Genomic DNA, 54,755 nt, shown 5'->3' with positions numbered 1-54,755 from the left:
CACCGGAGCGCAGCGCGTTGTCCAGGGCCGCGCCGAGCAGCGGGCCGAGCATCCGGTCGGGTGCCTCGACGCCGGCCGTGCGCAGCAGCTCCATGGACTGGGCGACCAGGGTCACCAGGTGGTTGGCGCCGAGGGCGAGGGCGGCGTGGTAGAGCGGGCGGTTCTCCTCGCTGATCCACTCCGGTTCGCCGCCCATCTCGATCACCAGGGCCTCGGCGGCCAGCCGCAGCTCCTCGGGCGCGGTGACGCCGAAGGAACAGCCGGCCAGCCGCTGGACGTCCACCGGGGTGCCGGTGAACGTCATCGCCGGGTGCAGTGCGAGCGGCAGCGCGCCCGCGCGCGTGGCGGGGGCGAGGACCTGGGCGCCGTACCGTCCGGAGGTGTGCACGAGCAGCTGGCCCGGCCGTACGGCACCGGTCTCGGCGAGGCCGGTGACGAGGCCGGGCAGGGCGTCGTCGGGGACGGTGAGCAGGACCAGGTCGGCGCGCTGGAGCACCTCGGCGGGCGGTACCAGCGGCACGCCCGGGAGCATGGTCTCGGCGCGCCTGCGGGAGGCTTCGGAGACACCGGAGACGGCCACCGGACGGTGTCCGGCGAGCTGGAGGGACGCGGCCAGCGCGGGGCCCACGCGGCCGGCGCCGACGACGCCGACGGTGAGCCGCGCGGGGCGGTCCTTGAGATCTGGCTGGTGGACTGTACTCACGCGACGGCGGCCTTCCCGTTCCAGTCCGCTCTGGGTACCGGACGATGTACCGGACGATTTCTCGTCATGTTAACGCTATAGGGTCCGGGGGCGGCCGGTTGTCCACAGGCTGTGGGTTTCGCCACGCCCGCAGGACCGTGCCGCCGCGCGAAAACCCCGGTGCCACACGCGCGTGCGGCACGGCATGATCCCCGGCATGACGGACACGGCTGAGCAGGGCAGCGAGCAGGGCAGCAAGCACGACAACGGGCCCGGCACCGGGCAGGACGACGAACGCTCGCCTCGGGAGCGGCTGCGGGACCGGCGCACGGCGGCCCAGCGACAGGCGCGGCGCACACTGTCCCGCGCGGGCTGGGGCGGCACCCTGCACGAACGCCTCACGGACCTCATGGAGGCGGCACCCGGGGTGTACGACCTGGACGAGCCGGCCGACGTCTACGGCAACCGGATCGTGGCCGCCCTGGAGGAGCGGGTCGCGGGGCTGCTCGGCACGGAGGCCGCCGCGTTCTTCCCGACGGGCACGATGGCCCAGCAGGTGGCTCTGCGCTGCTGGGCGGCCCGCACCGGCGACCCGGCGGTGGCCCTGCACGGCCTGGCCCACCCGGAGGTGCACGAGCGGCACGCCTTCAGCCAGGTCAGCGGTCTGCGCCCGGTCCGGGTGACCGACGAGCCGCGGCAGCCGACGGCCGCCGAGATACGCGACCTCGCCGAGCCCTTCGGTGCGCTGATGCTGGAGCTGCCCCTGAGGGACGCCGGTTTCGTGCTGCCCACCTGGGAGGAGCTGACCGAGGTCGTGGAGGCGGCGCGGGAGTGCGACGCGGTGGTGCACTTCGACGGCGCGCGCCTGTGGGAGTGCACGGACCACTTCGGGCGCCCGCTGGAGGAGATCGCGGGCCTGGCCGACAGCGTCTACGTGTCGTTCTACAAGTCCCTCGACGGCTTCGGCGGCGCGGCGCTCGCCGGCCCCAGGAGCCTGATCGAGGACGCGAAGACCTGGCGGCACCGGTACGGCGGAACGGTCTTCCAGCAGTTCCCGACCGCGCTGTCCGCGCTCGTCGGCCTGGAGCGGGAGCTGCCCCGGCTGCCCGACTACGTGCGGCACGCGCGCGTGGTGGCCGCCGCGCTGCGCGAGGGGTTCGCCGAGGCCGGGGTGCCGTGGACGCGCGTCCACCCCGGGGTGCCGCACACCCACGAGTTCCAGGTCTGGCTGCCGTACGAGCCCGAGGTGGTCGCCGAAGCGGCCGTACGCCAGGGCGAGGAGACCTCGGTGATGCTCTTCGCGAACGCCTGGGACGGCAGAGGACCCGGTCTGGCGGTCACGGAGGTCACCATCCGTGCCGCCGGCCTAGAGTGGACGGCCGACGACGTCCGCACGGCCGTACGTGACTTCGTGGACCGTCTGCCGGACAAGGCCTGACTACAGGGCGCGGGGCCGCAGCCAGCGGCGCAGGGCGTACCGCACGCGCCCGCGTGCCGGGCGCTCGGCGACGACCGCGCTGAAGCGCCGGTACTCGCGCAGTTCGCGCGCCACCTGGAGGTCGTGGCGGCCCGGCGCGGGCGGCTCGGGCTCGCCGAGCACCCGTGCGCGGTGGCTGTCGAGGAGGTACTGCTGGGTGATGCTCATGGCGGATCGCCTTCTCGGGACGTGGTTGATCTGTGGCTGATCGGGCTCCGCGGCTGCCCCGGTGCCCTCAGCCTGGTCGAGCCCGGCGCGGAAGTCCCGTGGATTGACGGCTGCCGTCAATCCACGGGGCGTTGTCAGTGGGCCGGTGCACGATGGACGCATGAGCGTGACCATCGACATCACCGGACTGCCGGCCGAGCGGGTCTCGGTCGTGCCCTCCCCGCTGGCGGAGCTGGGGATGGCCCTGCACGCGCTCAGCGAGCCCGGCCACCACCCCGACCTGCGGGGCTGGGTCACCGCCGTCTCGTCCCGGCTGGACCCCCGGCTGGCCGACCGCCTGTGCGAGGCCGACTTCCTGTGGCGTACGACGTTCTCGGACGTCTTCGCCCCCTTCGCCGGCATCCCCGGCCGGCGCACCCTGCCCGGCGCGACCCTCGCCGAAGAGCTGGACCTGCTGGACAAGTTGACGGACGACCAGTTCGTCAACGCCGCGCTGGAGTTCACCTGCCAGCTGCGCTACGACGTCCAGGAGCCCTCCCTGCTGGACGACCCGGAGCTGCGCCGGCGCTCCCTGGAACTGGCCGCCGCGCGCGGGGCCGTACAGGAGCAGTTCGCGCGCCGACTGCTGGAGGACCCGCCGGTCGTCCGCGCCTGGTTCCGGCAGCTGATGCTCGACTGCGACGAGGCCTTCTTCGCCGACACCTGGGCCCGTGTCCAGCCCCAGCTCGCCGCCGACGCCCGGCACAAGACCGAACTGCTGCGCCGCAGGGGCCTCGGCGAAGGCCTCGCGTCCCTGTCCGAGGCCATATCGCTGGACGAGGAGGCCGCGATCGTCACGGTCGACAAGCTCTCGGTGGGCCGCACCGCCACCGGCGACGGTGGTCTGGTGCTGGTGCCGACCAGCCTCGGCTGGCCGCACGTCCTGGTCCTGCACCGGTTCGGCTGGCAGCCCTCGATCACCTACCCCGCGAGCGGCACCCGGCCGCAGGCCCCGTCCGTCGAGCAGCTCACGCGCCGCCTGGAGGCGCTGGCCCACCCGGTGCGGATGCGGCTGTGCCGGCATCTCGCGCGCGCCCCGCACACCACGGGCGAACTGGCCGACGCGCACGGCATGTCGGCCCCCGAGATATCCCGGCACCTCGCGGTGCTGAAGAAGGCGGGCCTGATCACCGACTGCCGCCGCGGCCGGTACGTCCAGCACCAACTGGACCTGTCCGCGGTGGCCCGCCTGGGCAGCGACTTCATCGAGGGCGTCCTGCGCTGACGCCGTCCGGCGGGACCGACGGAGCAAGCCGGTGGGGCGCCCGGCGTGCCGCCTCGGTGGAGCCCGGCGGTCGTCAGGCGTGCCGCCCCGGCGGGACCAACGGAGCAAGCCGATGGGGCGCCCGGCGTGCCGACCCGGTGGGGACCGGCCGGCGTCAGGCGTGCTACTCCGGTGGGACAGACGAAGTAAGCCGATGGGGCGCCCGGCATGCCGACCCGCTGAGGCCCAGTCTGCGTCGAGCGTGCCGCCCCGGCGGGACCAACGGAGCAAGCCGATGGGGCGCCCGGCGTGCCGACCCGGTGGGGCCCAGTCGGCGTCAGGCGTGCCACTCCGGCGGGACCGACGGGGGCCGGTGGCACCGGACGTGCCGCCTCGCGGGGGCCGATGAGCCTCGGGCGTGGCAGTCCGCTGGGCCCTGGGCATCGCGCCCCGCCCCGGCCGGTGCCGGCCAGGCCTGCGTGGCGCGCGTCAGCCGACCGTGGGTGGCCGTCAGCCGGCCGTGCGCCGCCCCTCACCTGACCGTGGGGCGCCCGTCGGCCAGCCGCATGGCGCATCAGCCGACCGTGAGACCCGTCAATCCACCGTGCGCCACGCATCAGCCGGCCGCCGACCGGCACTAAGGACGCCCGTCAGCCGACCGCCAACCGGCACCCGGCACCCGGCACGTCTGTCAGCCGGCCATAACGCGTCCGTCAGTCGGGCGCGCCGCCCCGCCTCAGCCGTTCCCGCCCGCGCGGACCAGCCCCGTCTCGTACGCCAGCACCACCACCTGTACCCGGTCGCGCAGGCCGAGCTTGGTCAGGATGCGGCCCACGTGGGTCTTCACCGTCGCCTCGCTCAGCACCAGCCGGGCCGCGATCTCCCCGTTGGACAGGCCCTGCGCGACCAGCACCATCACCTCCCGCTCCCGGTCGGTGAGCCGCTCCAGCTCCTTGCGCTGCGGCTCCTTGCCGGTGGACGGCAGCATCGGCGCGAAGCGGTCCAGCAGCCGCCGGGTGGTGGAGGGCGCCACGACGGCGTCACCGCTGTGCACGGACCGGATGGCGGCCAGCAGCTCGCCGGGCGGCACGTCCTTGAGCATGAACCCGGAGGCGCCCGCCTTCAGCCCGGAGAAGGCGTACTCGTCCAGGTCGAACGTGGTCAGGATCAGCACCTTCGGCGCGTCCGGCTCCACGCAGATCCGCCGGGTGGTCTCCACCCCGTCCAGTTTCGGCATGCGCACGTCCATCAGGACGACGTCGACCGGGGTCGTCCGCAGCACCTGCAGGGCCTCGACACCGTCGCCCGCCTCCGCGACGACCTCCATGTCCGGCTGGGCGGCGAGCACCATCCGGAACCCGGTGCGCAGCAGCACCTGGTCGTCGACGAGCATCACGCGGATCGTCATCGGGTCTCTTTTCAGGAGTCGGCTTACAGGTGTCAATCGGGGGCGCGTGAAGGCGTCAGTGCGCCGGTTTGAGCGGGAGCAGGGCGCTGATGCGGAATCCTCCGCCCGGGCGCGGGCCCGCGTCCAGGGTGCCGCCGACCATGCCGACCCGCTCGCGCATGCCGATCAGCCCGTGCCCCTGGCCGTCGGCGCCGCCCTCCTCGTACAGCTCGTGCGGGGCGCCCTTGCCGTCGTCCTCGACCAGCAGGCCGAGCCCGTCGTCGAAGTAGACCAGCCGCACGCTCGCGCCCGTGTTGGGCCCGCCGTGCTTGCGGGTGTTGGTGAGCGCCTCCTGCACGATCCGGTACGCGGTCAGCTCCACGCCGCTGGGCAACGGGCGCGGGGTGCCCTCGACCTTGAAGTCGACCGGGAGCCCGGAGCTGCGGCACTGCTCGATGAGGTCGTCGATCTGCTCGACATCGGGCTGCGGGACGTACTCCCCGCCCTCCTGGTGCTCCCCGGTGCGCAGCACGCCGAGCAGACGGCGCATCTCGGCGAGGGCCTGCCGGCCGGTGGAGGAGATCGTCTCCAGGGCCTTCTTGGCCTGGTCGGGGGCGGCGTCGAGGACGTAGGCGGCGCCGTCGGCCTGCACCACCATCACCGACACGTTGTGCGCGACGACGTCGTGCAGCTCGCGCGCGATCCGGGCGCGCTCGGCGGCGACCGCGACCTTCGCCTGCGCCTCGCGCTCCTTCTCCAGGCGGGCCGCGCGCTCCTCCAGCTGGGCGAAGTAGGCACGCCGGGTGCGCATGGAGTCACCGAGCACCCAGGCCAGCGCGAAGGGCACCGTCTGGAAGACCGCGATGGCGATCTCGCCGATGAAACTGGAGCGCTCGGCCGGCCAGCGGATCTGCGCGAGGGTCGCCGCGACGAGGCTGACGCAGAGCGCGAGCCGGGAGGCCCAGCGGGCGCCGATCGCCGCGACCGTGTACGCGATCACCAGCATCGCGAAGTCCGCGACGGTCGTCTCGACGTCCAGAACCAGCTGGGCCAGTCCGGTCGCGCAGGCGACCAGCAGCATCGGCTCCGGGTAACGGCGGCGCAGCGCGACGACGACGCACAGGACGACGGACACGGCCACCCCTGCGGCGAGCGTCCCGTGATGCCGCGGCGCCCCGTTCAGGTTGACCACGCTCACGGCGGACAGCCCGAACAGGACGACGGCCCAGGAGGTGTCGACCCAGGTCGGGTGGCGGCGGAGGAAGTCGTAGAGGCGCTGCACGTAACCCAGAGTAGGGAAACGGGATGCGTGCAGGGGTCAACCGGAGGGCCGATCCACGCCCGGGGCACGTACTCCGCAAGGTGGAGGAAGTGATCATCTGTGCGCCTAGTCTGTTCCGGTGACGGATGACACGGCGCGGGAAGCAGAACCGGCCCCCGGCGACCGGCGCGGCTGGCGGGCGGCGGCCGAGGCGGCGCTGTACGGGCCCGGCGGCTTCTACCGGCGCCCGGAGGGCCCGGCCGGCCACTTCCGTACGTCCGTACACGCCTCCCCGCTGTTCGCGCGGGCCGTGGCCCGGCTGCTGTGCCGGGTGGACGAGGCCCTGGGGCGGCCCGCGGTGCTGGACTTCGTCGACATGGGAGCGGGCCGGGGCGAACTGGTCACCGGGGTGCTCGCCGCCCTGCCGACCGACGTGGCCGCACGCGCGCGTGTGTACGCCGTCGAACTCGCCGACCGCCCGCCCGGCCTGGACGCCCGCATCACCTGGTCGGCCGACCCCCCGGCCGCCGTCACCGGGCTGGTCTTCGCCAACGAGTGGCTGGACAACGTGCCCGTGGACGTCGCCGAGGTCGACTCCGCGGGCGTGCCCCGGCTGGTGCTCGTCGCGGCGGACGGCACCGAGCGGCTCGGGGAGCCCGTGACGGGCGCGGAGGCGGACTGGCTCGCCCGCTGGTGGCCGCTGCCCGCCGAGGAGGGGCTGCGCGCGGAGATCGGACTGCCCCGGGACCTGGCGTGGGCATCGGTGCTGGACCGGGTGGTGCGCGGGCTCGCGGTGGCCGTGGACTACGCGCACACCGCCGGCACGCGCCCCCCGTTCGGGACGCTCACCGGCTTCCGGGAGGGGCGCGAGACGGCGCCCGTGCCGGACGGGTCGTGCGACATCACGGCGCACGTCGCCCTGGACGCGTGCGCGGCGGCGGGCGCCAGGCACCCGGCGCATGGCACAGCACGCGCGCCCCAGCACGCAGAAAGCGCGCCTCAGACGGCACCAGGCACGCCTCGGAACGCGCCGTGCACGCCTCCCGGCACGGCGCGCACTCCCTCCGAGGGAGTGCGCGAGTCTCGGAACACCACGTCAACGCCCGCCGAGGCGCCCTCCGCTCTCCGCACGCCTCCGAACACGGCGCGCACGCCCCACGGCACGGCGCAGCAGCCCCCCGCCACCGCACGCACGCTGCCCCCCGCGCGCCTGCTCACGCAACGCGCTGCTCTGCACGCCCTGGACATCAGCGGCGCGCGCCCCCCGCTCGCGCTGGCCTCCACGGACCCCTCCGCCTACGTGCGCGCCCTCGCGAGCGCCGGAGAGGCCGGTGAACTCACCGCGCCGGGCGGCCTCGGCGACTTCGGCTGGCTGGTCCAGCCGGTCGGCATCCCGGACCCGCTCGCCTGAGACCGGCCTACTTGTCGATGTCGCCGACCACGAAGAACATCGACCCCAGAATCGCCACCATGTCCGCCACCAGCGTCCCCGGCAGCAGCTCGGTCAGCGCCTGGATGTTGTTGTACGACGCCGAGCGCAGCTTCAGCCGGTACGGCGTCTTCTCGCCCTTGCTGACCAGGTAGTAGCCGTTGATGCCGAGCGGGTTCTCGGTCCACGCGTACGTGTGCCCCTCGGGCGCCTTCAGCACCTTGGGCAGCCGCTGGTTGATCGGCCCCGGCGGCAGCTCGGCGAGCCGGTCCAGACAGGCGTCGGCGAGGTCGAGCGCGTTGTGGGTCTGCTCCAGGAGCACCTCGAAGCGGGCGAGGCAGTCGCCCTCGCTGCGGGTGGCGACCTTCAGTGTGTCCTGGAGATCGCCGTACGCCAGGTACGGCTCGTCGCGGCGCAGGTCGAAGTCGACGCCCGAGGCGCGCGCGATGGGCCCGCTCACGCCGTAGGCGTGCACGGTCTGCGGCGTCATCGCGCCCACTCCGCGCGTACGTCCCCGGAAGATCTCGTTGCCCAGCACCAGGTCGTCGAAGACGTCCATGCGCGAGCGCACGTCGGCGACGGCGGCACGCGCGCGCGTGCTCCAGCCGGCCGGCAGGTCCTCCTTGAGGCCGCCGACCCGGTTGAACATGTAGTGCATGCGTCCGCCGGAGACCTCCTCCATCACGTTCTGCAGCACCTCACGCTCGCGGAACGCGTAGAACACCGGGGTGATGCCACCCAGCTCCAGCGGATAGGAGCCGAGGAACATCAGGTGGTTCAGCACCCGGTTCAGCTCGGCGAGCAGCGTGCGCGTCCACACCGCCCGCTCGGGCACCTCCATACCGAGCATCCGCTCCACGGCGAGGACCACGCCCAGCTCGTTCGAGAACGCCGACAGCCAGTCGTGGCGGTTGGCGAGCACGATGATCTGCCGGTAGTCGCGCGCCTCGAAGAGCTTCTCGGCGCCCCGGTGCATATAGCCGATCACCGGCTCCGCGCGCACGATGCGCTCCCCGTCCAGCACGAGCTTGAGCCGCAGCACGCCGTGCGTGGACGGGTGCTGGGGCCCGATGTTGAGCACCATGTCGGTGCTCTCCGCGGCGCCGCCGATCCCGACCGTGGTCTGGGTCGTAGGAGTCATGGCCCCAGTCTCCCCTACGTACGCTGGCCCCATGGAAACGGGGAGCCCGCTGGAGGCGGGGATACCGGGGGACGAACCGGTGTGGCGGGCGCTGCCGCCGGGACTGCTGCGGATGCGCCGGCTGCTGCTCGTGGTGTGGACGGTGCTGCTCGCGCTCGCCGCGGGCCTGCTGCCCGGCCTGCTCGCGGGGCCCGCGTGGGCGGCCTTCGCGCTGCTGCCCGTGGTGTGCGCCGCGTGGTGCTGGCGGCTGCTGGGGCGCAACTGGCGCTCGTGGCGGTACACCGAACGCGCGGACGACCTGCTGATCAGCCGCGGTGTCCTGTGGCGCGAGGAGACGGTGGTGCCGTACGGGCGGATGCAGCTGGTGGAGGTCACCTCCGGTCCGGTGGAGCGGCGCTTCGGGCTGGCCACCGTGCAGCTGCACACGGCGGCCGCCGCGACCGACGCGACCATCCCCGGCCTGGACCCGGCCGAGGCGGAACGGCTGCGGGACCGGCTCACCGAGCTGGGCGAGGCACGATCGGCGGGCCTGTGACGGCCGCGGGCCACGGCGACGGCATAGCCGCCGCGGACGCCACGGACGCCACGGACGCCACGGACGCCAAGGGGACGACAGAAGGCGCACACGGGACCGAGGGGCGTGCGCCGGTGGCCGAGCGCCGGCTGCATCCGGTCACACCCTTCCGGCGGGCATGGGCACCGGTCGCCGTACTCGTCGGCTGGGCGGCACACGACCCGAACAGCGCGCAGGAGCAGCTGGCGAAGCTGACCGACACCATGCTCCTGCTGGGGCTCGCGGTCCTCGTGCCGGTGGCCGGCCTGTACGGGTTTCTGTCCTGGTGGTTCACGCACTTCGCGGTCACCGAGTCCGAACTGCGCATCCGCACCGGCCTGTTGTTCCGGCGCACCGCGCACATCCGGCTGGAGCGCGTCCAGGCCGTGGACGTCTCCCGTCCTCTCCTCGCGCGCGTGGCGGGCGTCGCCAAGCTGCGGATCGACGTCGTCGGCGCCGACAAAAAGGACGAACTGGCCTTTCTCGGCGAGCAGGAGGCGCGCGCCCTGCGTGCGGAACTGCTCGCGCGCGCGGCGGGTTTCGCGCCCGAGACGGCACACGAAGTCGGCGAGGCGCCGGCGCGGGAGCTGCTGCGCGTGCCCCCGCGGGCGCTCGCGCTCTCCCTGGCGCTGACGGCCGCCACCTGGGGCTCGCTGTGCGCCGCACTCGTCGTACCGACCGTACTGTGGCTTACCACCCACAACCTGTTGACGGTCCTCGCGACCGCCCTGCCCCTGCTCGGCGGGGCCGGCGCGAGCGGCGCGCGGCGGTTCGTCGCCGAGTTCGACTGGAAGCTGGGCGAGTCCCCGGACGGGCTGCGCATCGACCACGGGCTGCTCGACCGTACGCACGAGACGGTGCCGCCCGGCCGGGTGCAGACCGTGCGGATCGTGGAGCCGCTGCTGTGGCGCCGGCTCGGCTGGGTGCGGGTGGAGTTGCATGTGGCCGGCTCCGACAACTCGGTACTGATACCGGTCGCCCCGCGCGCGGTCGCCGAGTCGGTCATCGCGCGCGTGCTGCCGGGTGTGACGGTGCCCGGGACGCTGTCGCGGTCACCGGGGCGGGCCCGCTGGTGCGTGCCGGTGTGGTGGCGCGGCTACCGTCTCGCGGTCACCGACGCGGTGTTCGTCACCCGGCAGGGTCTGCTGCGCCGCACGCTTTCGCTGGTCCCGCACGCCAAGGTGCAGAGCGTACGGCTGAGTCAGGGCCCCTGGCAGCGCCTGTGGCGGCTCGCCGACCTCCATGTGGACACCGGGGCGGGAAAGACCGTGACGGCCCGGCAGCGGGACGCGGAGGAAGCCGTACGACTCCTGTACGAGCAGGCGGACAGGTCCCGTACCGGGCGCCGGGACGCCCGCCCGGACCGCTGGATGACGTGAGGCCCGGCTCCCCTCGGGGAAGCCGGGCCCGCCGTCTCGTGGAACCGCGTCCTCAGGAAGCCGCGCTGCGCAGCCTCTGGACGTCGATCTGCTCGGTCTCGTCGTGCGCGGTCAGGTCGATGATCTGGCCGACCCCCCGCGACCGCGCGTCGGCGTCCTTGAACGTGCCCTCCGTCTCGGCCTTGTGCACGGCGAGGGCCTCCGGGCCGACGACGTCGGCGAGGTCCTCGTTCTGCACGGAGTCCAGCGCGGCCCTGGGCGCGGCCTTCTGGGTGCCGAAGAAGTCGAACCCGCCCTCGACCATCGGGCGTCGCGCGGGCGCGGCGGGTACGACGGCCACCGCGGTCGGCACCGTGAAGTGCCCGGCGGGCGGCTGTCCCACCGGCTCGGCGGCCACGCGCGCGTACTCGTCGCCCGCGGCGGACCGCTCCCGCGCCTCGCCGTGACCGGCACCGTCCGTCACGCCTTCCGCGGCGCCCTCCACGGCCCCGTCTCCGGCGTCTTCTCCTTTGGCGACGGCATCACCGTCGACCAACTCGCCCAATTCATCCGACTCGTCCGACTCGTCCGACTCGTCCGACTCGTCCGTACGAACATCGGCATCGGCCTCGGCGACGGCGTCCGCGGCGGAGTCCTCCGCCTCGCCCTCTTCGCCCTCCTCGGCCTCGGACTCGGACTCGGACTCGGCCTCGGACGGAGCCTCCCGGGCGAACCGGGCCAACGCCGTCAGAGCACTCTTGTACAGCTGGGCGCCCTCCGCCGAGAACACCCCGTACGCCTGCGGCTCGTCCCCGTCGGCCGGCTCGGCGGCCTCGTTCGCGTCCTTCACCCCGGCCGCCGACTCCGGCTGCGGCTCCGGCTCGGCGCTGCGCGCGGGCGGGAGCGCGGGTGAGGACGAGGGCACGGTCGCCTCGATCTCCAGCAGCCGGCGGCCCTCCAGGGCGCTGGCGCGCTCGGTCTCCGCCGTGGCGTAGCGGCGCAGCAGGGCGGCGTGCTCGTTGCGCAGGCCCGCCAGTTCGGCGCGCTTGGCGCGCAGCCGCTGCTCCAGCTTGGTGCGCAGCTCGCGGGACTCCTCGAGGTCGGTCTCCAGTTCGGCGATCCGCTCCTCGTTGCGCCATTCGTCGCTGGCACGCGCGCGCGTGATGTCGGCGACCTGCTTGCCCGCCTGCGCGTCCCAGCGGCGCATCACGACCGCGCCGGCGACGGCCGTCGCCGCGGCGGCGGCCGCCAGCGCGCGCAACACCGTGGCCTCGGAGAACACCCAGGGACCCAGCGCGCAGACGACGGAGACACCGGCGATCGCCGACGGAGGCAACAGCCGGTGCAGAGGCGGGGAATGGCGGTGGCGTCCACGTGGCATGGCCAGAAACTTACCGCGCGTAGGCGAATCGCGGACCCCCGCCCCGTAAAAACACGGCCACGCGGCGTGCCTCACAGGACGTCAGGCGCGAGGCCTCAGTGCGAGACCAGTTTCGTGCTCATCCACTGGAGCGCGCTCGGGATCTCCCGCCTCCAGGTGTTGAAGTTGTGCCCGCCGCTCGGAAGGATCATCGAGGAGATCCTCGTCACATTCGAGTCCTGCACGGCCTTGATGAACTTGAGCGTGTCCTTGTAGTTGTGCTCACCGACCTTGCTGCTGGTGACGAGCAGCGAGGTCTCGGGCGCCGGCAGGTGCTGGATCGCCCAGAAGAGGTTGGCGCGGTTCTGCAGGTTCTTGTTGCCGTGGAAGAGATCGCCGGTGGTGGGGTCGATCGGCGCCTTGTAGTACGGCGACAGACCGACGGCGGCCGCGTACGCCTTGGGGTAGTGCATGGCGATCTTCAGCGCGCAGTAACCACCGGTCGAGTCGCCCATGATGCCCCAGCTCGCGGGCGTCTTGTCCACCCGGTACTGGGCCATCACCGAGTCGCGCAGGTCCTTGCCGAAGAACGACTCGGTCTGCGGACCGCCGGGCACGTCCACGCACTCGGTGTCCCGCGGCGGCGCCACGGTCGGCCGCAGCATCACCAGGATCATCGGCTGCATCTTGCCGTCCTTGGACAGCTTCTGCGCCGTGCTCGGGTAGTTCAGTTTGTCCACCAGCGCCTGGGCGGTGCCGGGGTAACCCGTGAGGACGACGGTGACGGGGAACTTACGCGTGCGGTTCTGCGGCTGGAAGTACTCCGGGGGCAGATACACGAAGGCCGGGGTGCCGACGTGGGTCGTACGACCGATGATGTCCACTTTCTGGACCTGCCCGGCCACCGTCGGCAGCGCGCTGCTCACCCCCACGACCCGGGACGTGGAGACCACTTGGATCGGGCTGTTCGCGCCGCCGCCCGCTATGTGGTCGACGACCACGCCCTGGCCGTTCTCCTGGCCGAACAGGTCCGCCCAGCTGGCGTAGAACCCGAAGGCCTGGTTGGCGGCGAGCCCCACCGAGGCGAAGATCGCCAGCTGGGTGGTCAGCAGGAGACCGACTCGTCCGCCGATGGCCTGCCAGCTCTGCCGGGCCAGCCGCGGCCACAGCCACACCGTCCCGGCGAACAGCACGACGGCGAACACGATCGCCAGCATCAGTACTTTGTTGCTCGTGAGACCCATGGGCTGCTTCCTGCCTGCACTCTCCGCCCGGATACCTGCCCACGCGTTATTGCGAGAGCTTGCCCGGGGCTTTCCTTGCCCTTTGACCCGACTTTCCAGTGAGGAGTGAACCTCTCCCCCCGAGACACCGTCCTAGAGGGCGCAATGTCGCCGGATGCCCGATCGGGCCCGGGTTCAAGGTCTCTCGCAGAACTACGGGATGCGATGTCTGTCAGGATAGATGGGGAATTGTCGGGCGAGGTTCCGAGCCGATCCAGCCGGGCGCGGCGCATACTGCGCGGCCCGCGCCCCGAGGCCGTTCCCACCCTGGTCAGCAGGGCGGCCGCGCTCGTGGGCGCCCTGGACATTGCCGCGGGCGTGTTCCCGCGCTTCCGTCACAGCCGTATGCACGCGATCGCCGAGGTGCTGCCGGGCTCGTTCGGGCCCTTCGCCGCGGCGCTCTCGCTGAGCGCCGGCGTGCTGTTGCTGCTGCTCGCGCACGGACTCAGGCGAGGCAAACGCCGGGCCTGGCGGGCCGCGGTCGCACTGCTGCCGGCGGGTGCCGCGGCCCAGTTCGCGTACCGCCACTCGATCGCCGGTGTGCTGATCGCGGTCGTGCTGCTCGTCCCCCTGCTGCGGCACAGGGACCAGTTCGCGGCGCTGCCGGACCCGCGCAGTCGGTGGCGCGCGCTCGCCAACTTCGTTCTCATGAGCGCGGCCTCCCTCGTCCTCGGACTCGTCATCGTCAGCGTCCACCCGCACCGGACGGTCGGCGACCCGGGTCTGGCCGACCGCCTGACGCACGTCGTCTACGGCCTGTTCGGCTTCGAGGGCCCGGTCGACTACACGGGCAACGCCTCCTGGACCGTCGCCTTCTCCCTCGGCGCGCTCGGCTGGATCACCGCGGTCACCACGATCTACCTGGCCTTCCGCCCCGAACACCCGGCCGCCCGCCTCACCGAGGAGGACGAGGCCCAACTGCGCGCGCTGCTGGAGAAGCACGGACGCCGTGACTCCCTCGGCCACTTCGCGCTGCGCCGCGACAAGGCGGTCGTCTTCTCGCCCAGCGGCAAGGCGGCGGTCACCTACCGTGTCGTCTCCGGCGTGATGCTCGCCAGCGGCGACCCGATCGGTGACGTCGAGGCCTGGCCCGGCGCCATCGAGCGCTTCATGGACGAGGCCAAGGCCCACTCGTGGACCCCGGCCGTGATGGGCTGCTCGGAGACGGGCGGCGAGGTGTGGACCCGCGAAACCGGCCTGGACGCCCTGGAACTGGGCGACGAGGCGGTGGTGGACGTCGCGGATTTCTCGCTCGCCGGACGCGCGATGCGCAACGTCCGACAAATGGTCAAGCGCATCGAGCGAGCCGGCTACGAAACCCGGGTACGGCGCATCCGTGACCTCAGCGACGGCGAACTGGACCGCATCCGGCGGGCGGCCGACGACTGGCGCGGCACCGACACCGAGCGCGGCTTCTCCATGGCGCTCGGCCGCGTCGGCGACCCCGCCGACGGCGACTGCCTGATCGCCACCGCCCACAAGCAGGACGACGAACCCGGCGAGTACGGCGACCTGAAGGCGATCCTGCACTTCGTGCCCTGGGGCACGGACGGCGTCTCGCTGGACCTGATGCGCCGTGACCGCAGCGCGGACCCGGGCATGAACGAGCTGCTCATCGTCGCCGCCCTCCAGGCCGCGCCGAAGTTCGACATCACCCGGATCTCGCTGAACTTCGCGATGTTCCGCTCCGCCCTCGCGCGCGGGGAGAAGATCGGCGCCGGTCCGGTGCTGCGCGCCTGGCGCGGGCTGCTGGTGTTCCTCTCGCGCTGGTTCCAGATCGAGTCGCTGTACAAGTTCAACGCCAAGTTCCAGCCGCGCTGGGAGCCCCGCTTCGTGGTCTACCGCAACTCCGCCGACCTGCCCCGCATCGGCTTCGCGGCCATGCAGGCGGAGGGCTTCGTCACCCTCGCGCTCCCGCTCCCGCGCTTCCTGCGCCGGCGCAGGGCGTCCCTCGAACGCCCCTGTGCGCACACGGTGGCGGAACGGGACATGCGCGCGGCCTGAGCGTCAAGGGACGGCACAGGACCGGCCCGGGTGGAAGCCCCATCCCCTCCAGCACGGGGGGCTTCCGCCCGGGCCGCCGCGCGTTCACGGCGCGCTGCTGGGCCTACGCTGAACGTATGAACAACCTCAGCGGGCGCGGCCAGGTGGCAGGGCTTCCGGCATGGGACCGGTGCGCGGTCATGGGCGTCGTCAACGTGACCCCCGATTCCTTCTCCGACGGTGGCCGCTGGTTCGACACGACGGTCGCCGTCAAACACGGCCTCGACCTCGTCGCCGAGGGCGCGGACCTGGTCGACGTCGGCGGCGAGTCCACCCGGCCGGGCGCCACGCGCGTGGACGAGGACGAGGAGCTGCGGCGCGTCATCCCGGTTGTGCGCGGCCTCGCCTCCGAAGGCGTCGTCGTCTCCGTCGACACCATGCGCGCCTCCGTCGCCGAGCAGTCCCTCGCGGCCGGCGCCGCCCTGGTCAACGACGTCAGCGGCGGCCTCGCCGACCCCGCGATGATCCCGGTGGTCGCCGCCGCGGGCGCCCCGTTCGTCGTCATGCACTGGCGCGGCTTCCTGGAGGGCGGCAACGTCAAGGGCGTCTACGACGACGTCGTCGCCGAAGTCATGGACGAGCTGCACGCGCGCGTGGAGGCCGTTCTGGCCGGCGGCGTCGCCCCGGACCGCATCGTCGTCGACCCCGGCCTCGGCTTCTCCAAGGAGGCCGGGCACGACCTCACCCTCCTCGCCCACCTCGACCGTCTGCGCGTCCTCGGCCACCCCCTGCTCGTGGCCGCCTCCCGCAAGCGCTTCCTCGGCCGGGTCCTGGCCGGCCCGGAGGGCGCTCCCCCGCCGGCCCGGGAACGGGACGCCGCCACGGCCGCCGTCTCCGCCCTCGCGGCCCACTCCGGCGCCTGGGCCGTGCGCGTGCACGAGGTACGCGCCACGGCGGACGCGGTCCGCGTCGCCCGCGCCGTGGAGGAGGCCCGCATGGCCGGGTCGGCGCCGGGCGGGAGCAGCCGTGTTCACGGTGAGCGTGGGGTGGAAGGAGAGCGGTGAGCGCCCCCCACACCGATGTCGAGCAGGTGGAGGCCGCCAACACCGCCTTCTACGAGGCGATGGAACGCGGCGACTTCGAGGAGTTGTCCTCGCTCTGGCTCAGCCCCGCCGACCTGGGCGTGGACGAGGAGTACCACGACCCGGCGGACACCGGCGTGATCTCCTGCGTGCACCCCGGCTGGCCGGTGCTGACCGGCCGTGGCGAGGTCCTCAGGTCGTACGCCCTGATCATGGCCAACACCGACTACATCCAGTTCTTCCTCACGGACGTGCACGTCTCCGTCACCGGCGACACCGCGCTCGTGACCTGCACCGAGAACATCCTCAGCGGCGGCCCCGCCCCGGCGGACGGCGCGGAGCTGGGACCGCTGGTCGGCCAGCTCGTCGTCGCCACGAACGTGTTCCGGCGCACGCCCTCCGGCTGGAAGATCTGGTCGCACCACGCCTCCCCCGTGATGACGGAGAGCGAGGACACCGAGGAGGACGAGGGGAACGAGTCCGGTACAAACGGCACGAATCCGGACGGCGGGCCCCTCGGCTGAGCAGGCAGGGGGAACGGGCAGGTGGGCGGACAGACGTCCACAGGGCGAACAGGGGCGCAGAAGTGGTTGGAATCACCTACCTCCGGGTATGAGCGGCTACCAGCCCATGGCGCGGCCGGGTTTCCCAGGGGAAACGCGAGATGAACCCTCGTGGTGCCCGTGCGGGCCCGCCGCCTCGCGACCCGGCTGTGTCAGTGGCCGCAGGTAGATTCGTCTTCAGGCCGGTGTGCCGCCCGCACGCGGTACGGGCCGGTCCTTCCCGACGATTGCAGGAGTGATTCGCGTGGATCGTGTCGCGCTGCGCGGCCTCAAGGCCCGCGGGCACCACGGTGTGTTCCCCAAGGAGCGCGAGGAGGGTCAGACCTTCATCGTGGACCTCGTCCTCGGGCTGGACACCCGGCCGGCCGCGGCGGACGACGACCTGACGAAGACCGTGCACTACGGCATCGTGGCCGAAGAGGTCGTGGCCGTGGTCGAGGGCGAGCCGGTGAACCTCATCGAGACGCTCGCCGAGCGGATCGCGCGAACCTGCCTGAAGCACGAAGGGGTCCAGCAGGTCGAGGTCGCCGTCCACAAGCCGGACGCGCCGATCACCGTCCCCTTCGACGACGTGACCGTCACCATCACCCGGAGCCGAGTATGACCCGACCTTTCCTCCAGGGTCACAGCGACCCGACCGTCCAGCCGGTGCCCGCCTCTGTCGTCGAGCAGGTCGACGCCGCCGACACGACCCTGCAGAACCCGAAGTGGGCCGTCATCTCCATCGGCGCCAACCTCGGCAACCGCCTGGAGACCCTCCAGGGCGCGGTCGACGCGCTGGAGGACACCCCGGGAGTGCGCGTCAAAGCGGTCTCCCCGGTCTACGAGACCGAGCCGTGGGGCGTCGAGCCCGGCAGCCAGCCGTCGTACTTCAACGCGGTCGTGGTCCTGAAGACCACCCTGCCCCCTTCCTCCCTGCTGGAGCGGGCCCACGCCGTCGAGGAGGCCTTCATGCGGGTCCGCGACGAGCGCTGGGGCCCGCGCACGCTGGACGTCGACATCGTCGCCTATGCCGACGTCACCTCCGACGACCCGCAGCTCACCCTGCCCCACCCGCGCGCCCACGAGCGCGCCTTCGTGCTCGCGCCCTGGCACGACGTGGACCCGCAGGCCCAGCTGCCCGGCCGCGGCTCGGTGGCCGATCTGCTGTCGGCCGTCACGCGCGCGGGCGTGGAGCCTCGCAAGGACCTGGAACTCCGACTGCCCGAATAGTCGTTAAGGTCAAGACGACAAGGTCGACACGACCACGGTCCGGGTCGGTCCGGGGGAGCTGAAGGGACACCGTGAGAGAGCTGCGCATCAGGGTGCTGGCCGGCGTGTTCGTCGTGGCCGGAGTCCTGTCCTGGGCGGGCGCCCGCCTCTGGAACTCGATCGGGACCCTCCCGAGCGTCCCCCTGGCCGCTCCCATCGTGCTGGCCCTGATCGCCGGGGTCCTGCTCGCGACGGCGCTCTCGCTGCGCGCCCGGCTGAAGGCCCAGCGCGAGCGCCGCCCCGGCGCCAAGGGGGTCGACCCGCTGATGGCCGCCCGAGCGGTCGTCTTCGGCCAGGCCAGCGCTCTGGTCGCGGCCCTCGTCGCCGGCATGTACGGCGGCACGGGCGTCTTCCTGCTGGAGCTGCTGGACATCCCGGTCCGCCGCGACCAGGCCATCTACGCCGGTTTCTCGGTCCTGGCGGGCATCGCGGTGATAGTGGCGGCCCTGTTCCTGGAGCGCGTGTGCAAGCTCCCGGACGACGAGGACCAGAACCACCCGGGAGCGGAACCGGCGGCCTGACCGCGGCGGCGCTCAGCGAGCTCAGCGAGCTCAGCGCGCCATGATCAGGCTCATGGCCTCGTTCCGTGTGGCGACGTCCCGCAGCTGACCGCGGACGGCCGACGTTATGGTCTTCGCCCCCGGCTTGCGGATACCGCGCATGGACATGCACATGTGCTCGCACTCCACGACCACGATCACGCCCCGGGGCTCCAGGATCTCCATCAGGGAGTCCGCGATCTGCGTCGTGAGCCGCTCCTGCACCTGCGGGCGGCGGGCGTAGACGTCCACGAGCCGGGCCAGCTTGGACAGCCCCGTGATCTTTCCGGACGTCGACGGGATGTATCCGACGTGAGCGACGCCCCGGAACGGCACCAGGTGGTGCTCACAGGTCGAGTACACCTCGATGTCCTTCACGAGCACCATCTCGTCGTGCCCGATGTCGAACGTCGTCGTCAGGACGTCCTCCGGCTGCTGCCACAGCCCCGAGAAGATCTCCTTGTACGCCCGCGCCACCCGGCCCGGGGTCTCACGCAGGCCCTCGCGGTCCGGGTCCTCACCGACCGCGATCAGCAGTTCCCGTACGGCGTTCTCGGCGCGCTTCTCGTCGAACTCGCCGATGCGTCCCTCACCGTCCAGCGTCACGGGGTCGGTCATCTGGTGCCTCGCTCCTGTCGTCCACATGCGTGCATAAGGAAAATGCCGCGCCCCCCAGGCTAGAACCCTGGGGGGCGCGGCATTCATTCCGGGCCGGTTGGCCGAAACCCGATCAGCTCTCGGGGCGGTCCTCCGGGGTCTGCTCCGTCACCGGGGCGGACTCCGACGCCGTGGACTTGACCGTGCTGATCGCGGCCGTCGCGCCGTTCGCACCGTTGGTCAGCGCCAGCTCCTTCGGGGAGAGCACCGGCGGGCGGGTGGACGGGGTGCGGCGCGAGGAGCCGGTCCAGGCGGGCCGCGGCGGGCGCTTGACGATCGGGGCGAAGATCTCGGCGATCTCCTCCTTGCCCAGGGTCTCCTTCTCCAGCAGGTGAAGGACGAGCTGGTCGAGCACGTCGCGGTTCTCGACCAGGATCTCCCAGGCCTCGTTGTGCGCGTTCTCGATGAGCTTCTTGACCTCTTCGTCGACCAGCGCGGCGACCTCTTCCGAGTAGTCGCGCTGGTGAGCCATCTCACGACCGAGGAACGGCTCGCTGTTGTCGCCGCCGAACTTGATCGCGCCGAGCCGCTCGGTCATGCCGTACTGCGTGACCATCGCGCGGGCCAGGTTGGTGGCCTTCTCGATGTCGTTCGCGGCGCCGGTGGTCGGGTCGTGGAAGACCAGTTCCTCGGCCGCGCGGCCGCCCAGCATGTAGCCGAGCTGGTCGAGCATCTCGTTGCGCGTGGTCGAGTACTTGTCCTCGTCGGGCAGGACCATCGTGTAGCCGAGGGCTCGGCCGCGGGACAGGATCGTGATCTTGTGGACCGGGTCGGAGTTCGGCGAGGCCGCCGCGACCAGGGCGTGACCGCCCTCGTGGTACGCGGTGATCTTCTTCTCCTTGTCCGACATGATCCGGGTCCGCTTCTGCGGGCCCGCGACCACGCGGTCGATCGCCTCGTCCAGCGCCTTGTTGTCGATCAGCTTCTGGTCGCCACGGGCGGTGAGCAGCGCGGCCTCGTTCAGCACGTTCGCGAGGTCGGCACCGGTCATGCCCGGGGTGCGGCGGGCGACGGCGGACAGGTCGACGTCGGGCGCGACCGGCTTGCCCTTCTGGTGAACCTTGAGGATCTCCAGACGGCCCTGCAGGTCCGGCGGGTCGACCGCGATCTGGCGGTCGAAGCGGCCGGGCCGCAGCAGCGCCGGGTCGAGGATGTCGGGCCGGTTGGTGGCGGCGATCAGGATGACGCCACCCTTGACGTCGAAGCCGTCCATCTCGACGAGCAGCTGGTTCAGGGTCTGCTCGCGCTCGTCGTGACCACCGCCGAGGCCGGCGCCGCGATGGCGGCCGACCGCGTCGATCTCGTCGACGAAGACGATCGCCGGGGCGTTCGCCTTGGCCTGCTCGAACAGGTCACGGACCCGGGAGGCACCGACACCGACGAACATCTCGACGAAGTCGGAACCGGAGATCGAGTAGAACGGCACGCCCGCCTCGCCGGCGACGGCGCGCGCGAGCAGCGTCTTGCCGGTACCCGGGCGGCCGTAGAGCAGCACACCCTTGGGGATCTTGGCGCCGACGGCCTGGAACTTGGCCGGCTCCTGCAGGAACTCCTTGATCTCGTGGAGCTCCTCGACGGCCTCGTCACAGCCCGCGACATCGGCGAACGTCGTCTTCGGGGTGTCCTTGGTGATGAGCTTGGCCTTCGACTTGCCGAAGTTCATCACCCTCGAGCCGCCGCCCTGCATCTGGTTCATCAGAAACAGGAAGACGACCACGATGAGGACGAAGGGCAGCAGGGAGAGCAGCACGCCGACGAACGGGTTCTGCTTGGATGGCGACACCGTGTAGCCGTCCGGGATCTGCTTGCTCTCGTACCTGGTCTGAAGGTTGGTGGCCAGCTGGCTGCCCTGCTGGTCGCCGACGTAGCTCGCCTGGATCTTCGAGCTGCCGTCGACCTTGTAGCCGTCCTTGAGCGTGACCTTGATGGTCTGCTCGTCGCCTGTGGTCAGCTTGGCCGACTGGGCCTTGTTCTCATTGATCGCCGCCACGACCTGGCCGGTGTCCACCGTCTTGTAGCCGCCGGACGAGCCGACGACCTGCATCAACACGACCACGGCAAGGACGGCCAGCACGATCCACATGACCGGCCCACGGAAGTATCGCTTCACGTCCATCCATACGGAGCGGTGTCGCCCCGTCCCTCCTGCCATAGTGAGTTTGATAAGACAGTTCTTCTGACGGTACCCCAGCGTCGCTGTGTCCGAAGCCGCACGAAGCGTTTCGAACGGCCGGGATGCCCGTCCTCGCATGCTTCAACGGCGCGGAACCCGCCGGGGTTCCCGATCGTCCTACAAGGCTTGAGCCGACTGGCTCACATTTCGGTTCAGCCGCCGTAGACGTGGGGCGCGAGCGTACCGACGAACGGCAGGTTGCGGTACTTCTCGGCGTAGTCGAGGCCGTAGCCGACGACGAACTCGTTGGGGATGTCGAAGCCGACCCACTCGACGTCGATCGCGACCTTCGCGGCGTCGGGCTTGCGCAGCAGCGTGCACACCTTCAGCGAGGCGGGCTCGCGCGAGCCGAGGTTGTTGATCAGCCAGGACAGGGTCAGGCCGGAGTCGATGATGTCCTCGACGATCAGGACGTGCTTCCCCTTGATGTCGGTGTCGAGGTCCTTGAGGATCCGTACGACACCGGAGGACTGGGTGCCCGCGCCGTACGAGGACACGGCCATCCAGTCCATGGTGACGGGGGTGGACAGCGCCCGGGCGAGGTCCGCCATGACCATCACCGCGCCCTTGAGGACGCCGACGATGAGCAGGTCCTTGCCCGCGTACTCCGCGTCGATCTTCGCGGCCAGCTCGGCCAGCTTCGCGTCGATCTCTTCCTTGGTGATGAGCACCTTCTCGAGGTCGGCACCCATGTCTTTCGCGTCCACCCGCATCACTTTCGGTCGTCCCGCACTTACGGCCCGGCGGCCGCCCCGGCCCGCCGGAGGATCGCTCCGCGAGGGGTCGGGATTCAGCCTTGCCGAATCACCAGTCTGCCACCCTGGCGCTGGGCGACGACTTTGCCCGGGAGATTGATGGCTCCCTGGCCGCGCCAGCCGGTGATCAGCCGGTCGACTTCCTCGATGTGACGGGCGAACAGCGCGCCGGCCGGGGCACCGGCCTCGATGGCGGCGCGGCGCAGGATGCGTCGGCGTACGGCGGGCGGGAGGGCGTACAGCTTGGCGCATTCCAGCAGGCCGGCGGCGTCCCGTACGGAGGTCTCGGCCTGGCTGGCCCAGGTGTCGAGGGCGTCGGCGTCGTCGCGGGAGAGCTGGGCGGTGCGGGCGAGCGCCTCCACGACGCCCTTGCCGAGGGCCTTCTCCAGGGCGGGCAGACCCTCGTGCCGCAGCCGGGAGCGGGTGTAGGCGGGGTCGGCATTGTGAGGATCGTCCCAAACGGGGAGGGACTGGACCATGCAGGCCTTGCGGGCGGTCTGCCGGTCGACCTGGAGGAAGGGGCGCCGGTAACGGCCGCCGGCCCCCGAGACCGCGGCCATGCCGGACAGGGAGCGGATGCCGGAGCCGCGGGCGAGGCCGAGCAGGACGGTCTCCGCCTGGTCGTCGCGGGTGTGGCCGAGCAGGATCGCGGCGGCGCCGTGCCGTTCGGAGACGGCGTCCAGGGCGGCGTAGCGGGCGTCACGGGCGGCGGCTTCCGGGCCGCCCTCGCGGCCGACGGTCACGGCGATCGACTCGACCGGGTCGAGGCCGAGGCCGCGCAGGCGCAGCACGACCTCGTCGGCGCGCAGGCCGGAGCCGGGCTGGAGGCCGTGGTCGACGGTGACGCCTCCGGCGCGCACGCCCAGTCTGGGCGCTTCGAAGGCGAGGGCGGAGGCGAGGGCCATGGAGTCGGCGCCGCCGGAGCACGCGACGAGGACGAGCGGGGAGGGGGGCCGCTCGGCCGTGCGGCTCGGCTTGCCCGAGATCGAGGTGTGGTCGTTGAGGATGTCGTGGAGGACGCGGCGGACCGCCAGGCGTATCGCCGCGACCGCAGGATGGGGACCCATGGTCGGTTCCCTTCATGAAGTTGTCGGGGGTGAGCCCGAGATCGGTCACTCAGAGTGTGTAGATGGTGACAGAATCGGGAGGTTCCCCGAGCATTGCACGCCTACGCAAGGCCGACGGTCCCTCGGACGGGTGATTGAAGGGGCGTTCGCCTGCCGCAGGCCGGATTCGTTTCACGACGTACCCGTCATGTTCACGACTCGGCCTTGCGGTGCACCCGCGCGACCCAGTCCGCCGGTTTGGCGATCTCGGCCTTGGTGGGAAGGGTGTTGGGCGAGGTCCACACGCGGTTGAAACCGTCGACGCCGACCTGCTCGACGACGGCTCGCACGAACCTCTCGCCGTCCCGGTACTGCCTCAGTTTGGCATCCAGACCCAGCAGCTTGCGCAAGGCGAGGTCGAGCCGGGAGGCGCCCTTGGCGCGGCGCTGCTGGAACTTCTCGCGGATCTCGGCGACGGACGGTACGACGCTGGGTCCGACGCCGTCCATGACGTAGTCGGCGTGGCCCTCCAGCAGGGACATCACGGCGGTGAGACGACCGAGGATCTCGCGCTGGGCGGGGGTCTGCACGAGCTCCACGAAGGAGCGGCCGCCGTCGTCCTCCTCACCCTCGGGGCGGCCCCCGGCGAGGGACTGGGCGGCCTCCCGGACGCGCTCCAGGAAGGTCATGGGGTCGACGTCGGTCTCCGCCAAGAACGACTGGATTTCGCCCTCGAGGTGGTCGCGCAGCCAGGGCACGGCGGTGAACTGCGTGCGGTGCGTCTCCTCGTGCAGGCACACCCACAGGCGAAAGTCGTGCGGTTCGACGTCGAGTTCGCGTTCGACGTGGACGATGTTGGGCGCGACGAGCAGGAGGCGGCCGCCCCCGTTCTCACCGGCGGGCAGCTCGCGGGTGGCCGGGGCGAAGGTCTCGTACTGGCCGAGGACCCGCGAGGACAGGAACGACAGCAGCATGCCCAGCTCGACGCCGGTGACCTTGCCGCCGACGGCGCCGAGGACCGCGCTGCCGGGGCTGCCGGTCCGCCGTTCCTGCATCTTCTCCAGCAGGGGCCTGAGGATCTCGCGGAAGCCGGCTACGTTGGCGCGGACCCAGCCGGGGCGGTCGACGACGAGGACGGGCGTGTCGTGGCTCTCCTCGGTGCCCATACGAGTGAAGCCCCGGACGTGTTCCTCCGAGGCTTTCGCGTGCCGGCGCAGCTCCGCGACGACCGCGCGTGCCTCGTCACGGCTGACGTCGGGGCCCGGCCGTACGAGCCGTGTCGCGGTCGCGACCGCGAGGTTCCAGTCGACCATCCCGGGAGATGTGGTGCCACCGAAGCCAGTCATGCGTCAACCGTACGTGAGCCTCCCCACTTGGGGCAGTGTCCGACGTCGGGTCAGGCACGCGCGCGTACTAGCCGCAACCGCACCCCGCCAGCGCCGTCGCCGTCCGGTCCAGGGCCGACTGGGCCTCCTGGGGGTCGGTCGTGCCGGAGGCCATGAAGGCGAAGGCCAGGAGGCGGCCGTCGCCGTCGACGACCGTGCCGGCCAGGGCGTTGACGCCGGTCAGGGTGCCCGTCTTGGCGCGGACGACGCCGGCCGCGCCGTCGGCGTAACGGCTGGTCAGGGTGCCGGTGAAGCCGGCGATGGGCAGGCCGGTGAGGACGGGGCGCAGGCCGGGGCGGGACGGGTCACCGGCCGTGACGAGGAGGCCGGTCAGAAGGTCGGCGGTCAGCCGGTCGTCACGGTCGAGGCCGCTGCCGTCGTGGAAGGACGCACCGGCCATCGGCAGGCCCAGCTTGGTCAGCCGCGCGGAGATCGCCCTGGCGCCGCCGTCGAAGCTGCCTGGCTGTCCGCTCGTGAGCGCGGTCTGCCGGGCCAGGGTCTCGGCGATGTCGTTGTCGCTGTTGGTCAGCATCCGCTCGACCACGTCGGACAGCGGCGGCGAGGAGACCGTGGCGAGGGTCTGCGCGCGCGTGGAGGCCTTCGAGGGGCCGGGGGGTGTCGTCGTGATGCCGGCGGACTTCAGGAACGTCGCGAACCTGGTCGCCGCGTCCACCGCGGGGTCGGCCACGCGCGGGGCCGGGCCGCTGGTGGAGTCGTTGGTACGGCCCTCGTCGGCGGTCAGGGCGCTGACCGGGGCGAGGTTGTCGTTGACGCCGATGCGGTGCAGGGCGGGGCCGGTGAAGAGGGTGGTGTCGTAGGAGAGCGTGATCGTGTGGATGCCGCGCTTCTTCAGTGCCTGCGCGGTGTCCGCCGCGAGCTGCCGCAGGCTGGCCCAGTTGTCGGCCTCCTTGTGGGCGGTCAGGGTCGGGTCGCCGCCGCCGACGAGGACGAGTTCGCGGGTGTCGGGTTCGAGGGCGGCGCGGGTGGTGAAGCGGTGGTCGGGGCCGAGGGCGGACAGGGCGGCGACCGCGGTGGCGATCTTGGTGGTGGAGGCGGGCGTGAGGGCCTGGCCGTCGCCGCTGCCGTACAGGCGCTTGCCGGTGGTGAGGTCGACGACGGCCGCCGCGTGGCCGGCGCCGAGCGCGGGGACGTCCAGGAGGGGCTCCAGGACGTCCGAGAGGGGCTTTCCGCCCGGGGCGGCCTTCTTGGTGCCCACGGCGTCCGTCGCGGCGCCCAGGCCCGTCAGGACGGGCGCGGCGCTCGGCGCGGGCAGTGGGGCCGCCTCGGCCGTACCGGAGTCGCCGTGATCTGCGCCACCTGAGCGCTCCAGAGCGATCGCCCGGTCCCGCTCGGCCGTACGCTGGCCGTCGGCGTCCCAGGGGCCGGCCGCGGTCACCACGCCGGCGGCGAGCGCGAGGCCGGCGGTGGCGGCGCCCGCGGTGTACTGCCAGGTCCTGACGGCTCGCGGACGGGGGAGGTGCGGGGACCGGGACACAAGGGCCCGCGTCAACCGCGCGACCCGCGGCCGCACGGCCGTCGCCGCCCGCGCCAGGCGCGGTCGTACGGCGTTCGCGATCCGCTTCATCTGCGGTCCTGCGGCCCGCCACGGCCTCGGCTCTGGCACGACCACCAGCCCCTTTCGCGATCACACACCTGCGTGAGGGACACTTAACCACCAGAACTATGTGCTGATCATGGAGGAGCCACCGGTGGAGTTCGACGTCACGATCGAGATCCCGAAGGGTTCGCGCAACAAGTACGAGGTGGACCACGAGACCGGTCGGATCCGCCTGGACCGTCGCCTCTTCACCTCGACCGCCTACCCGACCGACTACGGCTTCGTCGAGAACACCCTCGGCGAGGACGGCGACCCGCTGGACGCGCTGGTCATCCTGGACGAGCCGACCTTCCCGGGCTGCCTGATCAAGTGCCGCGCGATCGGCATGTTCCGCATGACGGACGAGGCGGGCGGCGACGACAAGCTGCTGTGCGTTCCGGCCACCGACCCGCGTGTGGAGCACCTGCGGGACATCCACCACGTGTCGGAGTTCGACCGCCTGGAGATCCAGCACTTCTTCGAGGTGTACAAGGACCTGGAGCCCGGCAAGTCCGTCGAGGGCGCCAACTGGGTGGGCCGCACGGACGCCGAGGCCGAGATCGAGCGGTCCTACAAGCGCTTCAAGGAGCAGGGCGGCCACTGAGCGAGCAGTCCAGCTTGACCGGGCCGTACGCGTGCGCGTGCGGCCCGTTCGCGCATCTGTGCGCATACTGAGGCCAGCGGAAGGAATTGTTCAGGGAGCGGTGCGAGGTGACGGAGGCGGAGGACCGCAAGCCCCGGTCGGACGAGGCGCGGTACGACCCGGAGATCACGTCCGAGTTCGCCATTCCCGAGGGCATCGAGGTCCCCGAGAGCGGCGGTGAGCCGGAGACCACGTCCGAGTTCGCCATGCCGGAGGGGCTTCGGACACCGGAGCCGCCGAGCGCCGAGCCGGAGGGGTCGGCGTTCACCACCCCGAGCACCTACAGCGCCGAGTACGCGCCGGCCGCGTTCACGCCGGCCACCGGGGTGCCGCTGGTCAGCCTCGTCAAGGACGCGCCGTGGCAGGACCGGATGCGCACGATGCTGCGCATGCCGGTGGCCGAGCGGCCCGCGCCGGAGCCCGTGCAGCGGCACGACGAGGAGGGCCCGGCGGTTCCGCGCGTGCTCGACCTGACGCTGCGTATCGGGGAGCTGCTACTGGCGGGCGGCGAGGGCGCGGAGGACGTGGAGGCCGCGATGTTCGCGGTGTGCCGCTCCTACGGCCTGGACCGCTGCGAGCCGAACGTCACCTTCACCCTGCTGTCCATCTCGCACCAGCCGTCGCTGGTGGACGACCCGGTCACGGCGTCGCGGACGGTACGGCGGCGGGGCACCGACTACACGCGGCTCGCGGCCGTGTTCCGGCTGGTGGACGACCTGACCGACCCGGAGACGCATGTCTCCCTGGAGGAGGCCTACCGGCGGCTGGCGGAGATCCGCCGCAACCGGCACCCCTACCCCGGCTGGGCGCTGACCCTGGCCAGTGGGGTGCTGGCCGGTGCGGCCTCCATCCTGGTCGGCGGTGACCTGATCGTGTTCGTCGCGGCGGCCGTCGGCGCGATGCTCGGCGACCGGCTGGCCTGGCTGTGCGCGGGGCGCGGGCTGCCGGAGTTCTACCAGTTCACGATCGCCGCGATGCCGCCCGCCGCGATCGGGGTGGCGTTCGCGCTGGCCCACGTCGACGTGAAGGCGTCCGCCGTGGTCACCGGTGGACTGTTCGCGCTGCTGCCCGGACGGGCGCTGGTGGCGGGCGTGCAGGACGGCCTGACCGGCTTCTACATCACCGCCTCCGCCCGCCTGCTGGAGGTCATGTACTTCTTCGTCGGCATCGTCACCGGTGTGCTGGTCGTCCTGTACTTCGGCGTGAAGGTCGGCGGCAAGCTGAACCCGGACGTGGCGGTCGTCATCAACGAACGGCCGCTGATCCAGATCGCCGCGTCCATGGTGCTGTCGCTGACCTTCGCGGTCCTGCTCCAGCAGGAACGTTCGACCGTGCTCTGGGTGACCCTCAACGGGGGCGTGGCCTGGTCGGTGTACGGCGCGATGCACTACGTCGGGGACATCTCGCCGGTGGCCTCCACGGCGGTGGCGGCGGGGCTGGTGGGCCTGTTCGGGCAGTTGCTGTCCCGCTACCGGTTCGCGTCGGCGCTGCCGTACACGACGGCGGCGATCGGACCGCTGCTGCCCGGCTCCGCCACGTATTTCGGGCTGTTGAACATGGCCCAGAACCAGGTGGACCAGGGGCTGGTGTCGCTGGCCAAGGCGGCGTCACTCGCCATGGCCATCGCCATCGGGGTCAACCTGGGGTCGGAGATCTCCCGGCTGTTCCTCCGGGTCGGCTCCGCCGGGAAGCGCCGGGCCGCCAAGCGGACCAGGGGGTTCTGAACGGCTCAGGGGTTGCGGTAGCCGTTCGGGTACGAGCTCTGGTCGTACCCGTTCTGGCCGTACTGGCTCTGGTCGTACTGCTGCTGCGGGTACTGCCCCTGGTCGTAGTACTGGTTGTCATAGCCCTGGTTCCAGTACTGCTGCTGCCCCTGCTGATGCTGGGGCTGCTGCTCCGGCTGCTGATGCTGGGGCTGCTGGTACGGCTGCTGCTGCTCGTACGGGTAGTCGTACGGCTGCTGCTCCGGCTCGATGCGGCGCAGCTGCGTCGTCGCGTCGTCCATCACCGGCTGGTGCTGGTACGCGGGCTGGGGCTGCTGGGGGACGGCCTGGGGCTCGGGGCGGGTGGCGGCCGCCTTCTTCTCCTTGCCGCGGGCCCGCAGGAACTCGATCGCGATCGGGACCACCGAGACGAGGACGATCAGGATCAGGATCGCCTCGATGTTGTTCTTGACGAAGGTGATGTTGCCCAGCCAGGAGCCGAGCAGGGTGACGCCCGCGCCCCACAGGGTGCCGCCGATGACGTTGAAGACCAGGAACGAGCGGTACTTCATGCCGCTGACGCCGGCGATGATCGGCGTGAACGTACGCACCACGGGCACGAAGCGGGCCAGGACCAGGGACTTCGGGCCGTACTTCTCGAAGAACTCGTGCGCCTTGGTGACGTTCTCCTGCTTGAACAGGCGCGAGTCCGGGCGGTTGAAGAGGGACGGGCCGACCTTCTTGCCGAACATGTAGCCCGCCTGGTCGCCGAGTATCGCGGCGAGGCAGATCAGGCCGACGGCTCCCCACAGCGGGAAGTTCAGCTGGTGCGAGGTGATCAGCAGGCCGCACGTGAACAGCAGCGAATCACCGGGCAGGAAGAAGCCGATGAGCAGGCCGGACTCGGCGAAGACGACGAGCAGCAGGCCCCAGATGCCGAACTTGTCGAGAAGGGTGTTGGGATCCAGCCAGCTCGGGCCGAGGGCGAGTGTCATCACGGGTCCGGGCTCCTGAGGGGGTGAAGGCGGTTGCGGCGGCAGAACGGCGCACTTCCCTGTGAGTGCCGCCCAAAGCTATCAACGTGAAGTGACCGCCCCAGGTTCCACCGGTGGCTCCAGGATGCGCTGTGGGACAACCGAGAGAAAGCTGTGACTCATGGGACTCGAAGACTACGGCGGCGGCCAGGGGCCCCAGCCGGACGTACTGGTCGTGACGACGAACGACGTGCCCGGATACCAGGTGCAGCAGGTGATCGGCGAGGTCTTCGGACTCACCGTGCGCTCGCGGCACCTCGGCAGCCAGATCGGCGCGGGGCTGAAGTCGATGATCGGCGGCGAGCTGAAGGGTCTCACCAAGACACTCGTGCAGACCCGCAACCAGGCCATGGAGCGCCTGGTGGAGCAGGCACGCGCGCGTGGCGCCAACGCCGTGCTGGCGTTCCGGTTCGACGTGACGGAGGCCGCCGACGTGGGCACCGAGGTGTGCGCGTACGGGACGGCGGTGGTCCTGGCCCGGGAGTGAACCCCGCGCACTCCCGGGCCGGGGCCGTCAGGCCGTGTGCCGGTCGGCGTTGGCGAGGATCGCGTCGCGCAGGTGTTCGGCGAGGCCCGGCCCCATGGCGTCGTAGTACGCCTTGAAGCGCTCGTCGGAGACGTACATCCCGGCGAAGCACCGGTGCAGTTCGTACGGCACCTCGAAGTACCACCGGGTCATGTGCTGCCGGTGCTCCTCGGCCAGGTCCATCGCGGCCTCACCGGCCGCGGGCTCGCCGGCGGCCACCAGGGCGGCGTACCGCTCCTGCCAGTCGTCGACCTCGGCCTTGATCCGCTTCCAGTCCTCCTTGGTGTAGGTGGCGGCGCGGCGCTGCGACTCGGCGTACACCTCCGTGTCGCCCCAGCGCTGCTCCGCCTCGTCGCGGTACTGCTCGGGGTCCTTGTCCCCGAAGACCTCGAACCGCTCCTCGGGGGTGAGTTGGATGCCCATCGTGCGTGCCTCCATGGCGTGCTCCACGGCCGCGGCCATCTTCTGCAGCTTCTCGATCCGGGCGGTCAGCAGGTCGTGCTGGCGGCGCAGGTGTGCGCTCGGGTCCACCGTCGGATCGTCGAGCAGGGCCGCGACCTCGTCGAGCGGGAAGCCGAGCTCCCGGTAGAACAGGATCTGCTGGAGCCGGTCGAGGTCGGCTTCGGTGTAGCGCCGGTGGCCGGCGTGCGTGCGCTCGCCGGGCACGAGCAGCCCGATCTCGTCGTAATGGTGCAGGGTGCGCACCGTGATCCCGGCGAACCCCGCGACCTGTCCCACGGAGTAGCTCACTTTCCGCTCCTTGTCGTCGGTACGCCCTCCACGCTGAGGCCTCACGTCACGTGAGGTGCAAGCCGGTTTCCGCTCGGGACGCCCGGGATGTTGCGGGTATTAAGTCCTGTTTGTCCCGTTTATGGTGACCCCGTGGCCCAGGAAACCGACGCGCGGCAGCCGCCGACCGCTTCCCCGGCCCCGGCACGCGCGCTGCTGCCGTTCATCCTGCCCGCCGTCGCGGTGGGCGTGGCCGCGGCCCTGGTCTTCGTCGGGGTGAGCGCGGCGGCGGAGAAGCTCCAGCATCTGCTGTGGGGGCCGCTGCCGGACGCGCTCGGGGTGGGCCGGTACTCGGTGGCGTGGATGTTCGCCGTGCTCGTGGCGTCCGGGATCGCGGTCGGACTGGTGGTCTGGAAGGTCCCGGGCCACGCCGGCCCCGACCCGGCCACCCTCGGGCTGGACGCCCCGGTCATGCCGCCGGCCGTGCTGCCGGGGCTGGTGCTGGCGAACGCGCTGATGCTGGCCGGCGGTCCGAGCCTCGGCCCGGAGAACCCGATCATCGCCGTGAACGTGGGCCTCGCGGTCTCGCTCGGCACGCGCCTGCTCCCCCGGACGCCGGACACGCTGTGGCCGGTGCTGGCCGAGGCGGCCACGATCGGCGCGCTGTTCGGCACGCCGGTGGCGGCGGCGCTGGTGGTCTCCGAGGCGCTGGCCGGCCGGCCGATGCGGGGGCGGCTGTGGGACAACGTGTTCGCGCCGCTGACCGCCGGGGCGAGCGGGGCCATGACGACGGCCCTGGTGGCCCGCCCGACCCTCGACCTGGGGCTGCCGGCGATGGGCCGTCCGCACCCGAAGGACCTGCTGGCGGGCCTGGTGATCGCCTCGGCAGCCGCGCTGCTCGGCATGGCCGCGGTGTACGCCTTCCCGTACGTCCACGCGGGCTTCCGACGGCTGCGGCACCCGATGCTGATGCTGCCGGCCGGCGGGGTCGTGCTCGGGGCGCTGGCGGCGCTCGGCGGTCATCTGACGCTGTTCAAGGGGCTGTCGGAGGTCGGCGAACTGGCCCGGAACCCGGAGGGCTGGTCGGCGGGGCGGTTCGCCCTGATGGCGGTGGTGAAGCTGGCCGCGCTGGTGGTCGCCGCGTCCTGCGGCTTCCGCGGCGGCCGTATCTTCCCCGCGGTCTTCGTCGGTGCGTCACTGGGTCTCGCCGCCCATGCGCTCGTTCCGGCCGTGCACCCCTCGCTGGGCGTGGCGACAGGCGTCCTGGGCATGCTCCTGGCGATCACGCGGCAGGGCTGGGTGAGCCTGTTCACCGCCGCCGTACTGGTGGCCTCGCCCACCATCCTCACCCTGCTGTGCGTCGCCTCGCTGCCGGCCTGGCTGCTGGTGACGGGGCGTCCGCAGATGCAGTTGCGGCCGGACGGCAGCCCGGTCCGCTGACACCTTCCCGTCCTTCCTGGAGGCACGTTTCATGGCCCTGCACCAAGGTCCCGAGAGGCATCAGAAGCGGGCGATGTCGGTCAACCCGTTCTACGGCGAGGCCAATCCCGTCGGCGGCATGACCGAGGCCCCGCCCACGCACCGGCTCCCGGACGGCCCGCTGGCCCCCTCCACGGCGTACCAGCTGGTGCACGACGAGCTGATGCTGGACGGCAACTCCCGGCTGAATCTGGCCACGTTCGTCACCACATGGATGGAGCCGCAGGCCGGGGTGCTGATGGCGGAGTGCCGTGACAAGAACATGATCGACAAGGACGAGTACCCGCGCACGGCCGAGCTGGAGCGGCGCTGTGTGGCGATGCTCGCCGACCTGTGGAACGCGCCGGACCCGTCGGCGGCGGTGGGCTGTTCGACGACCGGCTCCAGCGAGGCGTGCATGCTGGCCGGGATGGCGCTGAAGCGGCGCTGGGCCGGACGCAACGCCGACCGCTACCCGGGCGCCCGCCCGAACCTCGTCATGGGGATCAACGTCCAGGTGTGCTGGGAGAAGTTCTGCAACTTCTGGGAGGTGGAGGCCCGGCTGGTGCCCATGGAGGGCGACCGCTTCCACCTGGATCCGCAGGCGGCGGCCGAACTGTGCGACGAGAACACCATCGGGGTCGTCGGCATCCTCGGCTCGACCTTCGACGGCTCCTACGAGCCGATCGCCGACCTGTGCGCGGCCCTGGACGCCCTCCAGGAACGCACCGGGCTCGACATCCCGGTGCACGTGGACGGCGCGTCCGGCGGCATGGTGGCGCCCTTCCTGGACGAGGACCTGGTGTGGGACTTCCGCCTGCCGCGCGTGGCCTCCATCAACACCTCCGGGCACAAGTACGGGCTGGTGTACCCGGGCGTCGGCTGGGCGCTGTGGCGGGACGCGGAGGCGCTGCCGGAGGAGCTGGTGTTCCGGGTCAACTACCTGGGCGGCGACATGCCGACCTTCGCGCTGAACTTCTCCCGGCCCGGCGCGCAGGTGGTCGCGCAGTACTACACGTTCCTGCGGCTCGGCCGCGAAGGCTACCGGGCGGTCCAGCAGTCGACCCGGGACGTGGCGCGCTCACTGGCCGGGCGCATCGGGGAACTGGGCGACTTCCGGCTGCTCACACACGGCGACGAGCTGCCGGTGTTCGCGCTGACCACGGCCGACGACGTCACGTCGTACGACGTCTTCGACGTCTCGCGGAGGCTGCGCGAGAGCGGCTGGCTGGTGCCCGCGTACACCTTCCCGGAGAACCGGCAGGACCTGTCCGTCCTGCGGGTCGTGTGCCGCAACGGCTTCTCCCACGACCTGGCCGACCTGTTCCTGGCCGACCTGACCCGCCTGCTGCCCGAACTGCGCCGGCAGCCGCACCCCCTGACCCGGGACAAGGAGGCGGCGACCGGCTTCCATCACTAGGGCTACCCGCCCAGGCGTGCGAACTTCCGTACCGCCAGCGGGAAGAACGCCGCCAGCAGGGCGAGCGGCCACAGGACGGCCGGCCAGGTGTGGCCCGGGGCGCTGCCGGGGCCGTGCAGCAGATGGCGTACGGCCGTCGCCGTCTGGGACAGCGGGTTCCACTGGACGGCCGTGCCCAGCCAGCCGGGCATGGAGCCGGGGGTGGCGATGGCGGTGGAGAGGAAGCCCGCCGGCCAGACGAGGATCTGCACCGCCTGGATCATCTCCGGCCGCCCGGCGACCAGGGCGAGGTGGATGCCGATCCACAGCATGGCGAAGCGGAGCAGGAGGAGCAGGCCGGCGGCGGCGAGCAGGGCCCCGGGGCCGCCGTGGGGCCGCCAGCCCAGCGCGCACGCCACCGCGCCCGTCAGCGTCAGCGCGGCCGCCGACTGGAGCATGTCGGCGGCCGAACGGCCCACCAGCACCGCGCCGTCCGCCATCGGCAGCGAACGGAACCGGTCGATGACGCCCCTGGTGAGGTCCTGCGTGACCGCGATCATCGTGCCCTCCAGGCCGAAGGCCATGGTGAGTACGGCCGTGCCGGGCACCAGGAAGTCAACGTAGTCGCCGTCCACGCCCCGGCCGCCACCGATCAGGTAGCCGAACATCAGCAGGAGCATGACCGGGAAGAGCAGCGCGACCAACGGCTGTGCGGGCTGCCGCGCCCAGTGGGCGAGTTCGCGCCGGGTCATGGTCCAGGAGTCGGTCAGGGCATACACCTTCATCACGCTCACGCGGCCGCCTTCGCTCGATCGGTGTCGTTCGTGAGGTGCAGGAAGACCTCGTCCAGGGTGGGCCGGCGCAGGGCGATGTCCTCGGCCTCGACTCCGGCGTCCTCAAGGGCCCGTACGACGGCCGAGAGCGCGGCCATGCGGTCGGTGACCGGCGCGCTGAGCAACCGGCGGTCCGCGTCCACCGAGACGCTCGTGAGGGGCAACAGGGTTACGGCGGCCCCCAGTTGCCCGGCGTCGCGCAGGACGACGTCGACGCGGTCGCCGCCGGTGAGGGTCTTCAGCGCGTCCGGGGTGCCGTCGGCGACGACCCGGCCGTGGTCCACGAAGGCGATGCGGTCGGCCAGTTGGTCGGCCTCCTCCAGGTACTGGGTGGTGAGCAGGACCGTCGTACCGGCGCCGGTCAGGGAGCGGACGGAGGACCAGACCTCGGCGCGGCCGCGCGGATCCAGGCCCGTGGTGGGCTCGTCGAGGAACAGCACCTCGGGGTCGGTGATCAGGGAGGCGGCGAGGTCGAGCCGGCGGCGCATGCCGCCGCTGTAGCCGGCGAGCGGGGTGCGGCCGGTGTCGGCGAGGCCGAAGCGCTCCAGGAGCTCGGCGGCACGCACGCGCGCGTGGCGGGCGCCGAGGTGGTGGAGGCGGGCGAACATCTCCAGGTTCTGCCGGCCGTCCAGCTGCTCGTCCAGGGCCGCGTACTGGCCCAGCAGACCGACACGGCGGCGCACCGCGCGGGCCTCGGTCACGACGTCGTGCCCGGCGACCCGGATCCGGCCGGCGTCCGGCCTGAGCAGGGTGGACAGGATCCGGACCAGTGTCGTCTTGCCCGCGCCGTTCGGGCCCAGCACGGCGTGCACGGTGCCGCGCGTGACGTGCAGGCCGAGGCCGTTCAGGGCGTGTTTCGTGCCGTAGGTCTTGCGTGCGTCCTCGACGGTGATCGCCGGGTCGGCCACTGCTCACTCCTTCGCTAGTCAAACTTGACTACGTGCCTCGAAGGTAACGCCGCGCAGAGCATTGGTCAAACTTGATTAGCTACCTCGATCGCTGGATCAGCGATCGTCCTCCGGGTGCCGCTCCCCCGTCGCGTACGGGTTCTCCTGGTCCCCGGCGAGGACACCGACGAACGGTTCGCCCTCGCCGGCGAAGGTGTAGGCGCCGTTCTCCAGGCGCTCGACGAGGCCGTGGGTCCACTCGGCCTCGGAGTCGGCCGTGTGGACCCACATGTTCATGATCTCGCCGATGTGACCGAGCTGTCCGGGCCCTTCCTCGGGCACGTAGTGCTCGGTGACCGAGGCCCGCCACGCCTCGATCCGGCGCGTGCGCTCCTTCAGCAGGGCCACCGCCTCGGCCCGGGGGAGGTCGACCATGAAGCCGATGGCCGCCGCCTTCACGTCGCCGCGCTGGTCGTAGGTGACCAGCGCGGCGCGCAGCAGGGCGAAGTACTCCTCGGTGCCCTTCTCCGTCATCTCGTACTCGGTGCGCGGCGGGCCGCCCGCCGTGGACGGCGCGATCTCGTGCGCGTGCAGCAGCCCCTGCTTGGCCATCTGCTTCAGGGCGTGGTAGATCGAGCCCGGCTTGGCGTTGGACCACTCGTGCGCGCCCCAGTACTCCAGGTCGTTGCGGACCTGATAGCCGTGGGCCCGCCCGTGCTGACGGACCGCGCCCAGCACGAGAAGACGGATCGCTGACATACGGTCCAGGGTATGGCCGTACCGCTATCCGGCCTGTTCCAGGGCCACCAGCTCGAACGCCGTCCTTCCGTCCAGGGACTCCCGGATGATGTCGGCGTGGCCCGCGTGCCGGGCGGTCTCGCGGATCAGGTGCAGACACACCCAGCGCAGCGAGACGCGGCCCTCCGGCGGGAACCAGGGGTCGGGCGGCAGCGGGAAGGTGTCGTCCAGGCTCGGCGCGGAGCGGATGAACTTCTCGGTCTCGGCGGCGACCTGTTCCCAGTACGCCAGCTGCCCCGCGACCGTCTCGTCGTCGGTCAGCCGGAAGCACTCGTGCCAGTTCGACTGGTCGCGATGGACGGCCGGCTGTTCCTGCTTCGCCCGCGCGATCCATGTCTGCTCGACCTCGGCGACATGCTTGAGCAGCCCGCCGAGCGACAGCTCACCGGCGGTGGGGCGGGTACGGGCCTGCTCCTCCGTCAGCCCGAGCAGCGCCCGGCGGATGCCGCCGCGTTGCTCCTCGATGAACGCGAGCAGCGCCCCGCGCTCGTCGCCCTGTGCCTCCGCCGGTACGTGCGTGACCATGGCCGGCCGCCTTTCGTCGTTGCCGGGGCTCTCTGCCCTGACACTGATGAAAGTACGGGCCATTGAGGTCAGATCCTGACCTCAATGGCCCGCCACTTTCACACACTTTCAAAAACGTCGGAAACGTCAGAACGGGAAGCCGCTGCGCCCGTGCTGGACCGAGATCCACTTGATGGTGGTGAAGGCCTCCAGCGTGGTCTCGCCGTTCAGGCGGCCGATGCCGGAATGCTTCTCGCCGCCGAACGGCACGAGCGGCTCGTCGTGGACCGTGCCGTCGTTCACGTGGAACATGCCGGTGTCGATCCGCTTGGCGAAGGCCACGCCCCGCTCGATGTCACCGGTGTGGACGGCGCCGCTGAGGCCGTACGGGGTGTCGTTGACGATGCGGACCGCCTCCTCCTCACCGTCGAACGGTATGAGGAAGACGACCGGGCCGAAGATCTCCTGCTGGAGCAGCGCGGACTCGGCGGGGACGTCGGTGAGCACGCTGGGCGCGACCAGGTTGCCCTCCGTGGCGCCCCGCACCAGGGCCGTGGCGCCCTCGGCGAGCGCCTGCTCGACGGTGCCGGAGAGGGCGTTCGCCTGCTGGGAGTTGATCACCGGGCCGATCACGGTCTGCGGGTCGCGCGGGTCGCCCACCTTCAGGGTCCTGACCTTGGCGACGAACTTCTCGGTGAACTCCTCGGCGACGGAGGCGTCCACGAGGACCCGGTTGGCGGCCATGCAGACCTGGCCCTGGTGCACGAACCGGCTGAAGACCGCCGCGTCCACCGCGTAGTCGAGGTCGGCGTCGTCGAGGACCACCAGGGCGCTGTTGCCGCCCAGTTCGAGCACCGAGCGCTTGAAGTGCTTGGCACACACGATCGCGACGTGCCGGCCGGTCTTGTCGGAGCCCGTGAAGGAGATGACCTTCGGGATCGGGTGCTCGATGAAGGCGTCGCCGATCTCGGCGATGTCGGTGACGACGACGTTGAGCAGGCCGCCGGGCAGCCCGGCCTCCTCGAAGATCTTCGCGATCAGGGTGCCGCCCGCGATCGGGGTGTTCTGGTGCGGCTTGAGCACCACGCCGTTGCCGAGCGCGAGGGCCGGGGCGACCGACTTGAGGGACAGCAGGAAGGGGAAGTTGAACGGGCTGATCACGCCGACGACGCCGACCGGCACCCGGTAGACGCGGTTCTCCTTGCCGTCGCCCGGGGAGGGCAGGATCTTGCCCTCGGGACGCAGCGCGAGGTGGATCGACTCGCGCAGGAACTCCTTGGCGAGGTGCAGCTCGAAACCGGCCTTCACGCGCGTGCCGCCCAGTTCCGCGATGATCAGGTCGGCTATCTCCTGCTCGCGGTCCTCTATCAGCCGCAGCGCCCGCTCGAAGACCGCGCGCCGGCTGTAGGGGTTGGTCTCGGCCCACTGCTTCTGGGCGCGGGCGGCGGCCCGGTAGGCCTGGTCCACCTCGTCGACCGTGGCCACCGTGATCGAGGCCAGCTTCTCGTCGTCGTACGGGTTGAAGTCGATGACGTCCCAGGAGCCGGTGCCCGGACGCCACTCGCCGTCGATGTACTGCTGGGCCAGGTCGCTGAAGTAGGACGACGCCATGTGATCCCTCAATCGCTAGCGAACACCAGATCTACGCCAGGTCTGATCACACGTCATCGTACTTGTGTTTCAAGTGAGTTGAGGGAAACCTCACAAGAACAAGGGGCCTCTCAGGGATAACCCCTGGGCACCCCTCAGGACAGCTGGAGCAGGCCCCTGAGCAGATCCCGGCTCTCGTCGGGGCCCGGGCTGTCCTGCTGGAGTTCCTTCAGCGCCTGCTCGTACTGGGCGACGTCCTCGCGCTTGTCGAGGTAGAGGGCGCTGGTCAGCTGCTCCAGGTAGACCACGTCGGACAGGTCGGCGTCGGGGAAGCTGAGGATGGTGAAGGCGCCGCTCTCACCGGAGTGCCCGCCGAAGCTGAACGGCATGACCTGCAGCCGTACGTTGGGCCGCTCGGAGATCTCGATGAGGTGCTGGAGCTGGCCGCGCATCACCTCGCGGTCGCCGTACGGGCGGCGCAGGGCGGCCTCGTCGAGGACGATGTGGAACTCCGGGCCGTCGTTCGCGAGCAGATGCCGCTGCCGCTCCAGGCGCAGGGCGACCCGGCGCTGGACGTCGTCCGGGCTCGCGCCCTTCATACCGCGCCGGACCACCGCGCGCGCGTACTCCTCTGTCTGCAGCAGGCCGTGGACGAACTGCACCTCGTAGACGCGGATCAGCGAGGCGGCGCCCTCCAGGCCGACATAGGTGGGGAACCAGCTGGGCAGGACGTCGGTGTAACTGTGCCACCAGCCCGCCACGTTGGCCTCGCGCGCGAGGGAGAGCAGCGACTGGCGCTCCGCCTCGTCGGTGATGCCGTACAGCGTCAGCAGGTCTTCGACGTCCCTGACCTTGAAGCTCACCCGGCCCAGCTCCATCCGGCTGATCTTCGACTCGGAGGCGCGGATGGAATACCCCGCCGCCTCGCGCGTGATCCCCCGTGCTTCACGCAGCCGCCTGAGTTGCGAGCCGAGCAGCATCCGCCGCACCACCGATCCGGGCTCTCCCGCGCTCACGTTCGCCAGCCTCCCCAACCGTCTTCAGGGCCCGCAGTCTGCCACTAAAACACTCCGAGCAGTACTCGTCCGGTTACGGAAACGGAAAGAGCTCGGCCGTTTCTGCCTGGTCCATGCCGGGAAGAGGTCAGGACCACTGGCGACAGCGGCGTGAAGTTGGCAGAAAAAATGGCCAAGAAGCGGTACGGGCGGTGCCATTTCGGTCGCGTGCACGTGCATCTGCCCTTGCATCTGCTCTGCGCATCCGAAACCATGGTGCCGCGCCACCGCTGCATCGCAACGACCGCGAATTCCCGGGAGTGCCTCGCATGGGAACGAATGGATCGACCATGCTCAAGCCGTTACGGCAGGGCCTTCCGCCGCTGGATCCCGCGGCCGTGTCGGATGCCGCCTCGTGCGCCCTGCCCGCCCGCTACGAAGCGGTGCGCGAAGCGCGGCGCTTCACCCGCGCCACCCTCGGCCAGTGGGACGTCGGCGACCGCTTCGACGACATATGTCTGGTCGTCTCCGAACTCGTCACCAACGCCCTGCGCCATGCGGTGCCGGCCGACACGGGGTGCGCCGAGCATCAGCCCTCCGTACGGCTGCACCTGATGCGCTGGACCGAGCGACTGGTGTGCGCGGTGCGCGACCCGAGCCACGAGACCCCGGCACCGCGTGAGTCGGACGACTTCTCGGCCGAGTCCGGGCGCGGGCTGTTCCTGGTCGACTCCTTCGCCGACAGCTGGGGCTGGCACCCGCTCGCGGGCACGCTCGACGGCAAGGTCGTCTGGGCGCTGTTCCGGCTCCAGTCGGCCGGCTGACGCGGAACGGCACTCACGGGCGCCGTGGTTCTACGCGCGTACACCCCGACATCGTTGCCAAAAACGGATGCAGGGGTGTACCGCGAGGCGTCAGCTCGCGATCAGATGGTCGAACTCGCCGTCCTTGACGCCGAGGAGCATCGCCTCGATCTCCGCGCGCGTGTAGACGAGCGCGGGCCCGTCCGGGAAGCGCGAGTTGCGTACGGCGACGTCGCCGCCCGGCAACCGGGCGAACTCCACGCAGGAGCCCTGTGAGTTGCTGTGCCTGCTCTTCTGCCAGGCCACTTTGCCGTCCAGCTGCGCGGCAGCCATGCCGTTGTACACGTCGTACCCCCCGTACACGCCGTCAACGTCGCGGTCCACAGGTCGCTCCCCGGTGGTGCACTGGCTGGTGTGGCCATAGATGCTGTAGTCAACTGACCCGGATCATAACCCTGTTCACGTGCAGATGCATGAGCAAATGCACGTGCACGCGCGGTGTTCTAACGGTTACTGCTTTGACGTTCGCTTTACCCGGCGGGGAGACGCCTGCGTCAGCCGAGCTGTTCCAGCGTCTGCCCCAGAGCAGGCAGGACATGCCCCCGCCAACCCCCGTCCATGATCTTCCGCGCCATCAGCTGAGCAGGGTCGTCCGGATCGAATCCCTCGTGCACAAGGAACAGACGCGTTCCGCGCCCTTCCTGTTCCAGGGTCCAGGTGATCGTCCAGTCGGCGGGACTGGCGGGATCGGCATCCACCCAGCGGACGGACAGCGTCCGCCCGACGTCGTATGCCAGCACCTGTACCTCGACGACCCCGGAGAAGCGGGCGTTGGGACGCGGGACGGAGGTCATCCGGTACCGATGCCCGACCTCCAGCCGGAAGCCCTCGGCCCCGGGCATCTGCCACTGGACGAGCAGCTCTGGGTCGGTCAGGGCGCGCCAGACCTTGGCGGGCGGATGCGGAAAGAACTGGTCGACGCGGATGGTGGTGAGATCGTCGTCGGGTACGTGGCTCATGGCTGGTCATCGTCGGGCATGCGGTCGAGCAGATCACCGAGGCCCCGCAACCGCTCGCGCCAGAACCGCTCGTACGGATGGAGCCAGTCCTGCACGTCGGCGAGCGGGGCGGCCTCGAGGCGGTAGATGCGCTGCCGTCCGGAGCGCTGCTCGGAGACGAGGCCGGCCTCCCGGAGCACCTTGAGGTGTTCAGAGAGGCTCGGGCGGCGCATGTCGAAGTGGTCGGCGAGGGCCTGGACCGGCTGAGGCCCTCGCTCCCGCAGCAGCCGCAGCACCTCACGGCGGGTGGCGTTGGCGAGCGCGGCGAAGACGCGGTCCTCGGCGGCCGTACCGGTCCCGTTCATCGAGTGGTCAGAAGCCTTCCTTCTCCGTCAGCAGCATCAGACCGTTGCCGTCGGGGTCCGTGAAGGAGGCCATGCGGCCCCAGGGCAGCTCGTCCGGGCCCTGCACGGGGATCCCGGCCGCGGTGAGCCGCGCGCAGTCCGCGTCGACGTCGGTCGTGACCAACATGATCCCCCGTGCGGAGCCGGGCCGGAAATCCCCCATGCCGGGTCCGGAGAGCGTGAAGACGGTCTGGGCCCCCTCGGGGGCGACCTGGAGCCAGCGGCCCTGGGGCAGGTCCCGGTCGAAGGTGACCGTCAGGCCCAGGACATCCCGGTAGAAGCGCAGAGCGCGGTCCTGATCGGAGACGGGAAGCGTGACGAATGAGGCGTGCGTGATGGTCATGACGGAAGAATAGGTAGGCAATCTCCTACGCATCAACCGTAGGAGATTGCCTACCTATGCGTGGTCACCTGCTCGAGTACGGCAGCAGTGCCATCTCCCGCGCGTTCTTGACCGCCCGCGCCAGTAGCCGCTGCTGCTGGGCCGTGACCCGGGTGACGCGACGGCTGCGGATCTTGCCGCGGTCGGAGACGAACTTCCTCAGCAGGTCGGTGTCCTTGTAGTCGATGTACGTGACGCCGGCCTGGTCCAGGGGGTTCGGGCGGGTGCGGGCGGGCTTGCGGTCGGGCTTGCGGGACATCAGATCTCCAGCAGGGTGTCGAAGGCGGGCGGGAGCTTCTTCCAGGCGTCGCGCCCGGCGGCGTACTCGGCGTCGGTGAGCAGGCAGGACTCCAGCAGGTGGGCGAGTCCGTCGCGGTCGAGGCCGGGCGAGGTGAAGACCAGGTGGGTGCAGCGGTCGCCGTGCTCCGGGTGCCAGTCCAGTGCGGCAGCCGCCCGGCGCACCGGCGGCATCAGTTCCCAGGCGGCGTCCGGCAGCGCCGCCAGCCACGGCCCCGCGCTCTCCACACACAGCGCGCCGCCGGCCGCGTCCCAGTGGAGCAGCACGTCGGGCTTGTCGGCGAGCCAGAACCGGCCCCGGCTGCGGGCCGCGGCACAGGTCAGATCCTCCAGCGCCACGTACAGCCGCTCCGGGTGGAAGGGCCGGCGACGGTGCCAGACCAGGGTGGACACGCCGTGGTCGTCGGCCTCGGTGGGGAGCAGGGCGCAGGCGGGGTGCTGGGCGGCCGCGGCGGCCTCTACGTCGAAACCGGCCAGGGCGGCTTGGGCCAGGGAGGTGGTGGGGGTGAGGGCGGGCGCGGGCGATTCCGGTGGTTCCGGTGCCTCCGGGGCCGCGGGTGCGCTCGGCGCACGTGCAGTCGCCGGTTCCTGTGCGGGTGCGGCGCTGGGCGGTGTGGGTGCGGGGTCGGGCGGTACGGGTGCCGCATCGGGTGGTACGGGCGTGCCGTCGGCAGACGTGGGTGTCGCGCCGGGCGGCGCGGGTGCGTGGTCGGGCGGCGCGGGTGCGGCGTCGGGCGGCGCCTGTGCGTGGTCGGCCGGTGTGGGCGCGGCGCCGGGCCATGTGGGCGCGGCACCGGGCGGTACGGGTGCCGCGTCGGCCGGTACAGGTGCCGCGTCGGCCGGTACGGGCGTGGCGCCCGCCGGTGTGGGCGTGGCGCCGGTCTGCGTGGGTCTGGCGCCCGCCAGGTCGCCGTGGCCGATCGGGACCTGGCGGGCCGTCGGGTGGAGCTGGGCCAGCAGGGCGCGGTCCTCGTCGTCGGCCTCCGGGGAGTCGGCGACGGCGAGGACGGGGGCGTACTCCAGCTGGCGGGCGAAGGTGTCGGCGACCGTGCGCTGGTCGGTGGCGGCCGCGGCGAGGCCGGCTTCGGCGAGGTCGTCGCCGTTGCCGAGGTACGGCAGCACCAGCGCCGGATCGACCGCGGTGATCACGGATGTGACCGTCAGCCCGCCGGCGATGACCACTTCGGCCATCGCCTTGGGCTCGACGGAGTCCCACAGCTCGACGATCGCGAGCCGGGTCGTGCCGTCCTCGGCGAGCCGGCGCAGCTCCGGCACCAGATCCTCGCGCAGCGCACAGCACGCGCAGTCGTTGACCAGGGGCGTCTCGCCCGCGGACAGGACGCCGCCGCGGTCGCGGACCATGCGGACGACCGTGCCGGCGGCGGCCGTCGCCAGGTCGTGGTGGAGTACGACACTGCCGGGCACGTCGGTGAGCAACCGCTCGACGGCCGCCTTGCGCGCGTCGGCGTGCAGCCCGCCGACGACGGCCACCGCCAGGCTCACGCGCCGCCCCGCTTCCCGTACCGGCGCTCGAAGCGCTCCACGCGCCCGGCGGTGTCCAGCACCCGTGCGGTGCCGGTGTAGAAGGGGTGGCTGGCGTTCGAGATCTCGACGTCGACCACCGGGTAGGTGTGGCCGTCCTCCCACTCGATCGTCTTCTCGCTCGTCATGGTCGACCGGGTGAGGAAGGCGTAGTCGGCGGCCCGGTCGCGGAACACGACGGGCCCGTAGTCCGGGTGGATTCCCTTGCGCATGGCGGTGGTTCAGCGCTCCTCTCGGAAGTCGACGTGCCGGCCGGCGGCCGGGTCGTACTTGCGCAGCGTCATACGGTCCGGGTCGTTACGGCGGTTCTTGCGGGTCACGTAGGTGTAGCCGGTCCCGGCGGTGGACCGGAGCTTGATGACCGGGCGGAGTTCGTTGCGTGCCATGCTGGTATCTTACTGAAAATGAATTCCATTAGCACTAGCGCTTGAGGAGAGTTACGTCACCGTGTCCGCGCACTGCATGCTCACCGGGGCCCGCCCGGGCTTCGGCAACCGCGTCTCCCACTCCCACCGGCGCACCTCACGCCGCTTCGACCCCAACATCCAGACCAGGCGCTACTGGCTGCCCGGCGAGGGGCGGTACGTCCGGCTACGGCTGAGCGCGAAGGGGATCAGGACCGTGGACGCGATCGGGATCGAGGCGGCCGTGGCCCGGATCCGCACCCGGGGGGTGCGGGTCTGATGGCGAAGAAGAGCAAGATCACGAAGAACGAGCGGCGCAAGGAGACCGTCGCCCGGTACGCGGCCCGGCGTGCCGAACTGAAGGAGATCGTCCGGCGGCCGTCCTCCTCGGACGCCGAACGGCTCGCCGCACAGCGCGAGCTGCGGCGGCAGCCGCGGGACGCGAGCGCCACACGCGTGCGCAACCGCGATCAGGTGGACGGCCGCCCGCGCGGCTACCTGCGTGCCTTCGGCCTCTCCCGGGTAAATCTGCGCGAGCAGGCTCACAACGGATTCCTGCCCGGCGTCCGGAAATCCTCCTGGTGACTGCTGGTAGCTTGCTGCGGGCCGTCCGCACGGGGCGGTCGGCCGCCACAGCCTGAGCTTGGGAGCTTTCCGGTGACTTCTGCGACTGCAAGGGTTGCGTCCGCGAGGGTGCGAACAGCCGCCGTGGCCGCGGGGCTGGTGGGCGCGCTCGCCGCGCTGACCGCGTGCAGCGGGGGCGGCAGCGACAAGGCCGCCGCCAAGACCACGCCGAGCGCGACCGCGACCCCCACCTCGTCCTCCGGTTCCAGAGCCGCGACCGGCGCCGTCGCCAAGCTCCAGGGCAGCTGGCTCACCACGAGCGGCGGCAAGATCGTGGCCCTGGTGATCAGCGGGAAGAAGGCCGGGCTCTTCGTGACCGGCCAGAAGATGTGGTGCCAGGGCAAGGCCGGCGAGGAGGCGGGGATGCAGATGATCCATCTGACCTGCCCCGACGGCAGCAAGGAGCGCGTCACCGGCATGGTCGACTCGGTCGACGCCACGTCCCTGAAGGTGACCTGGTCGGGCAAGACCGGCCAGGAGACCTACACCAAGGCGGACGGCGGCAAGCTGCCGACCGCGCCGCCGACCCACCTGAAGAAGAAGTGACGTCAAAGGGACCGGCCACCTGAAGCGGTGATTCCGGCAGGGGTGGGCGAACGGAGCCGCGGGACAGGCGCCATGATGCAGGGGCACCGTCACGACCTCGATGGGACCTGCTCATGCGCGCCATTCCGCTCACCGTCACCGCCCTCGCCGCCGCCCTGCTGCTGACCGCTTGCAACGGCGGCGGGAGCAAGACCAGCAGCAGCGGCGGCACCGGCAAGAACAGCTCGGCCTGCGCGATCGGCGGGGTCTCCGTGCAGATCGGGTCGGCGAGCGTGGCCCCGGGCGCCGGTGACACGGGCGAGATCCCCGTCAGCCTCACCAACCAGAGCGCTCCCTGCACCCTGGACGACTTCGCCGGCGTGGTCCTCGGCGTCGGCGGCACCGAGGCCAAGGTGCCCGTGCTCAAGGACGCCAAGGCCCAGAAGCTGAAGCTCAACAAGGGCGACTCGGCGACCTTCACCATCACCTACGTACGCGGCAAGGCGGGCGACAAGGCCGGCCTCGACGCCAAGACCGTGAAGATCACCCTGCCCGGCACCACCGCCTCCCGTAGCTTCCCGTGGTCGTACGGCCCCGTCGCACACGAGGGCAGCGGCCCGAACGCCTCGGTGAGCGCCTTCCAGCAGGTCGGCGACTGACGTTCACCACCGGGGTGTACGGGGCGCAGGCGGTTCACGGGGTTCACTCGAGCCGGGGGCGGGATCTGACCTGCGCCCGGTCCGCCGCCCGCGCGCCCTCCGTCCACCCCGCCGCGTCGCTCACCCCGCGCAGCCGGGTCGTGGTGGTCTCGGGGAACATGCGCTCCATGCGATCGGTGACGGCTATCTCCCGGGTGGCCAGGACCGGCAGCAGATCCTGGCTGACCTGGGTCTCGGCGGCGGCCGCGAGCCGGTCGCCCACCCGGTGGGCGTAGGCGGCCAGGAACGACTGCCGGAAGGTCTTGGTCCGCTTCCGTCCGCCCGCTCTCTGCGCGGCCTCCGCCTTGGTCATCGCGTGCGTGGCCTGCACCAGCAGCGAGGTGTAGAGCAGCTCGACCGCCTCCAGGTCCGCCTCGAAGCCGACGACCGTGGAGAAGCCCAGCGGTTCGTTCCACACCGCGCGGCAGTGGTTCGCGCCCGCCACCGCGTCCAGCAGGACCGCCTTGGCCTGTTCGTACGGCGGCTCGACCCCGATCCGGCAGGCCCCGGGCGCGTCCGGGGCGGGTGCCTCGGCGGCGAGCAGCGCCTCGTCGACGCTGTGCCGGGCCATCAGCTCCTGGGCCTTGGCGCTGAGCGCCTCCGCCTCCTCCGGATACCCGGTCGCCTCGGCCTTGGCGAGCAGGGCTCGGATCCGCGCGAGCATCCGGGAGGCAGCCGGGCCGGCCGCGCGACGGGGCTCCTCCTCCAGAGGCTCCAGGGCGGGCAGGCGCAGCAGCAGGCGGTACAGCTCCAGCGCGGCCGTGGCCCGCGCGAAGCGGTCGGTCTCGCGCGCGGGTTCCTCGGGCAGCTCCGCCAGCTGGGCGGTCCAGCGGCGCCCGCGCGGGCGGTCCCGCCCGGCCTGCGCCCGGATCAGCGCGGCGGCCAGGTGCACGTGCGCGTCGTCCAGCTCGCGCCGTACCAGCCGTACGACGTCGGCGGGCTGCCAGCCGCGCTGCCAGGCGGTCGCGACGAACTCCTCGCCGCGCCGCGTGAGTTCGGCGTCCGCGGCGGGGTCGGAGGCGAGCAGGGAGGCGCCCGTGTCGAGGCCGGTGTCGGTGTCGTCGTACAGCGCGGCCCGGAAGGCGCGCTCGACGGTGCTGGCAGTGCTGGTCACGCCATCGATCGTGCCATGCGCCACCGACAGCACGCCGACCCCCGTCCACAGCCTGTGGATAACCATTCGCGAGCGAGCCGCCCGCACACGCCGGGGGGCCGGCTGGCCGGCTGGCAACGGTAGTGGCCGGGGGTGTCCGGGGCCGGAAGGAGAGCTCCGGAGTGATCACCTCTGGCGTGCGCCGCCCGGAGCCGCCCACGAGAGGGCGACGACGGGGCGGCCGTTGACGAAACGATCAGGCGCGGGCGGCCAGCTCCAGGGCTCGGTCCAGGGCCGTGTCGGCCGGGCAGGGGACGTCGGGGAGGACGCCCGTACCCTCCCAGTTGGTGCCGGAGACGGGATTGACGGAGCGGCCGACCGGGATCGCGGCCTCCAGGTGCGGGTGGACGGTCCAGCCCTCGCGCGGGTGCGCACCGCCCCTGGTGGTCTCCCCCACGATCGTCGCCCGGCCCAGCTGCTGGAGGTCGTAACTCAGTTCCTCGGCAGCGGAGAAGGTGCTTCCGCTGGTGAGCACACACACCGGCTTGGTGCCGCCGAAGCGCGCGCCCGGGACGTACGGCAGGCTCCAGAACTGGTCGTACCGCTCCCCCACGCGCGCGTACTGGGTGTTCAGGTGCGTGCGCTCGTCCAGCAGGTAGCTGCACACGAAGGCCACCGTCTCCGGATCACCGCCGCCGTTTCCCCTCAGGTCCAGGATCAGGCGGTCCGCGCGCGAGACCAGGGTGAGCGCGGCGGAGAGCGGTTCGGCCGCCCAGGCGAGCGGGAAGAGCGAGGGGGCCAGTTCCAGCAGGGCGGTGCCGCCGGACAGCAGTTCCACGCGCGGGACGCCACCCAGAGAGGCGTCGAACCGGCGGCGCATGGCGGCCAGGGTGGCCTCGCCCTGCTCCGGCGGGACCGGCTCGGTGTGGTACTTCAAGCACAGGTGCGGATCGTCGTTCTCCGACTGGAGGTCGTCGGTGACCCTGGCGCCGAGTTCCTCGGCGGCGTCGGTGTCGTACGCCCCTTCGGCCAGCCGGTGGCGCAGCAAGGCGGCGAGCCGCGCACCGACTTCCGGGAAGACGTAGTGCTCGGTGACGAGACGGGCGGTCTCCTCGACGACTGCGGGAACGTCGGTGACCGGGGCGGGAGTTGGGGCGGGACTCGGCGTCAGTGTCGTCATGGCGGCAGTAGAACAGCGGCCTTGCGAAAGCGTCAAGGAAATTGGACGCTTACCGTATGACCGAACCGGAGCCGGCCACACAGGGCGCCGACGGCGTGCTGGACATCTCCGCACCCGAGCAGTTCGCCGCGCTCGCTCATCCCCTGCGCCAGCGGCTGCTCTTCGCGCTGACCCACGAAGCCGCCACGATCAGCCAGTTGGCGGTGCGGCTCGGCGTGGCCAAGGGGAGCGTGGCGCACCATCTGAAGACGCTGCACACGGCGGGGCTCGTGCACATCGCCGAGACCCGCACGGTCCGGGGCGGCACCGAGCACCGCTACCGGCGCACCGGCCGGCGCCTGCGGGTCACCGAGCCGCGCCCGGCCGACCGGGCGGCGCTGCTGAACGCCGTAGCCCAGGAGGTCGACCGCTTCCCCGAGGAGCACCTGCTGAGCCTGCGTCACCTGCGGCTGAGCCCCGAACGGGCGCGTCGGCTGCGCGAGACGCTGGCCGAGCTGGTGGACGGCGTGGAGGAGCACGGTCCGGACCAGCCGGTGCACGGTGTGCTGGTGGTGATGTACGAGCAGCGGGAGCGGCCCTGAGCCGGCCGATGTCTCAGAACCTGGAATTCCGCCCCACGCGCGCGTGCCGGCTCCAAGCTGACCGCATGGTGGACACGTCTCTCTACGCGGCGTTCCTGATCGCCGCTTTCGCACTCTGCGTCACCCCGGGGCCCGACATGATGTTCATCGTGGCGGTGGGCGGCCGGGGCGGACCCCTGACCGGACTGACGGCGGCCGTCGGGGTCGCCTGCGCGATGTTCGTGCACACGGTCGCCGCGGCGCTCGGGCTGTCGGCGCTGTTCCTGACCCTGCCGACGCTGTACCACGTACTGCGCTGGGCCGGCGCGGCCTATCTGCTGTTCCTCGCGTTCAAGGCGTTCCGCGGCGACGGCGGCGCCGGGACGGAGTCGGAGGCGGATCCGGGGCGCGGGCGCCGGCGGGCGTTCTGGCGGGGAGCCGTCACCAACCTCCTCAACCCGAAGGTGATTCTCTTCAACGTCTCCTTCCTGCCGCAGTTCGTGAATCCCGAGCTGGGGCACGTGCGCGAACAGTTCCTCGCCCTGGGGTGCACGATCACGCTGATGGGCGTACTGGTCGACGGCTCGGTCGGACTGCTCTCCGGCAAGCTCGCCACACTGCTGCGGCGCAGCCGGCGGGTGGCCCGGGGCCTGGACTGGTTCAGCGGGACGGTGTTCGCGGGGCTCGCGGTGCGGCTGGCGGTCACGCCGATGTGACAGGTCCGCAGGAAAACTGGGCTGTCAACTGTCGGTTGACAGTCGAGGGGGTGCAACCTACGGTTGACACATGGCGACCAACCCGAACATCACGGCATCCGTACGCCTCGACGACCTCATCGAGGCCATCAAGAAGGCCCACTCCGAGCCCCTCGAACAGCTCCAGGACGCGGTGATCGCCGGCGATCACCTCGGTGACGTGGCCGACCATCTGATCGGCCACTTCGTCGACCAGGCCCGCCGCTCGGGCGCGTCCTGGACCGAGATCGGCAAGAGCATGGGCGTGACCCGGCAGGCGGCCCAGAAGCGGTTCGTACCGAAGGAGTCCGCCGACCTCGACCCCAGCCAGGGCTTCAGCCGCTACACCCTGCGCGCGCGACAGGTGGTCATGTCCGCGCACAGCGAGGCGGTGGCCGCCCGCAACCCCGAGGGCCGCCCCGAGCACCTGGTCCTCGGACTGCTGGCCGAGCCGGAGGGCCTGGGGGCCAAGGCGATCACCGAGCAGGGCGTCCTGCTGGACTCCGTACGACAGGCCGCGACGGCCGCGCTCCCGCCCGCCGCGGACGACGTACCCGACCTCATCCCCTACGGCCCCGACGCCAAGAAGGCCCTGGAACTCACCTTCCGCGAGGCCCTGCGGCTCGGCCACAACTACATCGGCACCGAGCACATCCTGCTCGCGCTCCTGGAACAGGAGAACGGCAAGGGCGTCCTCAGCGACCTCGGCATCACCAAGACCGACACCGAGAAGTACGTCGCCAAGGTGCTGTCACTGCTGGTGGAACAGAACGAGGCGGCGGAGGGGGAGGCGGCGGGCGAGCAGGCCTCCTCGGACGGCTGAGGGACCACTGAGGGACGACCGAGCCGACGGGAACACTGCGACCGCCGCCCCCTGCGACCACCGCCCCGACCTCCTCGGGCACTGAAATCGCAGGTCAGAGGATTGTCAGACCCGGCTGCCACACTCGCAGTCATGACCGACCGGTGGGCGCTCGCTCCGGCCGAGGACGGTGGCGTGGACGTCGCCCCCCTCGGCCCGGACGGGCTGCCCGCCGGGCCGGTGCGGCGGGAGAGCGATCTCGCCGGGGCGGTGCGGAGCCGCCCGGAGGTGACGCGCTGGGTGTGGCGGTCCACCCCCGAGGTCTACCCGCGTCTGCTCGCCACGGGGGTGCGAGTGGAGCGGTGCTACGACATCGAGGACGCCGAGACACTCCTGCTGGGCCACGAGGGCCGGCACGGCGAGCCGCGTTCGGCCGCCGCCGCCCTGGCCCGCCTCCGGGGCGGCCCCGTACCGCCCGACCCGCCGCTGCGCGCGGCCGAACCGGGCGCCCAGTCCCCGCTGTTCGAGCCCACCGGCGCCACCCGCCTGCCCCTGACCGACCTCCTCGCGGTCTACGCCGAGCAGCTCCGGCGGCATGAGCGGACCGCCCACTCCGACCGGATGCGGCTGCTGACGGCCGCCGAGTCGGCCGGGATGCTGGTGGCCGCGGAGATGAACCACGCGGGGCTGCCGTGGAGCGCCGAGGTCCACCGCGAGCTGCTGCACGGCCTGCTGGGCGAGCGGTACGCGGGCGGGGGCGAGCCGCGCCGCCTCGCCGAACTGGCCGACGGGGTGTCCACCGCCTTCGGCCGCCGGGTGCGCCCGGACCTGCCCGCCGATGTGATCAAGGCCTTCACCCAGGCCGGGATCAAGGTGAAGTCCACCCGCCGCTGGGAGATCCAGTCCGTCGACCACCCGGCCGTCGCCCCCCTGCTGGAGTACAAGAAGCTGTACCGCATCTGGGTGGCGCACGGCTGGTCCTGGCTCCAGGACTGGGTGCGCGACGGCCGCTTCCGCCCCGAGTTCCTCGCCGGGGGCACGGTCACCGGGCGCTGGGTGACCAACGGCGGGGGCGGGCTGCAGATCCCCAAGGTGATCCGCCGGGCCGTGGTCGCCGACCCCGGCTGGCGGCTGGTGGTGGCCGACGCCGACCAGATGGAGCCGCGCGTGCTCGCCGCCATCTCCCGCGACCCCGGTCTGATGGAGGTCGCCGGCCGCGAGAGCGACCTCTACCAGTCGGTCTCCGATCACGTCTTCTCCGGCGACCGCGACCAGGCCAAGCTCGCCGTGCTCGGCGCGGTCTACGGCCAGACGTCCGGCGACGGTCTGAAGAACCTCGCCGCGCTGCGCCGCCGCTTCCCGAAGGCCGTCGCCTACGTCGACGAGGCCGCCCACGCGGGCGAGGAGGGCCGGCTCGTGCGCACCTGGCTGGGCCGGACCTGCCCACCGGCCGCCGGTGTCGGCGAGGACACGGCGGAGGAGGCGGGCATCCCCGTCGGCGAGGACGACCCCGACACCCAGGCCGCCTGGGTGCCCGGCTACGCCTCCTCCAACTCCCGCGCGCGGGGCCGCTTCACGCGGAACTTCGTCGTCCAGGGAAGCGCCGCCGACTGGGCCCTGCTGATGCTCGCCGCGCTCCGCCAGGCCTGTGCGGACCTCAAGGCCGAGCTGGTCTTCTTCCAGCACGACGAGGTGATCGTGCACTGCCCCGCCGAGGAGGCCGACACCGTCGTGCGGGCCATCCGCGCCGCGGCCGACCTTGCCGGACGGCTGACCTTCGGCGAGACACCGGTGCGGTTCCCGTTCACGACGGCGGTGGTGGAGTGCTATGCCGACGCCAAGTGAGTGGGGATCAGGGCCTCTTGGGCAGGTCGGCGAGCAGCAGCGTGCGCAGCTCGCTCAGCACCGTCTGCTCGTCGGTGCCGTCCAGCGCCGCGAGCGCCGTGCGCCAGGCGTCGTACGCCTCCGCCCGCCGCCCCTGCTCGCGCAGCAGCAGCCCGTACTGGTGCCGGGCGAGACCGCCGATGTACCGGTCGGCGCGGGCGTCGGCCCGCCGCAGCAGCTCGGCGCAATCGCCGGCCGCCCGCTCGGTCGCGCCGAGTTGACGCAGCGCGCGGACCAGGCCGAGCCGGGTCTGGGACTCGCCGTGCCAGTCACCGGCGCCGCCGAGGATGCGCAGGCTCTCCTCGAAGTGCTCCGCCGCGGCGGCCGGTTCACCGAGGGTGAGGTGGGCGTAGCCGATGTTGCAGTGCGCCGAGTGCTGCACGATGACGGCGCCGATCGCGTCCCCGATCGCCAGCGAACGCCGATGCTGCTCGATGGCGGCGCGCGGGTCGGTGTGCTCGTAGAGGTTGCCGAGGTGGCTGTGGGTGACGGCCTCGCCGTAGAGATCGTTCAACTGCCGGGAGTACGCGAGGCTCTGCCGCAGCGCCTCCCCGGACTCCTCGAACCGTCCGAGCCCCTCCAGCAGCAGCCCGCGGTTGTTCAGACAGCGCCGGATCCGCGAGGCCACGCCGAGCCGCCGCCAGATCACCAGCGCCTGGTCGGTGAGCGCGAGGGCGTCCTTCTGCCGGCCGGTCAGGAAGTGCAGGCCCGAGAGGTCGCCCAGCGCGTACGCCTCGGCCGCCGCGTCCCCGAGCCACCGCGCCACCTCGAGCCCGGCCCGCCCCAGCACCTCCATCTCGGCGACGCGCCCACCGCGCTGCACGTAGGGGAAGAGCAGCCGCGCAAGCACAGACAGATAAGCGGCCCGACGCGCATCGACGGTGCCCGCGTTCCGCTCCACCAGGGCGACGACGTTCTCCAGCTCCACCTCACCCCACCCGAAGGCCTGATCGGCGGACTCGAACGACCCCAGCTCCGCCACATCGGCCGCGTGCTCCACCGGCTGCGCGGACGTCGCCCGCCGCCGGTCCTCCAGATCAACCCCGGGCTCCACAACCGCCTCGAGCATCCGCTCGGCCACAGCGGCATACCAGCGGAGGGCGGCGAGATCTGGGGCAGAGGTGTCGGCCACGTCGCCAGGGCGGCCGACGTCCCGCTGCACACCGGGAACTGAGCCGACGTCCAGGACGGCATGAGCGGGAGCACCGATGGAGACGGCCCGGTGGGCGGCGTCCGCAGGCGCGCCGCGACGCGCACCGGTGCCGGGGTGGGCGGGAGCAGCGCTGTCGCCCCGGCCGGTGTCGGCCCGCTCCACGCCTCCGCGCGCCCCGGAGTTCGCATGGGCGCCCGGAATCCCTCCCCCGATCCCCCGTTCCATGTCCGCCAGTTCGCGGGCGAAGTCGCGGACCAAGTCGTGGGGGGTGTAGCGGCCGTAGGCCGTTTCCTCCAGGAGGGCGACGTCCACCAGGCGGTCGAGGGCGGCCTCGGCGCGGCGTGCGTCGGTGCCGGTGAGGCGGGCGATCAGGGGGGCGCCGTAGGTCGGCAGGTCGAGCGCGCCGATGCGGCGCAGGGCGAGGGCCGCGTCCCGGTCGGCCTCGCGCCCGGCGGCGGCGAGCGCGTCGTGGGCGACGGCCAGGGACCGCCGTACGCTCAGGTCGTCGTACTCCAGGTGCCGCAAGCGGCCGCCCGTCTCAGCCAGTTGGCCCGCCAGCACCTCGGGGGTAAGGGCACGCCGGGCGGCCAGCCGGGCGGCGACCACGCGCAGCGCCAGCGGGAGCCGGCCGGTCAGCTCGACCAGCGCGTGTCCGGCGTCCAGCCCCTCCCGTCCGCTCACCGCGCGCAGCAGCGCCGCGCTGTCCTCGCCGGTCAGCGGGGTGAGCGGGAAACGCCGGGCGCCGTCGAGGGCGGTCAGCGGCGAGCGGCTGGTGACGATCACGGCACAGCCGGGCCCGGCCGGCAGCAGGGGCCGTACCTGGGCCGCGTTCGCCGCGTCGTCCAGCACCAGCAGGATCCGGGCCGGAGCGAGCAGCGAGCGGAGCAACGCGGCCGCCGCGTCCGGGTGTTCGGGAATGCTGCGGGGCTCGGCGCCCAGGTCCCGGAGCAGCGCGGCCAGGGCCTGCGTGCCGGTGAGCGGGGTCATGCCGGGGGTGGCGCCGTGCAGGTTGACGTAGAGCTGACCGTCGGTGAAACGTTCCCTCAGCTCATGCGCGACATGCAGGGCGAGCGCGCTCTTGCCGACACCCGCCATGCCGCTGATCACGGCGATGGCGGGAGCCGGGACGGGCGGTTCGGTGAGCGCGTGCCGCAGCTCACGGCGCGCGTCGGCCCGCCCCGTGAAGTGGGCCGGCGGAGC

Annotated in this window: 57 protein-coding genes (2 of these 57 running past the window's edge); 25 read left to right on the top strand and 32 right to left on the bottom strand. The window is 71.8% G+C overall.

The genetic code is table 11. The features are described 5' to 3' along the window. Nucleotides 1–703, bottom strand: partial view of a Rossmann-like and DUF2520 domain-containing protein gene (locus ACH47Z_RS19940; RefSeq protein ID WP_399075292.1) — the 5' portion only. 236 nt of this gene lie to the left of the window's left edge; only the first 703 of its 939 coding nucleotides appear in the window; the start codon lies at nucleotides 701–703; the stop codon falls past the left edge of the window. Nucleotides 704–899: 196 nt separating this feature from the next. On the opposite strand from ACH47Z_RS19940, the gene ACH47Z_RS19935 reads away from it, so the two are divergent. Continuing rightward, nucleotides 900–2,120 (top strand): threonine aldolase family protein, encoded by a 1,221-nt coding sequence (locus tag ACH47Z_RS19935; RefSeq protein WP_399075290.1) that lies wholly within the window; start codon nucleotides 900–902, stop codon nucleotides 2,118–2,120. Here the strand turns inward: ACH47Z_RS19935 and ACH47Z_RS19930 are convergent, their stop codons facing one another. Then, complete coding sequence (locus ACH47Z_RS19930; RefSeq protein ID WP_399075288.1) at nucleotides 2,121–2,327, bottom strand: hypothetical protein; 207 nt, start codon at nucleotides 2,325–2,327, stop codon at nucleotides 2,121–2,123. Between the two features lie 160 nt (nucleotides 2,328–2,487). On the opposite strand from ACH47Z_RS19930, the gene ACH47Z_RS19925 reads away from it, so the two are divergent. Continuing rightward, nucleotides 2,488–3,591, top strand: coding sequence for a DUF5937 family protein (locus ACH47Z_RS19925; RefSeq protein WP_399075286.1), 1,104 nt, complete (start codon nucleotides 2,488–2,490; stop codon nucleotides 3,589–3,591). 715 nt (nucleotides 3,592–4,306) lie between these two features. Here ACH47Z_RS19925 and ACH47Z_RS19920 read toward each other — a convergent pair. Together ACH47Z_RS19920 and ACH47Z_RS19915 are read right to left on the bottom strand one after the other, a co-directional pair. Beyond that, nucleotides 4,307–4,978, bottom strand: coding sequence for a response regulator (locus ACH47Z_RS19920; RefSeq protein ID WP_399075284.1), 672 nt, complete (start codon nucleotides 4,976–4,978; stop codon nucleotides 4,307–4,309). A 55-nt stretch (nucleotides 4,979–5,033) separates the two neighbouring features. Continuing rightward, nucleotides 5,034–6,239 (bottom strand): sensor histidine kinase, encoded by a 1,206-nt coding sequence (locus ACH47Z_RS19915; protein WP_399075282.1) that lies wholly within the window; start codon nucleotides 6,237–6,239, stop codon nucleotides 5,034–5,036. 118 nt (nucleotides 6,240–6,357) lie between these two features. Between ACH47Z_RS19915 and ACH47Z_RS19910 the strand changes: the two genes are divergently transcribed. Continuing rightward, the gene (locus ACH47Z_RS19910) at nucleotides 6,358–7,629 is read left to right on the top strand and encodes an SAM-dependent methyltransferase (protein ID WP_399075280.1); all 1,272 of its coding nucleotides are present in this window, start codon (nucleotides 6,358–6,360) and stop codon (nucleotides 7,627–7,629) included. Between the two features lie 7 nt (nucleotides 7,630–7,636). On the opposite strand, the gene ACH47Z_RS19905 is transcribed toward ACH47Z_RS19910, so the two are convergent. Then, nucleotides 7,637–8,788 carry an NADH-quinone oxidoreductase subunit D gene (locus tag ACH47Z_RS19905; RefSeq protein ID WP_399075278.1) on the bottom strand — a complete coding sequence of 384 codons (1,152 nt, stop codon included), beginning with the start codon at nucleotides 8,786–8,788 and terminating at the stop codon, nucleotides 7,637–7,639. A gap of 31 nt (nucleotides 8,789–8,819) precedes the next feature. On the opposite strand from ACH47Z_RS19905, the gene ACH47Z_RS19900 reads away from it, so the two are divergent. Further along, complete coding sequence (locus tag ACH47Z_RS19900) at nucleotides 8,820–9,323, top strand: PH domain-containing protein (RefSeq protein WP_399075276.1); 504 nt, start codon at nucleotides 8,820–8,822, stop codon at nucleotides 9,321–9,323. Then, on the top strand, nucleotides 9,320–10,720 hold the full coding sequence (locus ACH47Z_RS19895) for a PH domain-containing protein (protein WP_399075274.1): 1,401 nt from the start codon (nucleotides 9,320–9,322) through the stop codon (nucleotides 10,718–10,720). Before ACH47Z_RS19900 ends, ACH47Z_RS19895 begins: the two co-directional genes overlap by 4 nt. Before the next feature lie 52 nt (nucleotides 10,721–10,772). Here ACH47Z_RS19895 and ACH47Z_RS19890 read toward each other — a convergent pair whose 3' ends face one another. Beyond that, nucleotides 10,773–12,080, bottom strand: a complete 1,308-nt coding sequence (locus tag ACH47Z_RS19890) for a hypothetical protein (RefSeq protein WP_399075272.1) — start codon at nucleotides 12,078–12,080, stop codon at nucleotides 10,773–10,775. Nucleotides 12,081–12,175: 95 nt separating this feature from the next. Next, nucleotides 12,176–13,303 (bottom strand): alpha/beta hydrolase, encoded by a 1,128-nt coding sequence (locus ACH47Z_RS19885; RefSeq protein WP_399075270.1) that lies wholly within the window; start codon nucleotides 13,301–13,303, stop codon nucleotides 12,176–12,178. Between the two features lie 228 nt (nucleotides 13,304–13,531). Here ACH47Z_RS19885 and ACH47Z_RS19880 point away from each other — a divergent pair, with 228 nt between their 5' ends. The 6 genes from ACH47Z_RS19880 to ACH47Z_RS19855 all read left to right on the top strand — a co-directional run bounded on the left by ACH47Z_RS19880 (nucleotide 13,532) and on the right by ACH47Z_RS19855 (nucleotide 18,742). Further along, nucleotides 13,532–15,346 carry a phosphatidylglycerol lysyltransferase domain-containing protein gene (locus ACH47Z_RS19880; RefSeq protein WP_399075268.1) on the top strand — a complete coding sequence of 605 codons (1,815 nt, stop codon included), beginning with the start codon at nucleotides 13,532–13,534 and terminating at the stop codon, nucleotides 15,344–15,346. A 116-nt stretch (nucleotides 15,347–15,462) separates the two neighbouring features. Further along, nucleotides 15,463–16,389, top strand: coding sequence for a dihydropteroate synthase (gene folP / locus ACH47Z_RS19875; protein WP_399075266.1), 927 nt, complete (start codon nucleotides 15,463–15,465; stop codon nucleotides 16,387–16,389). Next, on the top strand, nucleotides 16,386–16,931 hold the full coding sequence (locus tag ACH47Z_RS19870; protein ID WP_399075264.1) for a nuclear transport factor 2 family protein: 546 nt from the start codon (nucleotides 16,386–16,388) through the stop codon (nucleotides 16,929–16,931). The genes folP and ACH47Z_RS19870 overlap by 4 nt, the downstream gene beginning before the upstream one ends. A 283-nt stretch (nucleotides 16,932–17,214) precedes the next feature. Further along, entirely contained in the window at nucleotides 17,215–17,574 is a 360-nt protein-coding gene (gene folB, locus ACH47Z_RS19865; protein ID WP_399075262.1) for a dihydroneopterin aldolase, read from the top strand. After that, nucleotides 17,571–18,182, top strand: coding sequence for a 2-amino-4-hydroxy-6-hydroxymethyldihydropteridine diphosphokinase (folK, locus tag ACH47Z_RS19860; protein WP_399075260.1), 612 nt, complete (start codon nucleotides 17,571–17,573; stop codon nucleotides 18,180–18,182). Before folB ends, folK begins: the two co-directional genes overlap by 4 nt. Nucleotides 18,183–18,253: 71 nt before the next feature. After that, nucleotides 18,254–18,742, top strand: a complete 489-nt coding sequence (locus tag ACH47Z_RS19855) for a DUF3180 domain-containing protein (protein WP_399075258.1) — start codon at nucleotides 18,254–18,256, stop codon at nucleotides 18,740–18,742. Nucleotides 18,743–18,772: 30 nt separating this feature from the next. Here the strand turns inward: ACH47Z_RS19855 and folE are convergent, their stop codons facing one another. The 6 genes from folE to dacB all read right to left on the bottom strand — a co-directional run bounded on the left by folE (nucleotide 18,773) and on the right by dacB (nucleotide 26,361). Continuing rightward, complete coding sequence (gene folE / locus ACH47Z_RS19850) at nucleotides 18,773–19,378, bottom strand: GTP cyclohydrolase I FolE (protein WP_399075256.1); 606 nt, start codon at nucleotides 19,376–19,378, stop codon at nucleotides 18,773–18,775. A 112-nt stretch (nucleotides 19,379–19,490) separates the two neighbouring features. After that, the gene (gene ftsH / locus ACH47Z_RS19845) at nucleotides 19,491–21,533 is read right to left on the bottom strand and encodes an ATP-dependent zinc metalloprotease FtsH (protein ID WP_399075254.1); all 2,043 of its coding nucleotides are present in this window, start codon (nucleotides 21,531–21,533) and stop codon (nucleotides 19,491–19,493) included. A gap of 209 nt (nucleotides 21,534–21,742) precedes the next feature. Next, entirely contained in the window at nucleotides 21,743–22,303 is a 561-nt protein-coding gene (gene hpt, locus ACH47Z_RS19840; RefSeq protein WP_225097220.1) for a hypoxanthine phosphoribosyltransferase, read from the bottom strand. 77 nt (nucleotides 22,304–22,380) lie between these two features. Then, nucleotides 22,381–23,412, bottom strand: coding sequence for a tRNA lysidine(34) synthetase TilS (tilS, locus tag ACH47Z_RS19835; protein WP_399075252.1), 1,032 nt, complete (start codon nucleotides 23,410–23,412; stop codon nucleotides 22,381–22,383). A 191-nt stretch (nucleotides 23,413–23,603) separates the two neighbouring features. Then, nucleotides 23,604–24,737: a zinc-dependent metalloprotease gene (locus tag ACH47Z_RS19830; protein WP_399075250.1), complete on the bottom strand. Its 1,134-nt coding sequence runs from the start codon at nucleotides 24,735–24,737 to the stop codon at nucleotides 23,604–23,606. 67 nt (nucleotides 24,738–24,804) lie between these two features. After that, nucleotides 24,805–26,361, bottom strand: coding sequence for a D-alanyl-D-alanine carboxypeptidase/D-alanyl-D-alanine-endopeptidase (gene dacB, locus ACH47Z_RS19825; RefSeq protein ID WP_399075248.1), 1,557 nt, complete (start codon nucleotides 26,359–26,361; stop codon nucleotides 24,805–24,807). A 124-nt stretch (nucleotides 26,362–26,485) separates the two neighbouring features. Between dacB and ACH47Z_RS19820 the strand changes: the two genes are divergently transcribed. Both ACH47Z_RS19820 and ACH47Z_RS19815 read left to right on the top strand, forming a co-directional pair. Next, the gene (locus tag ACH47Z_RS19820; protein ID WP_031115900.1) at nucleotides 26,486–26,977 is read left to right on the top strand and encodes an inorganic diphosphatase; all 492 of its coding nucleotides are present in this window, start codon (nucleotides 26,486–26,488) and stop codon (nucleotides 26,975–26,977) included. 107 nt (nucleotides 26,978–27,084) lie between these two features. Continuing rightward, nucleotides 27,085–28,740: a threonine/serine exporter ThrE family protein gene (locus ACH47Z_RS19815; protein WP_399075246.1), complete on the top strand. Its 1,656-nt coding sequence runs from the start codon at nucleotides 27,085–27,087 to the stop codon at nucleotides 28,738–28,740. A 5-nt stretch (nucleotides 28,741–28,745) separates the two neighbouring features. Here the strand turns inward: ACH47Z_RS19815 and ACH47Z_RS19810 are convergent, their stop codons facing one another. Continuing rightward, complete coding sequence (locus ACH47Z_RS19810) at nucleotides 28,746–29,717, bottom strand: VTT domain-containing protein (protein ID WP_399075244.1); 972 nt, start codon at nucleotides 29,715–29,717, stop codon at nucleotides 28,746–28,748. Nucleotides 29,718–29,874: 157 nt separating this feature from the next. Here ACH47Z_RS19810 and ACH47Z_RS19805 point away from each other — a divergent pair, with 157 nt between their 5' ends. Continuing rightward, nucleotides 29,875–30,240 (top strand): YbjQ family protein, encoded by a 366-nt coding sequence (locus ACH47Z_RS19805; RefSeq protein WP_399075242.1) that lies wholly within the window; start codon nucleotides 29,875–29,877, stop codon nucleotides 30,238–30,240. Nucleotides 30,241–30,267: 27 nt separating this feature from the next. Here the strand turns inward: ACH47Z_RS19805 and ACH47Z_RS19800 are convergent, their stop codons facing one another. Beyond that, nucleotides 30,268–31,029 (bottom strand): MerR family transcriptional regulator, encoded by a 762-nt coding sequence (locus tag ACH47Z_RS19800; protein WP_399075240.1) that lies wholly within the window; start codon nucleotides 31,027–31,029, stop codon nucleotides 30,268–30,270. A gap of 132 nt (nucleotides 31,030–31,161) precedes the next feature. On the opposite strand from ACH47Z_RS19800, the gene ACH47Z_RS19795 reads away from it, so the two are divergent. Together ACH47Z_RS19795 and ACH47Z_RS19790 are read left to right on the top strand one after the other, a co-directional pair. Further along, on the top strand, nucleotides 31,162–32,448 hold the full coding sequence (locus ACH47Z_RS19795) for an ion channel protein (protein WP_399075239.1): 1,287 nt from the start codon (nucleotides 31,162–31,164) through the stop codon (nucleotides 32,446–32,448). 31 nt (nucleotides 32,449–32,479) lie between these two features. Further along, nucleotides 32,480–33,886, top strand: coding sequence for a glutamate decarboxylase (locus ACH47Z_RS19790; protein WP_399075237.1), 1,407 nt, complete (start codon nucleotides 32,480–32,482; stop codon nucleotides 33,884–33,886). A gap of 2 nt (nucleotides 33,887–33,888) precedes the next feature. On the opposite strand, the gene ACH47Z_RS19785 is transcribed toward ACH47Z_RS19790, so the two are convergent. The 6 genes from ACH47Z_RS19785 to ACH47Z_RS19760 form a co-directional block, all read right to left on the bottom strand. Continuing rightward, a complete protein-coding gene (locus ACH47Z_RS19785) occupies nucleotides 33,889–34,650 on the bottom strand; it encodes an ABC transporter permease (protein WP_399075385.1) in 762 nt (253 codons plus the stop codon). A 5-nt stretch (nucleotides 34,651–34,655) separates the two neighbouring features. Continuing rightward, a complete protein-coding gene (locus ACH47Z_RS19780) occupies nucleotides 34,656–35,606 on the bottom strand; it encodes an ATP-binding cassette domain-containing protein (RefSeq protein ID WP_399075235.1) in 951 nt (316 codons plus the stop codon). Nucleotides 35,607–35,702: 96 nt separating this feature from the next. Continuing rightward, entirely contained in the window at nucleotides 35,703–36,344 is a 642-nt protein-coding gene (locus ACH47Z_RS19775) for a PadR family transcriptional regulator (RefSeq protein ID WP_399075233.1), read from the bottom strand. Nucleotides 36,345–36,368: 24 nt separating this feature from the next. Then, nucleotides 36,369–36,908: a DinB family protein gene (locus ACH47Z_RS19770; RefSeq protein ID WP_399075231.1), complete on the bottom strand. Its 540-nt coding sequence runs from the start codon at nucleotides 36,906–36,908 to the stop codon at nucleotides 36,369–36,371. A 126-nt stretch (nucleotides 36,909–37,034) separates the two neighbouring features. Then, the gene (locus tag ACH47Z_RS19765; RefSeq protein WP_399075229.1) at nucleotides 37,035–38,498 is read right to left on the bottom strand and encodes an aldehyde dehydrogenase family protein; all 1,464 of its coding nucleotides are present in this window, start codon (nucleotides 38,496–38,498) and stop codon (nucleotides 37,035–37,037) included. Nucleotides 38,499–38,632: 134 nt separating this feature from the next. Beyond that, nucleotides 38,633–39,457 (bottom strand): helix-turn-helix domain-containing protein, encoded by an 825-nt coding sequence (locus tag ACH47Z_RS19760; RefSeq protein WP_399075383.1) that lies wholly within the window; start codon nucleotides 39,455–39,457, stop codon nucleotides 38,633–38,635. Nucleotides 39,458–39,801: 344 nt separating this feature from the next. Here ACH47Z_RS19760 and ACH47Z_RS19755 point away from each other — a divergent pair, with 344 nt between their 5' ends. Beyond that, on the top strand, nucleotides 39,802–40,296 hold the full coding sequence (locus ACH47Z_RS19755) for an ATP-binding protein (RefSeq protein WP_399075227.1): 495 nt from the start codon (nucleotides 39,802–39,804) through the stop codon (nucleotides 40,294–40,296). A gap of 90 nt (nucleotides 40,297–40,386) precedes the next feature. Here the strand turns inward: ACH47Z_RS19755 and ACH47Z_RS19750 are convergent, their stop codons facing one another. From ACH47Z_RS19750 to rpmG, 8 genes are all read right to left on the bottom strand, one after another. Continuing rightward, on the bottom strand, nucleotides 40,387–40,659 hold the full coding sequence (locus ACH47Z_RS19750; protein ID WP_399075225.1) for a DUF397 domain-containing protein: 273 nt from the start codon (nucleotides 40,657–40,659) through the stop codon (nucleotides 40,387–40,389). 170 nt (nucleotides 40,660–40,829) lie between these two features. After that, nucleotides 40,830–41,294, bottom strand: coding sequence for an SRPBCC domain-containing protein (locus ACH47Z_RS19745; protein WP_399075223.1), 465 nt, complete (start codon nucleotides 41,292–41,294; stop codon nucleotides 40,830–40,832). Then, complete coding sequence (locus tag ACH47Z_RS19740) at nucleotides 41,291–41,638, bottom strand: ArsR/SmtB family transcription factor (RefSeq protein WP_399075222.1); 348 nt, start codon at nucleotides 41,636–41,638, stop codon at nucleotides 41,291–41,293. Before ACH47Z_RS19740 ends, ACH47Z_RS19745 begins: the two co-directional genes overlap by 4 nt. Nucleotides 41,639–41,645: 7 nt before the next feature. Then, nucleotides 41,646–42,020, bottom strand: a complete 375-nt coding sequence (locus ACH47Z_RS19735) for a VOC family protein (RefSeq protein WP_399075220.1) — start codon at nucleotides 42,018–42,020, stop codon at nucleotides 41,646–41,648. Nucleotides 42,021–42,084: 64 nt separating this feature from the next. Next, entirely contained in the window at nucleotides 42,085–42,318 is a 234-nt protein-coding gene (gene rpsR / locus ACH47Z_RS19730) for a 30S ribosomal protein S18 (protein ID WP_399075218.1), read from the bottom strand. Next, on the bottom strand, nucleotides 42,318–43,859 hold the full coding sequence (locus ACH47Z_RS19725; protein ID WP_399075216.1) for a GTP-binding protein: 1,542 nt from the start codon (nucleotides 43,857–43,859) through the stop codon (nucleotides 42,318–42,320). Before ACH47Z_RS19725 ends, rpsR begins: the two co-directional genes overlap by 1 nt. Next, nucleotides 43,856–44,110 carry a type B 50S ribosomal protein L31 gene (locus tag ACH47Z_RS19720; protein WP_399075214.1) on the bottom strand — a complete coding sequence of 85 codons (255 nt, stop codon included), beginning with the start codon at nucleotides 44,108–44,110 and terminating at the stop codon, nucleotides 43,856–43,858. Before ACH47Z_RS19720 ends, ACH47Z_RS19725 begins: the two co-directional genes overlap by 4 nt. Nucleotides 44,111–44,119: 9 nt before the next feature. Beyond that, nucleotides 44,120–44,284 (bottom strand): 50S ribosomal protein L33, encoded by a 165-nt coding sequence (gene rpmG, locus ACH47Z_RS19715; protein WP_030651373.1) that lies wholly within the window; start codon nucleotides 44,282–44,284, stop codon nucleotides 44,120–44,122. Nucleotides 44,285–44,345: 61 nt separating this feature from the next. Between rpmG and rpmB the strand changes: the two genes are divergently transcribed. From rpmB to ACH47Z_RS19695, 4 genes are all read left to right on the top strand, one after another. Beyond that, nucleotides 44,346–44,582 (top strand): 50S ribosomal protein L28, encoded by a 237-nt coding sequence (gene rpmB / locus ACH47Z_RS19710; RefSeq protein ID WP_399075212.1) that lies wholly within the window; start codon nucleotides 44,346–44,348, stop codon nucleotides 44,580–44,582. Further along, nucleotides 44,582–44,887 carry a 30S ribosomal protein S14 gene (gene rpsN, locus ACH47Z_RS19705; protein ID WP_399075210.1) on the top strand — a complete coding sequence of 102 codons (306 nt, stop codon included), beginning with the start codon at nucleotides 44,582–44,584 and terminating at the stop codon, nucleotides 44,885–44,887. Before rpmB ends, rpsN begins: the two co-directional genes overlap by 1 nt. Before the next feature lie 108 nt (nucleotides 44,888–44,995). Next, nucleotides 44,996–45,472, top strand: a complete 477-nt coding sequence (locus ACH47Z_RS19700; RefSeq protein WP_399075208.1) for a hypothetical protein — start codon at nucleotides 44,996–44,998, stop codon at nucleotides 45,470–45,472. Between the two features lie 113 nt (nucleotides 45,473–45,585). Further along, complete coding sequence (locus ACH47Z_RS19695) at nucleotides 45,586–46,110, top strand: DUF4232 domain-containing protein (RefSeq protein WP_399075206.1); 525 nt, start codon at nucleotides 45,586–45,588, stop codon at nucleotides 46,108–46,110. A 43-nt stretch (nucleotides 46,111–46,153) separates the two neighbouring features. Here the strand turns inward: ACH47Z_RS19695 and ACH47Z_RS19690 are convergent, their stop codons facing one another. After that, on the bottom strand, nucleotides 46,154–47,296 hold the full coding sequence (locus ACH47Z_RS19690; RefSeq protein ID WP_399075204.1) for a DUF2786 domain-containing protein: 1,143 nt from the start codon (nucleotides 47,294–47,296) through the stop codon (nucleotides 46,154–46,156). Between the two features lie 202 nt (nucleotides 47,297–47,498). Then, a complete protein-coding gene (locus ACH47Z_RS19685) occupies nucleotides 47,499–48,422 on the bottom strand; it encodes a S41 family peptidase (protein ID WP_399075202.1) in 924 nt (307 codons plus the stop codon). A 56-nt stretch (nucleotides 48,423–48,478) separates the two neighbouring features. Here ACH47Z_RS19685 and ACH47Z_RS19680 point away from each other — a divergent pair, with 56 nt between their 5' ends. From ACH47Z_RS19680 to ACH47Z_RS19665, 4 genes are all read left to right on the top strand, one after another. After that, nucleotides 48,479–49,003: an ArsR family transcriptional regulator gene (locus tag ACH47Z_RS19680; protein WP_399075200.1), complete on the top strand. Its 525-nt coding sequence runs from the start codon at nucleotides 48,479–48,481 to the stop codon at nucleotides 49,001–49,003. Between the two features lie 65 nt (nucleotides 49,004–49,068). Further along, nucleotides 49,069–49,698: a LysE family translocator gene (locus ACH47Z_RS19675; RefSeq protein ID WP_399075198.1), complete on the top strand. Its 630-nt coding sequence runs from the start codon at nucleotides 49,069–49,071 to the stop codon at nucleotides 49,696–49,698. Between the two features lie 70 nt (nucleotides 49,699–49,768). Continuing rightward, nucleotides 49,769–50,539: a Clp protease N-terminal domain-containing protein gene (locus ACH47Z_RS19670; protein ID WP_399075196.1), complete on the top strand. Its 771-nt coding sequence runs from the start codon at nucleotides 49,769–49,771 to the stop codon at nucleotides 50,537–50,539. A gap of 132 nt (nucleotides 50,540–50,671) precedes the next feature. Further along, the gene (locus ACH47Z_RS19665) at nucleotides 50,672–52,363 is read left to right on the top strand and encodes a bifunctional 3'-5' exonuclease/DNA polymerase (protein ID WP_399075194.1); all 1,692 of its coding nucleotides are present in this window, start codon (nucleotides 50,672–50,674) and stop codon (nucleotides 52,361–52,363) included. Between the two features lie 7 nt (nucleotides 52,364–52,370). Here the strand turns inward: ACH47Z_RS19665 and ACH47Z_RS19660 are convergent, their stop codons facing one another. Then, nucleotides 52,371–54,755, bottom strand: partial view of a BTAD domain-containing putative transcriptional regulator gene (locus ACH47Z_RS19660; RefSeq protein WP_399075192.1) — the 3' portion only. 999 nt of this gene lie beyond the right edge of the window; only the last 2,385 of its 3,384 coding nucleotides appear in the window; its start codon lies off the right edge, out of view — the gene reads right to left on this strand; its stop codon occupies nucleotides 52,371–52,373.

This window comes from Streptomyces sp. NPDC020192 (genome assembly GCF_044388685.1).
Taxonomy (GTDB): Bacteria; Actinomycetota; Actinomycetes; order Streptomycetales; family Streptomycetaceae; genus Streptomyces.
Note: the sequence above shows the minus strand (reverse complement) of the source record. Positions and strands in the feature narration are given on the sequence as shown.

Coding starts and splice junctions, on each gene's coding strand:
- ACH47Z_RS19935 (WP_399075290.1), top strand. CDS start 900: ATGACGGACACGGCTGAGCAGGGCAGCGAGCAGGGCAGCAAGCACGAC.
- ACH47Z_RS19930 (WP_399075288.1), bottom strand. CDS start 2,327: ATGAGCATCACCCAGCAGTACCTCCTCGACAGCCACCGCGCACGGGTG.
- ACH47Z_RS19925 (WP_399075286.1), top strand. CDS start 2,488: ATGAGCGTGACCATCGACATCACCGGACTGCCGGCCGAGCGGGTCTCG.
- ACH47Z_RS19920 (WP_399075284.1), bottom strand. CDS start 4,978: ATGACGATCCGCGTGATGCTCGTCGACGACCAGGTGCTGCTGCGCACC.
- ACH47Z_RS19905 (WP_399075278.1), bottom strand. CDS start 8,788: ATGACTCCTACGACCCAGACCACGGTCGGGATCGGCGGCGCCGCGGAG.
- ACH47Z_RS19900 (WP_399075276.1), top strand. CDS start 8,820: ATGGAAACGGGGAGCCCGCTGGAGGCGGGGATACCGGGGGACGAACCG.
- ACH47Z_RS19890 (WP_399075272.1), bottom strand. CDS start 12,080: ATGCCACGTGGACGCCACCGCCATTCCCCGCCTCTGCACCGGCTGTTG.
- ACH47Z_RS19885 (WP_399075270.1), bottom strand. CDS start 13,303: ATGGGTCTCACGAGCAACAAAGTACTGATGCTGGCGATCGTGTTCGCC.
- folP (WP_399075266.1), top strand. CDS start 15,463: ATGAACAACCTCAGCGGGCGCGGCCAGGTGGCAGGGCTTCCGGCATGG.
- folK (WP_399075260.1), top strand. CDS start 17,571: ATGACCCGACCTTTCCTCCAGGGTCACAGCGACCCGACCGTCCAGCCG.
- folE (WP_399075256.1), bottom strand. CDS start 19,378: ATGACCGACCCCGTGACGCTGGACGGTGAGGGACGCATCGGCGAGTTC.
- ftsH (WP_399075254.1), bottom strand. CDS start 21,533: ATGGACGTGAAGCGATACTTCCGTGGGCCGGTCATGTGGATCGTGCTG.
- hpt (WP_225097220.1), bottom strand. CDS start 22,303: ATGCGGGTGGACGCGAAAGACATGGGTGCCGACCTCGAGAAGGTGCTC.
- tilS (WP_399075252.1), bottom strand. CDS start 23,412: ATGGGTCCCCATCCTGCGGTCGCGGCGATACGCCTGGCGGTCCGCCGC.
- ACH47Z_RS19830 (WP_399075250.1), bottom strand. CDS start 24,737: ATGACTGGCTTCGGTGGCACCACATCTCCCGGGATGGTCGACTGGAAC.
- dacB (WP_399075248.1), bottom strand. CDS start 26,361: ATGAAGCGGATCGCGAACGCCGTACGACCGCGCCTGGCGCGGGCGGCG.
- ACH47Z_RS19805 (WP_399075242.1), top strand. CDS start 29,875: ATGGGACTCGAAGACTACGGCGGCGGCCAGGGGCCCCAGCCGGACGTA.
- ACH47Z_RS19790 (WP_399075237.1), top strand. CDS start 32,480: ATGGCCCTGCACCAAGGTCCCGAGAGGCATCAGAAGCGGGCGATGTCG.
- ACH47Z_RS19785 (WP_399075385.1), bottom strand. CDS start 34,650: ATGAAGGTGTATGCCCTGACCGACTCCTGGACCATGACCCGGCGCGAA.
- ACH47Z_RS19775 (WP_399075233.1), bottom strand. CDS start 36,344: ATGTCAGCGATCCGTCTTCTCGTGCTGGGCGCGGTCCGTCAGCACGGG.
- ACH47Z_RS19770 (WP_399075231.1), bottom strand. CDS start 36,908: ATGGTCACGCACGTACCGGCGGAGGCACAGGGCGACGAGCGCGGGGCG.
- ACH47Z_RS19765 (WP_399075229.1), bottom strand. CDS start 38,498: ATGGCGTCGTCCTACTTCAGCGACCTGGCCCAGCAGTACATCGACGGC.
- ACH47Z_RS19760 (WP_399075383.1), bottom strand. CDS start 39,457: ATGCTGCTCGGCTCGCAACTCAGGCGGCTGCGTGAAGCACGGGGGATC.
- ACH47Z_RS19755 (WP_399075227.1), top strand. CDS start 39,802: ATGGGAACGAATGGATCGACCATGCTCAAGCCGTTACGGCAGGGCCTT.
- ACH47Z_RS19745 (WP_399075223.1), bottom strand. CDS start 41,294: ATGAGCCACGTACCCGACGACGATCTCACCACCATCCGCGTCGACCAG.
- ACH47Z_RS19740 (WP_399075222.1), bottom strand. CDS start 41,638: ATGAACGGGACCGGTACGGCCGCCGAGGACCGCGTCTTCGCCGCGCTC.
- ACH47Z_RS19735 (WP_399075220.1), bottom strand. CDS start 42,020: ATGACCATCACGCACGCCTCATTCGTCACGCTTCCCGTCTCCGATCAG.
- rpsR (WP_399075218.1), bottom strand. CDS start 42,318: ATGTCCCGCAAGCCCGACCGCAAGCCCGCCCGCACCCGCCCGAACCCC.
- ACH47Z_RS19720 (WP_399075214.1), bottom strand. CDS start 44,110: ATGCGCAAGGGAATCCACCCGGACTACGGGCCCGTCGTGTTCCGCGAC.
- rpmG (WP_030651373.1), bottom strand. CDS start 44,284: ATGGCACGCAACGAACTCCGCCCGGTCATCAAGCTCCGGTCCACCGCC.
- rpsN (WP_399075210.1), top strand. CDS start 44,582: ATGGCGAAGAAGAGCAAGATCACGAAGAACGAGCGGCGCAAGGAGACC.
- ACH47Z_RS19695 (WP_399075206.1), top strand. CDS start 45,586: ATGCGCGCCATTCCGCTCACCGTCACCGCCCTCGCCGCCGCCCTGCTG.
- ACH47Z_RS19685 (WP_399075202.1), bottom strand. CDS start 48,422: ATGACGACACTGACGCCGAGTCCCGCCCCAACTCCCGCCCCGGTCACC.
- ACH47Z_RS19680 (WP_399075200.1), top strand. CDS start 48,479: ATGACCGAACCGGAGCCGGCCACACAGGGCGCCGACGGCGTGCTGGAC.
- ACH47Z_RS19675 (WP_399075198.1), top strand. CDS start 49,069: ATGGTGGACACGTCTCTCTACGCGGCGTTCCTGATCGCCGCTTTCGCA.
- ACH47Z_RS19670 (WP_399075196.1), top strand. CDS start 49,769: ATGGCGACCAACCCGAACATCACGGCATCCGTACGCCTCGACGACCTC.
- ACH47Z_RS19665 (WP_399075194.1), top strand. CDS start 50,672: ATGACCGACCGGTGGGCGCTCGCTCCGGCCGAGGACGGTGGCGTGGAC.